Below are 57,671 nucleotides of genomic sequence, written 5' to 3'. Positions count from 1 at the left end.
AGGTATATTTTATTCAGAGATAGCGGCTTTAATGTGTAATGAGGCAAACAAACCCGTTATCCTTTCATTTATTTGCGGATTAGGTGGAAAGGATATTAGTATGAAGGAATTCCAGAAGATTCTGGACGACACTATCAATGCATCTTTAACAGGCAATATACCCGGAACTCAACTTTTATACACAGATGTGGAATGGGCAAAGATGAAACACCTGCTTGATGTTGCGGGGAAACCGGTAATTTAACATGCAATCAGACCATACAGCCTATAAACGAATTAAGGATATATCAAGAGATGAATTTATACTTCCCGGTACGACTGTGTGCGCTGGATGCGGGGGACTCGAAGCCCTCAGGCTCGCCCACAAGGTATTGGGAAACAATGTTGTTTTCGTAAATGCTGCCGGTTGTTTCACACTTCTTGCCCTCTTCCCATATTCACCATTCAAAGGTTCGTGGCTATACACAAACATGGCCTCCGCGCCTGCCGGTGCTCAGGGGATAAGGGACGCATTGGACATACTCATAGAAAAAAAAAGATTAAGACCTGAAGAAGATTTAAAGGTCATTGTACTCGCAGGAGACGGGTCAACCTATGACATGGCGCTTTCTGCCACATCCGGAGCAATATACAGGAATTTAGACTTTTACTATTTTTGCTATGATAATGAGGCGTATGGTAACACAGGTATGCAGATGTCCAGTGCCTCACCACTGGGGGCAAAGACAACAACATCAATACCTGATGAACAATCTCCAATGGGTACAAAATTTCACAAGAAAGACATATTTGAAATATGGAGGGCTCACAAACCCCCTTATATTGCAACGATATCTCCCCGGCATCCGGTGGACCTTTCAGAAAAATTCAGAAGATCTATGCAATTCAAGGGGCCAAAGCTTTTTATTGCGTTATCCCCATGCCCTACAGGATGGCTGTATGACCCATCCCACTCAGCAAAAATAGCAAGGCTTGCTGTTGAAACAGGGATCTGGGCTTTGAAGGAGGCCGTTTTTGGGGAAACAATACATACCTATATACCATCTAAATTAAAACCTGTAGAGGAATATCTTTCTGTCCAGGGGAGGTTCAGTCATCTATTCGTTCCTGTAAGACAGGATGAAACAATAAAAAAAATACAGGATGAAATTAACTACTACTGGAACCATACAGAGATACAAAAATAACTTGACAAACATTATAAAAAGACTATAGTAAAAACCATTATTTCTTAATAAATAATATTACCTCCCGGACACTCATCTTTGAGTTGTACAAAGCATAAAAATACCTGACATAAATGGCTACAAATACAGCATCAACATTCAAAATCTAAACCTTTTTTGCGTTATGTTGTTTCATAATTAACAGGCACAATAATTGCAGGATTAGATTAATATAAAATAATATGTTCAACATATTTAGTTTTGGAAAGAAAACCAATTTTATATTAACTCACCAAATGCATTAATGAGGATAGCAGTAACAACCTGTAATAAAATGTTATGAAAGACCAATTAACTTTTTCAATAAGAACCATAGGCAGTATATCAATTCTTGACTTAGACGGTAAAATCATCGGAAGCTGGGCACTCCTGATGAAAAATGAAATTAAACGCCTTAGCGGGTCAGGAATATCAAGTGTTATATTAAATTTTGCTGAGGTGTCATCCATAGATTCCCTTGGGGTTATGACAATAACCTCTTCAATAGAAGAAGGTATTCCAATTAAATTAATTAATGTAAATTCCTCATGTTTAGATATTTTGGAACAAAACCACTCTATTAAAATCATCCCCATAGTTGAAACTGAAGATGAGACAATTGACCACACTGTAGCTAAAATTCCATTATTCAGCGAAAAAAGGATGCATGAAAGGTTTCCTGCCAATATCCCTGTTGAAATACTTATCAACAACAACAAAGAACGCGGGGTTCTTTTAAACATAAGCGAAGAGGGTGCCCTTGTCGGCTATTTAGACCCCCTCAGTATTGAAGCTCGTGGAATAAAATTGATTAATATTATGATGAAGCTACCTTTTTTAGGGACGCTGGAACTGGAAGGAATCCCATTAAGATTCGGCAGAAACAGTCACATGAACACAATCGGCATACGGCTATACTCAAAAGAAAAAAGCCGGAGTTTTATAAATCAGATAGACCAGTTAGTTCCGAAAGGCATGATAAATCATAAAGCTACATATTCAAGAGAAACACCGGCAACAAATCAGGATATTTAATTGCGTACTCTGCGGTTAATTATATTTTTAGGGTTAAGATTTCATAATATCGTTATATTCTTTTTCAAACGCTTCTACCTTGTCAGTCAACCCAAGCTCCTTGTATAGGTCAATTAGCCTCTCAATAACGCCGGCCTTGTCATACTGCTCCCTTGCTATATTATAGGCACGCAGATAAAACTTCTCTGCACCTTCCTTTTCTCCAAGAGAGTACATTGCGTCGCCGGCATTAATTACAACCCAATTATCATTTGGAAATCTCAGTAAGTTTTCATCAATCTGCAATAAAGCCTCACCCCTCCGTCCGGCCTCTGCGAGGATACATCCCGTATCCCTCAGAAAATTTTCAGGCTGACTTGATAACTCCCCGAACCACCTGCCGACATTTACTGCTTCATCCACGAATCCCTGACGGGCAAGCTGAAAAGGAATATTTATCAGAAATGCCTCAAAGTCATTATAGGAAAGGAGTGTCAGGCGGTTATATAGGTCAACGTCAGGCATTCCATCTTCTTTAATCAAACCCTGATAAAAATCCTTTATCCTTTCATAAATATTCAATATGGAAAAACGGTCGTGTTCATAAGGTTTATCAACGTACATATTTACAGTTTCATCAATGAATAATGCCAGCATCTCCGGACACTTTACATCGCTAAGATGCCTCCTCCATAGTTCAAAGGTAGCATCATATAGAAATTCCTCATTTGAATTTCGTATCCCAAAAAGAACCTTCCAGTAATCTGCAAGGTCAGTAGGCGACCCTGCCTTTAACGCCTCTCCCTTAAAATCTTCAACAGAAATAAGTATACCGAGGTTTTTTAATTTAATAATAATTTCTTTGTCCGTCATATCCCTGATATCTTTCTTTGGCATAATTATAATCTCCACATTATTTCGTTATATTATGAACTTACATATTTTATTCTTCCTAATTTAAGAGTCAAGCATTATCAATAAAATAAATCATAAACCATAATTTTTTATTTTTTTTAATAGTTGTCCAGTTTTTTTTGTTGACAAAAATTATTGGATATGTTATTTACCTCTTCACCTTATAAAAAAACATAGAAAAAATTTATTAAGTATATTTTAACTCTTTTAATTTATTGAGGGGTGGTGACCAATGAAAAAAGTTATTATCGTCTTATCATTAGTAGCATTAGTACTTACCGCTTTCAGCTTTGTTGAGCTGACGCCAACGCAGGCAGAATATGCTGACCTTACCTTAAACAGATATGCAGAGCAGGCAGGTATGCCGCCGGTTATATTCCCTCACTGGTTTCACAGGATCAGATTTAAATGTAAGGTGTGCCATGAAGACATCTTCATTATGAGACAGGGTTCAAATGATATAAATATGCAGAAGATAATACAGGGTGAATACTGCGGAAGATGTCATAACGGGAGGATTGCATGGGCGCCTCTTTATTGTGACAGATGCCATTCAGGGACAAGTACAGTTGTTATTCCGGGTGCAAGGGAATTTCTAAAGTAAACGGAATTTAAGATTAACAGTCTTTTTTAATAGTTAAGGTTATACATAGGGGGGATTATGATGGATGGCAAATATAAATTCAGGTTCTTTTTGTCTACCCTGTTGGTGGGGTTAGTTATCCTGTTAATTGGTGCATGTACAAGTACGAAGGGGGTTAAAGAAGATGCTGTTGCAGTAGAGGCACCGCCCGCAGTAACTGAGGCTGCACCCACTGAAAAACCGGCACCTGCGGCTGAACCCGCACCGGCTGAAGCAGCACCTGCTCCTTCATCTACGCAAGCTGAACCGGCCCCAGCCCCGGTAACTGCTCCTGCTCCATCAGCAGCGCCGCAAACTTCGGCAGTATTAGCTGAACAGTCAAAGAATATTGACCCATCACTCCTCATCTATTTAAGCTCACGTGGAGTTGTCGCAGGTACAGGAGACCCGTCAGGATTTGCTGATTTAGCATACAAAGCAGGTCAGGCACAGCATCCGGCAGCAATGGAGCTTTCAAAACTCCCTAAAGACAAATTTGGTCTGGTTGACTGGGCAACTGCCATAAAGAACGGTCTGGTAAAACCACTTGATTCTCTTGAACCGGGCGCTTATCCGGCACCGCCTTTTAACCTTGACATTGTAGTTCATACAAAAAGTAACTTCATGAATGATGTTGTTTTCCCTCATTATGTACATACCTTATGGCTTACTTGTACGAATTGTCATACCCAGATATTCCAGATGAAAGCCGGCGGTAATCCGGATATGACAATGGCAAAAATATCAAATGGTCAATACTGCGGAAGATGCCATAACAGAGTTGCCTTCCCGCTTTCGGATTGTACAAGGTGTCATGTAAAGGCAAAAGAGGCAGCGAGATAAATATAACCGTAACCTCATTGTTTGTATGAAGGGATTAAATCCCATGTATAGGTTTAAATGGGTATTAATTATCTGCATAATATTTGCCGGTTTTTTTTCAGTACAACATGTATATGCTGAGGATAGTGAAAAAAAACCGGTTGTATATGAAGTACACATTCCAAAAGCAGCAGATAAATTTGACCCCGCCTTGCTCAAAATAAAGGTGGGTGAGACTGTTAAATGGATTAATGAAGATGAACGGTCGCACCCGATAGCCAGCATTCCTGGAAAAGGGACAAATGATAAAGAATTATTTACAACACCTATCCCGCCAGGAAAATCATGGAGTCATGAGTTTACTAAAGCGGGTGAATATCCTTATTTCTGTTATATTCACTACGTTATGATGGGGGCTGTAATTGTTGAAGAGCAGGGACAAGCGAAATAGTTAATATTTACGATGGCAACAAAATGGTTATCCCGATTTCCGCTCTTAATAGTCTTATTATCTTTTTTCTTATTGGTTATTTCACCGACAAAGACCTATACACAACAACCCCCCCAAACCCCCAAGGCACAACAGGACTCTGCCAAACAGCCTCAGGCAATTCCATTACAGATTTTGCCCAAGGATAATGCAGGAAATGTTGACTGGGTTAAGGCTTTACGGCAGGGTATCATAAAACCGCTTGAGTCATTAGACCCGAAAAAACCTCCTACGCCGGTAATTGACCTTGATATTACCTTCAGGGTAAAAGGTGACCTTCCTGATGTAATATACCCACATTATCCTCATACACAATGGCTGGCATGCAATAACTGTCACCCTAAGATATTTATAATGCAGGCCGGGGCAAACAAAATTACAATGAAAAAGATAGAAGAAGGTCAATTCTGCGGAAGATGTCACGGTGTAGTGGCATTCCCGCTTTCTAACTGCACAAGATGCCATTCGAAGCCTAAGAGATAATAAAGGGGGCGGAGGATTCAAGGGGTCCAGTGAAGATAACATACCGACGGTATGTTATCTTATTTCAACCGGTAATCTTATCAGAAATGAGACACCCTCATCAGGCCGGTTCTTAACACTTATGCCGCCGTTATGACTTTTTATTATTCTGTGTACAATGGCAAGTCCGAGACCTGTTCCTGAAGATTTCGTAGTAAAAAAAGGATTAAATATATTTGCCATTATCTCCTGTGGGATTCCCGGACCACTGTTACTGATTTCTATAAGAATATCTAAGGGCAACCGGTCAGATAGATGAGTAGTTACTGAAAGAGTACCACCCCTCCCCTCCATAGCCTGTTCAGCATTTGCAAACAGATTGATGAAAACCTGTTTTAACTGCTGAGGGTCTGCTGAAATTAGCGGGGGGTCCCTGTATAGTTCTAAACTGATATGAATATTTTTTGAAGACAAGTTCTCTTTACAAAGCACCAGTGCATCTTCAATGACCCTGTTTATATCTGTAGAAATAAATGCAGGCGGCGCCTCTCTTGCAAAGGCTAATATCTCATGGAGAATCCTCTCCAGACGATTAACTTCAGAATAGATAATCTCAGAGTACTTTTTTGACTGGCCATCCATGTCCGGCTTGTCTTTCAGCCTCCTTGCAAATCCTCCAATTGACACGAGCGGGTTTCGTATTTCATGGGCTATACTGGTTGCCATCTCTCCGAGCGCTGCCATCCTCTCTTGCTGTATAAGTCTTTCCTGTGCCTCACGCAGACTTTTATTGGTCTCATCCAGATTTGAATAGATCATAGCATTTTCAATGGCAAGGCCTGCCTGATTGGTAAACATGGTCAGAAACCGCATATCTTCTTCTGTGATAGGTTTCTTTGTAAAATAGTTGTCAACAAAAACCACTCCTATAACATTTCCCTTAGCTATCAAAGGGGCAGTTGCAAAGCTCTCTGTCTTAATCGTATCCCTAAGTGACGGCAATGTCCGGGTATCGTTCATGGCATCTTGTATTATATATCCATGTTTATCAAGAACAGTTCTGGCCAAAACACTCGTACCGCCGTTTATAGGTACTATAAGGCTTGTTGCCAGTTTATTTATATTTGAGTCCTTGTGGATCATCATGTCATTGTCACTCAATATCCGCTCCCTCAGACTTCCGGTAGCAGGCGCCATGCTCCACATACGGTGGGCATCTTCTTCACTATCAGGGCCGACCCCAAGAACACCTTTCAGCACATTCTCCTTTTCATTCAGTAAGAAAAGTATCGCCCTGTTAAATCCCAACCCCCCTCCGATTGTTACACCGGTAAGTATTATATGAAGCAGCCTGTCTTTGTCGAGTGTAGTGGCAAGGGTACTGCTAATCTCATGCAGGATTGATAGTTCAGTAGCCCTTTTAAGATTCTCATCCGCAAGCGTTGTAGCCCTTTCATAAAGGTCTGCATTCTCGATTGCAATAGATGCCTGGCCTGCAAAGGTTGAAAGAAACATCATGTCTGATGAATAAAATTGAGCAGCAGAGATCTTGTTTGCTATTTCTATAGTTCCTATCAGCCGGTCTTTTACTATCAGAGGGGCGCCGATTAGATTTCTTATAGGAATGATTGCGATCTTTTTATCGGTCTCATCCATTGTATCAAGCATAAGGCCCTCTTTGTGCTCGCCTATCCAGCCTGTGGTACCTTCACCGAGCTTAAACCTGAGATTAAGTGATATGGCAGGGTTGGCACCATAAACAGACTTGGCAACGAGTTCCTGTGTCTTTTCATCAAATAATGTAAGTATCCCGAAACTGCCGCCGAGGAGGTCGCATGTCATCCTGAGGATTGAATCAAGGACAAAATGGAGGTCAAGAATGGATGTCAGGCCCTTGGAAAGGGAAAAGAGGGTTTCCATCTCCCTTGCACTTTTTAAGGTCTGCTGGTAGAGCTTCGCATTCTCAATGGCCATAGATGCCTGGCTCGCAAGTGTTGACAGAAGCTGAAGGTCTTCATCGGTAAATGTAGTAGTCTCTTCACCGGTTTCATTAATCTTGTCATATAGTGTAATTGTCCCGATAATATTATCCTTCACTTTTAGCGGTACACCCATTACACAACCCATGGCTATCCTGCTTATCCCAATAACATCCGGTTCGGAAACAATATCTGAAATCAATACAGGGTTCCCGGTTTCTAAAATCTTCCCTGCTATCCCCTCACCTTTATCGAGGTCTGTAAGTTTTGCAGCGTCTTCTTCCGGCATACAATATGCCTTAACAACAAGCCTGCCGGTCTCCGGGTCAAGTAGTCTGAGAACCCCGCCCTTTGACTTCGTTACACCCACACTGTTTTTTATTATCAGGTTAAGCAGTGTCTCAAGGTCAAGGGTAGATGTCAGCGCCTGCCCAACTTCATACAAGGCAGTCAATTCAAGGAGACGGCTGTTAATGCCCTCATATAATTGGGCATTTCTTATAATCCCCCCAACCTCACGGGCAATCGTCGTAAGCAGCGTTACATCATCTTCACTGTAATCTTTTGGTTCAATTGTCTGAACAGTAAGCACACCGATACAACGTTCCTGAACAATGATTGGAACTGCCAGAAAAGATTTAAACTTCTCCTCACCGGTTGACGGTATGTATTTATAACGCGGGTCAAGATAAGCATCCCTTAGGGCAACAGGCATCTTTTCCCGTGCAACCCAGCCGTTTATGCCCTCACCGACATGCAGCATAACCTTGTCAACAGAGCGGGGATTCAAGCCCCTTGCAGCCTTCAGGATAAGGTGTTTCTCTTCCCTGTCAAGCAGCGATATATAACAGCAATCAGTAACCATTTTCTCAGAGGTCTTATTCACTATTATGTTAAGCCGCTCTTTTAGGTCAAGCGTAGAATGGGCAATCCTGCTTATCTCGCTTAAAATCTCAAGGCCCAGTGCCTCAGTATTGGTCTTCTCTGTCCTGACAGGTGGGGTCATATTGTCATACTCCTCAAATATGGTCGGTTAAATATGGTATATAGTAGCAAAGTTTAAGGTTATAGGCAATGTGACAACAAAGGTTAAAAGCCTTTCATAATAACAAGAATTTTGCTATAGTCGGAAACATTATGAATCGTCCTTTTGATGACAGCCGGCTGCAGGCGGATATACAGTATCTTGAGGAGGCGCTTGATGAGGTTATTCTCAATCAGGAAGGGGAGGGTCTTCTCAGGTTAGTTGAGGAGTTCAGGAGTGCATGTAAGAAGATTAAATATCAGTATGACCCTTTGATAGAGACACGCCTCCTTCATAAGGCAGAACACCTTGACCTATCAATATCATCAAAGCTGATTCAGGCATTTGCACTCTACTTCTACCTCCTTAATACTGCTGAAGAAAACTTCGGTATGCAGGAGCGGAGGGATATTCAGAGGCATGATGGTATTGTGAAGGGTTCTTTTGATGAATGTCTTTTTAGGCTAAGGGAAAACGGTATAGATATTAAGACCCTGATCAGCCTTATAGAAAAACTTTCCATTGAACCTGTAATGACCGCCCACCCTACAGAGGCAAAGCGGCTTACCATACTCAAGAAATACAGGAAGATATACCTCACTATATTCAAGAAAGAAAACCCTATCTGGACACCCGAAGAAAAAGCACTCCTGAGAGAGGACATAATAAATGAGATCCAGAAGTTATGGCAGACAGGTGACATATTCCTTGAAAGGCCTACTGTAGAGGAAGAGGTGTCAAACGGTCTCTATTATTTCCGTGAGACATTCTACGATGCTATCCCAACAATATACCGTTTACTGAAAATGCATTTAATCAGGTTTTACCCTGATGCAAATGCAGAGACACTTTCGATACCGGCAATACTTAGATTCGGTTCATGGATTGGCGGAGACAGAGACGGTAATCCAAATGTCACACCAGGACTAACAAAATGGACACTCTCCACACAAAAAGACTGCATACTCTCTTTGTATATACAGTCAATTCAGGAACTCATCGGAAACCTGAGTCAGTCAACAACAAAAACCAATGTTTCGGAAGAATTATTATCCTCCCTTGAAAAAGACGCGAGGGACATGCCTGAGACAGGCCGGAAGATATTCAACAGAAACCCTTATGAACCATACAGACAGAAGCTGTCTTTTATGAAGATACGGATAGAAGAAACAAGGCAGGCTTCGGATGGGCAAAAGCCGTATCACAACCCGACAGAATTATTAAATGATCTCCAGATTATACGCAGGAGCCTCACCTTAAATAAGGGGGCAAGGACTGCAGAAATTGATATTTCAGGAATGATTAACAGGGTCGAGGTCTTCGGCTTTCACCTTGCAAAACTGGATATCAGGGAAGAATCTTCCAGACATCTAATTACAATAAATGAAATATTTGAGCGGCTCTCCTTATACCGTAATTTCATGACGCTATCTGAAGATGAAAAAATTCTTATATTAGCGGAGGAGATTAAAAATCCGCGGCCGCTGATATTCCCTATATTAGAAGACATGGAACTATCAGCAGAATCCAGAAATACCTTTGAAACCTTCAGGGTTATCAGGTGGGCAAGGGAAAACATAAGCCCAGAGGCAGTAGGCAGTTATATTATAAGCATGACACATAATATAAGCGATATCCTCGCCGTACTGCTGCTTGCGAAAGAGGCGGGGCTTTACAGAGTTATGACTGAAACGTCCATGAGGACACCCCACCCTCACCTTAATCCTCTCCCTGAGGGAGAGGAAATTTCCCAAGGCATTGACATAGTCCCCCTCTTTGAAACCATAGATGATTTACAGCGATCTTGTGAAATTATTGACGGGCTGTTTTCCCTTCCTGTTTACAAACAATATCTGAGTTATAGAGATAATACCCAGGAGATTATGCTTGGCTATTCAGATAGTAGTAAAGACGGCGGAATTATTACGTCAAGCTGGGAACTGTATAAGGTACAGAACAGGTTGTGGAATACTGCACAGTCACATGGTATAAAGCTAAGATTATTTCACGGACGTGGAGGGACTGTCGGACGCGGGGGAGGACCGACACACAAGGCAATCCTTGCCCAGCCGCCCGGAACTGTACGAGGAAACATAAAGATTACAGAACAGGGAGAGGTTATCTCCTCCAAATATGCTAATCAAGGTACGGCTTTACATAACCTTGAACTAATGATTGCCGGTGTTGTTGAGGCTAGTGCCCCTGAATACCGTTCAGAACTGCTATCCCTCGAAAAAATTTATTCACCTGTATTTGATGAGCTGTCTGACATATCATACAGAACATACAGAGAACTTATTGATGACCCTGATTTTTATACATACTTCACTTATGCCGCACCTGTCAATGAGATAGGACTTGCAAAGATAGGTTCAAGACCTGCAAGGAGGCGGGGAACAGAAAAGATAGATGACCTGAGGGCTATACCCTGGATATTCAGTTGGACACAGAACAGGCACCTTTTTGTTGCCTGGTATCCGATTGGATCTGCATTAAAAAGTTTCATTGACCAATCCCCTGAAATCAACACAAATATCTTAAAGGAGATGTACCGTAAGTGGCCGTTCTTTGAGAATCTGCTTGATAACATTCAGATGACAATGGCAAAGACAGATATGAACATCTCGCATCTATATTCTACCCTTGTAACTGATAATAATGTAAGAGAAAAAATATTCGGTATATTAAAGAAAGAATTTGACCTTTCAACGGAGATGATCCTTCTTATAACCGGTCAAAAGAAATTGCTTGACAATGATCCTGTACTGCAACGCTCAATAAGTCTCCGCAATCCCTTTATTGATCCTATAAACTACCTTCAGGTAAACCTGCTTAAACAGCTCAGAGAAGAAGGGCATACAGAAGAAAAACGGCAAGAACTCTCCGATTCCGTACTACTCACTATAAGCTGTATAGCGGCAGGGATGAGGAATACGGGTTGAAAGAGAGATGTTAGAAGTAAGATGTGAAAAGCAAGAGGCCAGAGGCAAGAAGTTAGAAAGGGTTTTAGGATGAACTCGCATGAGCCGGGGGTTCACAAAGGGCAATGAAAACCCCACCCTCACCCTCTCCCTGAGGGAGAGGGGGCTATGTTGATTCCCTCCCCTTCAAGGGGAGGGGTAGGGTGGGGATGGGGTTGATTTTCGGATGAACTCGCATGAGCCTTTGGCTTACAAAGGGACATGAAAATCAGCGGGACAGGAATGTCCCGCCTATCCTCATAGAAATGGATAGGCAGGGTTTTCCAACCCCGCCGGAGGTATTTTCGGTTGAAGGCAGAAAAGTTAAATTACAACAACTCTTTCTTCACGTTTATCTTTGCGGCGGAGCGCATGGCGTTGGCATAAGCCATGACGGCCTTTTCCTGTTTCTGGAATTGCATGAATTTTTTTAGTCTGCTCATCTCTTCCGCCGGCCGCTCTGTAACTGTTGGGGACTTGGCTGATGTTGATGGTTTACCGGCGGCTGAAAGAGGGTATGCTTCATTTACCTCATCATCTGTAACCTGCACTGAATCCTTTACAATCCTTTTCATCTTTTCTATAAGAAGTTCACTGCGCTGTAATGCTTCAAAGTCCCCTGCCTTCATACGGTTGGAGGCAAGTAGCCTCTCGTACAGTGTACTGCTGAATCTTCCGTCTTTGTGGAAAACAGTCATCTTCATTATATTGTCTCTCAGTTCTCCATCACTGACCATCAGACCAAGTCCATTTGCAGCATCAAGCCACAACTCCCTTTTAACGAGGTCTTCCACAACCTTGTCCTTAACGTTCATCTTTTCAAGCATGTCTGCATCAAACTTATCTTTAAATGCATCTCTGTAATACTCTACTGTCCTGTTATATGCCCTTCTGTAGTCCTGCACCTTAATGTTATGCCCATTAACTATTACAACTACATTTTCCTTAGGTTGTTTAATACCCCACCATCCCATTGTAATAACAAAGGTAATGGCAATAACACCCATGATTATCTTCAACACCCAAGGATTATCCACTGCCAGTTCACGTACAATCTTTAACATTACCTACCTCCTGTTGATTCTAAATGCATCTATGCTCACCCTCCCCCTACCCCCTCCCGTCAAGGGAGGGGGAATTGGATTTGGGCGTTTTTCAGCGTCCACTAAAAGAAATCATTCTTAAAATGCTTACTTAACGCCAACTCCTGTGCATAATAGTTGGAGCCGATGCCGGCGCCGTAAGTTGTATTAGGTTTCTCACTCATCTTCTCGTATCGTATCTTAAAAAACACCTGCCCGTCTTCGATCCTGAAAGGTACGTCATGGGGTCTTACCTCAAGCACAGAACGTGTCCCCTGCACCTCGCCATATCCGTATCCGAATCCGCTGTCAAAGAAACCGGCATAATGTGTCCTCAACTCACCTGAACCGGCGTCAAATTCTATCATCTCTGCTGCATACTCAACAGGCACACGTACCTTTTCTTTTGAGGCAAAGATATAAAATTCTTCAGGTTCTAATATGTAAAACCCTTCCTTTGGTGCATGTACCGGCTCCCAATAATCTGATGCAAGATACTCACCAACCTTACTGAGATCAATAATGGAACTGTTCCTTTTAGCCTTAAATCCTATTATCCCGTTACTTGTGTGTCCTTTAAGGTCTACCCTCATATATAAACCATCCCTGATAATAGCAGAATCAGGGGCTATCTGCACACCATCATCGCCGAACAACAGTACATTTGCATTATATAAATTCTTTAATTCCGCATCTTCTACCTGCTGACGATCACAAAATAAACGCAACTGATTAAGGCTCTGTCCTGTCTTAACCTTTACTGTAAAGGACCTCGGAAATACTTCGAGGTATAGTTTTCCTGAATACCCATGTTCTATTTCATCAAACCTGTACCCTTTGTCAGTAATAACCCTTGTAAATACATCCAGTCTGCCGGTTGTACTTTTAGGATTTGTCTTGCCGTTTAGCTCACAAGGCAGATGCAATTCTTCCATCAAAGGAATAATATACACATTCTTCTTGTCGAGAATACCATTTTCATCCAGATCCACCTCGTACATAAAAAGCTCATTGAGGAGTTCGTCTACATTCTTACGCTGGGGAAGAAAACTGCTCCTCACCCTGTATGCCTTATTGCCGAGCCTTAAATCAATGCTTGACGGCTGATACTGCTTTTCAATTACCGGTATGCCGGATTTAATAACCCCTTCGCTTACAAGTTGTTTCAGAACCTGTACAGGTATTGTCCCATTACCTTTAAAATCAATCACACCCCACCCCATAACAATCGGCAGTAAAACAACCTGCCTGCGGATAACGAAATACCTTGTCTTCAAAATTTTTCAGAATCACTTCTTCATCATTTATTTCCAGAACAAAATCACGCGGCAGTATAGGGACTTTCCCGCCGCCGCCAGGAAGGTCAATCACAAACTTAGGTATTGCCATTCCGGATATTCTCCCCTGCAATTCTTTCATAATATTCAAACCACACTCAACAGATGTCCGCAAATGCTCCGTACCCTTTGTCAAATCGCACTGATAAAGATAATACGGCTTGACCCTGATTGCAAGTAGTTTTTGCATGAGTTCTTTTATGGTCTTTGGGTCATCATTTATTCCCTTGAGAAGAACTGTCTGGCTACCCATCGGGATTCCGGCATCAGCCAGTCTGCCGCAGGCTATTGCTACCTCATCTGTTATCTCACGCGGATGTATGAAATTGATATTCATGTATAATGGATGATATTTCTTCAGCATCCTGCAGAGTTTTTGTGTAATACGCTGAGGCAGTGCGCCCGGTGTCCTTGTACCTATCCTGATTACATCAAGATGCTGTATCTCTTTCAGGCTTTTCAATATCTCCTCAAGCTCTTTATCTTTAAGCAGTAACGGGTCCCCTCCTGAAAGAATCACATCCTTTATCTCCTGATGTTCCCTTATATAATCAATCCCTCTCCGAACCATGTCTCTTGATATTGGTTCCTTCCCAACAAATCTCTTCCTTGTGCAGAATCTGCAATAAACAGGACATTGGTGTGTAACCATAAGCAGTGCCCTGTCTTCATAACGATGGACGACTGACGGCACAGGGCTGTCCCCTTCTTCATTAAGCGGGTCAACTATCCCTGTATCATCATGTACTTCCAGCTCATCAGGCACAACCTGTTTGTAAATAGGGTCGTCTTTTTCTCTTATCAAGGATTTGAAATAAGGATTAATCCTCACAGGATATTCTGAAGTCACTGTTTCCATCTTCCCTTTGTCAAGGTCAAACTCTTCAGAAACCTGTTCAGCCCTGATAAGGCTTTTTTTAAGAATGTTCTGCCACTGTTCCATTATATTCTGTCACCCTCTCTCTCAAAAAATACCTTCATCCGAACCCCATCCCCACCCTAACCCTCCCCTTGAAGGGGAGGGAATTTTTCTTATTTTCTTTTGTTCTCACCATTCACCAATCACTAATCACTATTCACTGCCGTTATCACCGCATCCTCCATTCCGTGTATCAGTTTCTTTTCAAGACTACACACTGTTGCCATTATGCCCCTCATATTAACTTCTTCTCCTTCTACAAAATAATAAGGACAAAGACGGACGCGGCCTTTCATGTTTCTTAGCTCACCAGAATACAACCCCATCCCCTCCCTGCCCCTACCCTTGAAGGGGAGGGAAATTTCCTCTCCCTCAGGGAGAGGATTAAGGTGAGGGTGGGGTTTTTCATCCAGGTATCTTACATCAACATGCCTTCCCCTGTGAAATTTCTGAAGGATGTGCGGGGTCTTATGAAACTCACCAAGTGCATTTCTTAAAGCAGTTCCCCACTCCTCCTTTGATATATCATGGCCGGCGACAACCCCTCTGCTGCCCCATGCAAGTTCAGAAAAACCGGAAGGTTTTATAACATACTCCCTCTCAGTCTGAGTTGTATCTGTAAGTTCTTCCCACTTAGATACCTGCCTTGCACCTATTTTAAGGTCCGGTATTACACCATAAGGCGGCATCTCAGCCGGGTCAAGTATCCATGTTGCAGGGAAAATTCTATGCAAAGTTTCATAAGCATCTTCTCCCAGTTCCTTTACCCAATAGCCTTTTAATACCGGGTGATGAAAAAGGGCATAAAGAAGTTTCTCTTCAAGAATGTGCTTAAACGGCGGCGTCACTGCGACCTTTCGCTTCTTAGCACTATACATCATTAGTTCGGTTTTGGGGATATTTTTCAGGTCAAAGAGTTCAAAGAATCTGTAAATTATGTCTATCTTTAGCAGGGAATCAAATTCCCCCTCACCCCCCTTTTCTAAAGGGGGATTATTTATTGAAATTCCCCCCCTTACGAAGGGGGGGCTTGGGGGGGTATTCTCTAAGAATAACCCATCCTCAGTAAATACAACCTCCTCCGGCCTTAGGCAAAATGCCTTCCCCCCTCTTTCCCTTATCTCTTTTGCGACCCATTCCATCTCACTGCTATATTCGCCGGACTCTTCAGAGACAACAATTGCAATAACAGGGGCATGATTACGGGAGGCGGTTTTGAGCATATTCATAAAACCTGTCACCATGCCATCTGCCCCGCCTGCAACATCATCACCCATTATCGTCGAATAGGCTATCCCCATGGCACCGGTTTTCCCTATACCTCCTGGAACAGAATCCAGCTCTGAAACTATCATTCCATCCTCTGTCAATATAATGTCAGGTCTGATTACAGCAGGCAATAGCCCCCTCATCCTGTTCATGCGGGCATATTCAACAAGGGACTGGGGCTTTCCCTGGTCTAAATATCCTGCGACCCATGACGGTTGAATTCCGGCAATACTTTCATAATATAATTTGTTTGACGCCTTGTAGAATTGGTAAAAATAACTACCGAGAGATTCAATAAAGGATAGTTCTTCTTTTTTTATTAAGAAAGGCTCAGGTGAGATACGCCAATTAATATACACACCATCATTGTTAAGCCGTTCCTTAACAGCAACACATTGTTTAATCTTGGCAACCTTGGCAACCTGTGTCTCATAAGTTGAAGAGGACATAGGAAATAGTAACACGACAAAATTAACTACTGCAAGGTACCGGGTTTATCTGAAGTTGTCTGGGCAAGCCTCTTTTTAGATATATATTCATAAGGAATAGCATCCAGTTGGGGGTTCCTTAAACCCAATACATAGATTGTAAGTGCAGTAGCCTGTTCTTTAGTTAGCCCGAAATTCGGCATAACTGTTGGTGCAAAATTTAATTCAGGATTACCGGGAACAATCTTTTGCGGATTCATAAAATGCTCATATATCCACTGGGCCTTTGTGTGAGGCCCCTCTACATGCTGGAAGTCATGTATCAACATGAAGGCAAGTTCTGTCTTGCTTCCTAATCCAGTTAACTCAGGGCCTATACTCCCTCCTTCTCCATTTATCTTATGACAACCTCTGCATCCGAATTTAAACGTCAACTCTCTCCCTTCAAAGAAGGTGGTAACGCCTGCGAACTTTTCTCCATTAACTGATTGATCATGAAGGTCCAAGTGGCATTTTACACATGATGCCTGAACATAATCTTTGTAAAGTAGCTGACGGTTCAGATGATGAACAGTTCCGTGAGTTTCTTCAACAGTAACAGCCTGTCCATCTCCCTGATGGCAGATAGTACACCCGAATTTATCAATCGGGTGATTTCTCATAATGTCGCCGGGGTGTGTCTTATAAGGCTGTACTTCATCAGCAAAGAGCGGATTTTCCACTCCCGAATGGCAGGTCACGCACCTATCTGTGGTATTGAGCTTTGGAATCCATACCTGTTGAATTTTAAGGGGGGTATCTTTTAATTCCTGGCTTTTTATTTTTGCTGCCAGTTTAACATTGTACGTCTTCTGATATGACTGCCACTCATGGTTGAATTCTCTGTAAAATATAGCAATAACGAGTATCACTATGACTATAACAACAGCAGCAAATATCTTATTCAGCCTGTTCTTTGTTCTTCTCTCCCACTCAAAATCCATTCTGCTCCCCTTGTTTAAAAATAATTGTTACCACCTCATCAAGATTCTCTCTCACATATGTGAGAGAGAATCTTGTAGGTCATTTTTCCTTTGCCTTTTCCCAAGTTGACGCTCAAAAATGCACAGGTGCAAGGAAGGACAAAGATTTGAGTCGAGGCGTACTTCCTGTACGTTGAGACTCGAATCTGCAGTCCTGACGCCGCAGATGGGCGTTTTTCAGCGTCAACTATGATTTGTTCTTCTTATAGAGCCTCTCCATAAAAACAGTGAGACCTATAATAGCAAAAGTAATAAGCGCTGTTGTTGCTGCAAAAAAGATCCCAATTCCAAACTTCTCTAACATATCTCTTTACCCGCCTTTATATTTTAAACCACGGAGTCATTACTACATATTTAATAGAAAACATAAGCCTTAACCCAACCTTTATTGGGATACCAACCATGACCCAGAACAACACCATGGTAGTAACATACCTGAACAATCCGAGCTTTTTATAAAATTCTTTAAAAAGGTAAACAGGGATTATAAGCCCCAGTCCAAAATAAATCATTACAATCAGATCAGCCAGTCCCTTTCCTGCAAACTCACTTATCCCAAGAATCCTCGAAAACAAGACCGGCATATCCTTTAATCCTGATGCAACCGCTTTATGAATATGCGCATCATCCCATGGCCAGTACCAGTTCCAGTCAAGCCCTCTGAACCAGACCCCAATTATAATCAGCACTAACCACAGGGCCATACCGAAAGAATATGCCGAGACTGCAAACTTACGTTCAGAAAAGGTGTAGTACCCTTTACCCTTTTGATTTATATCAAGAAACGGGATCAGCATTAAACCGATAACAATAAGGACTGGAAGGGCAACCCCTGCTATCCATGGGTCAAAAAATACAAGGAGTTCCTGCAGGCCAAGGAAGTACCACGGTGCCTTCATCGGGTTTGGGGTAGTATCTCCGCTAGCCTCTTCTTCAAGCGGCGCCCCTACATATAAGGACAAAAAGAGCAGGCCTGCAATAATAAAGAGGGTAACTATAAATTCAACATAGAAAAGATTCGGCCATGTAAATATTGTATCTTCCGGTTCTTTATTAACAATGGGGCTTGAACCTTTCACAAGCTCCATCAACCCATAAGTCTTCTTAGGGTTTTTAGGAAACACCTCATACGATTTCTCTGCCATCCCCACTCCCTTCCTGTTATACTGTCATCTGCCTTCTTACCTCTAACTTCTGTTCACTGTTCACTGCTTACTGCTTACTATCTTTATAATGGTCCTGAGAACCCATCCTTCCTGACCCTCCAGAAATGGATTGCAAGGAATAATACAACCATAACCGGAAGTACCACACAGTGCAGTACATAAAATCTAAGGAGTGCGTTCTGTCCGACCTCCGTACCGCCCAGAAGCATAAACTTTACATCTGTATCCGGCCGCATACCAAGCTGGGCGCCGAACGGCCCTTCCACACCAAAGAACGGTGCAGCCGCAGCCATCTTGGTACCGACTGTAATAGCCCACAGTGCAAGCTGGTCCCACGGAAGAAGGTATCCTGTCCAGCTAAGCACAAGAGTCAGCATTAACAAAACAACACCTATTATCCAGTTAAACTCTCTTGGCGATTTATATGCCCCAGTAAGAAAGACCCTTGTCATGTGTACCCATACAGTAAAAACCATCAAATGTGCAGCCAGACGGTGAATATTACGGAATGTACTTCCGAATGAAACAACCGCCATAATATCCTTAATGTCATTATAGGCACGTCTTGCATCAGGCACATAATAGAACATAAGAAGAACGCCTGTAAATGCAAGCATAATAAACAGGAGAAGTGATGTACCACCCATACACCATGTATACCTTAGTTTTATAGACTCTTTTCTTGTCTTCACAGGGTGGAGATGATACATGACATTGCTGAATGTTGTCATTGCCCTGTTTCGGGGTGTATCTTCATATCCGTGGCGGAAGATAGCCTTATAAAATTGTGTGCTTGTTATCCAATCTGAAATCTTTTTAAAATCCATTCCCCCTCCTGTTACCTATAACCTATAACCTGTTACCTGTTTTTATCCTTTTAAGAAAAACGGCTCCACTTCACGTGATGCCTCTTCAACCATCAAACCGTTTTCTGTTGAAACAGGGTCCGGGTCCTGCCTGTGGTTAAAGTCAACTATTATCTGACCGTCTACCGGGTCAATCTTTACAGCCGCACGCCAGAACAATCTTGGCGCCGGTCCTCCTAGTACATTCCCTGCAAGGTCATAAATACTTCCGTGACACGGACACAGAAACACCTTTTTATCTGAGAACCAGTTAGGAGTACATCCGAGATGTCTGCATATCGAAATCATTGCATACAGGCCGCGTTCATTACGCACTACCCATATCTGTCTTTCCTTCTTCCACCTCTCGCTTAATCCAGGCGGATATTCAGAGGGTTTTCCTATCTTAAATACCTTCTGAGACTCATAGAGAACATTTGGAAAATAATATTTATAGAAACTAAAGGCTGAGCCTCCCATTGTAGCGGCTATTCCAGCCCATCCCACAAGGGAAAAAAAGTCCCTTCGTGTTATCTTCTCATCACCATTGTTACTCATTTTACCGGGGTCTCCTCTATTTCCTCTATATACTCAAAAAATTCCATACTCACTGCCCCTGTCGGGCAGCGTTTTGCACAATGACCGCACCTTATACAACGGTCCTCATCCTTTATCATTGCAGTACCAAGCTCGGACACAGCAGAATCATCTCTCCTCATCAGATCTTCCCAGGAGATTTTATACCTCGCCTCTACCACTTTTTGTAAATCTTCATCTCCTTCAATGTGGGTTATCGGCACCATCTTCAGGCAGGACGTCGGGCATACATCCACACAACCACCGCAAAGTATACACAATTCTCCATCAAATATAGTATTGATATGACACTTGTAACACCGCCTTGCCTGTGCAAGTGCCTTTTTTTCTTCATAACCTATTTCAACAAGTGACACATCACTTTTTCTTACTTCAGGGTCAGTTGCAGGGGGTTCTTTCCTGTTCAAAAGATCATAGTCCCTGAACATGCTGTATTCCTTTGGGCCTGCAACAGGGTGCATGATACCCCGTCTTTTCACTGTTATCACTTCGCCGCTCAGGTACTCATGTATTGATTTTGCTGTCTTTTGCCCCGCGGCTACTGCGGTAATCAAAAGTTTAGGACCATACGCAACATCACCGGTAGCAAAGATGCCGGGAACATTTGTCTTATAATTATCAAGATTGACCTTTAACACACCAGGCCTTGCCATTTCAATCCCGTCTTCAGGGGTGATAAAGGTTAGATCAGCCGCCTGACCGACAGTAACTATTACAGTGTCGCAATTTATTACCTTTTCTGAATTAGGTTCAAACTGCGGATTAAACCTGCCTGTCTCATCAAATACTTTTATACACCGGATAGTCTCAAGGCCGGTAACCTTACCGTTTTTCCCAAGAATACGCTTTGGGCCGAACCCGTCATGCAATCGTATACCTTCCTCTTCCCCTTCTAAAATCTCTACAGGGTCAGCGGGCATTATGTTCCTTGTCTCAAGACATGCTATGTGCACCTCTTTTACACCGAGCCGTACAGCAGACCTTGCGGCATCATAAGCAACGTTCCCACCGCCGATAACAACAACCCTGTCCCCAACCTTAGGCCGTCTGCCGTAATTTGCCGCCTTAATAAAGTCCATGCCAATTAAGACACCATCAAGATTAGAACCTTCAATAGGCAACGGCCTCCCTAACTGTAAACCGACTGCAATAAGGATGGCCTTATACCCCATATTCTTGAGGTCTTTTATCGAGAGGTCCCTGCCGATAGCTGTATTACACTTTATCTCTACACCCAATGCCTCAATAGAAGCTATCTCTGATTTGACAAGTTTTCTGGAGAGACGATACTGCGGGATACCTATAACCATCATACCGCCTGCCTCAGGCTCAGACTCATATACAGTTACCTTATACCCGAGCAGTGCAAGGTCGTGAGCTGCGGTTAAACCTGCGGGGCCGGAACCGATAATAGCAACCTTCTCATGGGTTCCGTGTCCACCGATTCTTAATGCATTAGAGAATCTTATAACACCGGAAGGGTCTGTGATTGCCTCTACGCCATATTTTTCTGTAACGAAGCGTTTTAAAGCCCTTATAGAAACCGCTTCATCTATATTACTCCTGCGACAGGCCGCTTCACATGGATGACCGCATATACGTCCGCACGCCGACGCAAATGGATTCGGGCCTCTTGCTAATGCATAAGCCCGCTCATAATCACCGGCTGCAATAGCCTGAACATAACCGCCTGAGTCAGTTCCAACCGGACAAGCGGTTCTGCATTTTACCTGTCCTGCAAAGTAATCAATATCCGGAACTACTACACGATATTTATCTTTTAAAGACCACACCATTTTAATAAACTCTGCTTTCCCGCCTCACCCTCATTAACTCTATAGCTGACGCTCAAAAATACCCACGTGCAAGAAAGGACGAGGATTTGAGTTGAGGCGTACTACCGGTACGTTGAAACTCGAATCCGATGTCCTGACGCCGCAATTGGGTGTTTTTCAGCGTCAACTACCAAGATTCATCATCATATTGAGTTGGATTTATCAGATCACGAATAGAAACAACACCTACAAGGTCGCCCCCTTCAGTAACTGCAAGGTGCCTTACCTTCTTCTGATCCATTAAATCTCCTGCCTCAAAAATTGTTTTGCTGCTTTCTATTGTCACAAGAGGAGAACTCATCACCCCTTTAACCATATAGCTGTTCGCATCCACGCCCTTTGCTACAACCTTTCTGACGACATCCCGCTCAGTAATTATCCCGATATATTCATTCTTCTCCTTGTCAATAACAAGAATACTCCCTACGTTTTTGGATGTCATCAGGCCGGCAACCTCCATCACAGTAGATGTTTTGTCTACAGTAACAATGTTCCGTGCCATCACCCTTTTTACGGATATCATCTGTTATTCCTCCATGAAAATGATTACTTGAGTGTGGAATTTCACAATAACATGTTACAAATTTATTTGTCAATAGCTTTTTAGAGTGATTTTTATTGTAATACTTGACGGGATAATTATTCGTTAATTACTTAGGTGACACTGCCAGCCTGAACCCGAATTCCCTGCCTCTGTCATCAGCAGTGAATCTGTAACGTACTGCATTGCGTATGCCCCATGAACTATTCAGCATAGAGCCGCCGCGTACTACACGATACTGGCTCCACTCAGGGCCGGCAGGATTTTTTTCCGCTGTCTTTTTGGGGCGGGTGGAATAAAACTCGCTTTCATGAAAATCATTTACCCATTCCTGAACATTCCCGCTAATATCATATAGACCTAGCCCATTCGGTTTTTTCTGCCCTACCGGATGAGTTTTAATTCCGGCATTATTTTTGAACCAGGCGTAAGCATCTAATCCCTTTTCATTATTCAGTCCTGCCCAGTCTTCCTTTTTTCCGGCGCTCCTTGCAGCATACTCCCACTCTGCCTCAGTCGGCAGCCTGTACTTCCCTTCGGTCATACGATTTAACTTGCGGATAAACTCCTGTACATCTAAATAACTAACATTCTCTACAGGACAATCTTCACAGTAAGCATGTGATGACGGATAATTTCCCATGACAGCCTTCCACTGTTTCTGGGTCACCTCGTACTTTCCAATATAAAAATCATCCAGACAGACCTTATGCACCGGCTTTTCATCAGGGTCTCCATCCCCAATTACATCACCCATGTCAAAGCACCCCGCCTTTACTATGACCATACCATCCATCCCAGGTATGTTTGAAGGCGCGGGGTCGGCAAAGGAAACAGAAGAGAAAAGAATTGAGATTAAGATTAAGAAAAGTGTCAGGCCTTGATTTTTGACTTTATTATGTTTCATCCTAAAATCCCTTCCGGCGGGGTAAGAAAACCCCGCCTATCCATTTCTACGAGGATAGGCGGGACTTTCTTGTCCCGCTGATTTTCATGGCCCTTTGTGAACCCTCGGTTCATGGGGGTTCATCCGAAAATCACCCCCCCAAGCCCCCCCTTGAAAAAAGGGGGGGCTTGCCGTTGGCCATTGAGAACCTTTCCCCCCCTTAACAAGGGGGGGGTTGGGGGGGTGATTTTCATCCTCATTTGTGAAACCTCCGTTTCATGACAGTTCATCCGAAAATAAACCCCATCCCCACCCTATCCCTCCCCTTGAAGGGGAGGGGATATTGTAATCTTCCCCAGTATAGCCTTATGTTTTGCCCCTGTTGCTGAAGGGACATTTCCATGTAATTTGTTTAGCGTCCGGTAACCGAGGATTGCAAAACTGACGGCCTCTTTTGCCTGAGGGGGTATGCCGTATAAAGAAATTTGATTTACCGCAATACCCTCTTTTTTAAATCCTTCATTGATACGACTCATAAGCAATCTGTTTTTTACACCGCCGCCGGTTAAAATAACCTCATCCGGATGAAACTTTTTTATTGCACGATAGACAGTTATTGCCGTAAGGTGCGTGAGTGTTGACACAATATCCTGAGGCTCTGCCTTCCTGTATCTATAAAAAATCTCCTCTGCCAAATCAGTTCCAAATGTTTCTCTTCCTGTAGATTTCGGCGGCCTCTTACTGAAAAAAGGATGAGACAGCAGTTCGATCAACAAACTGTGGATTGGTTTTCCTAAACTCGCAAATGAGCCGTTGAAATCAAGGGTAAGCTTTCCTTTAGACCATATCCTCATTGCCTCATCAATAAGAGAATTTCCCGGCCCTGTATCAAAGGCAACTGTGTCATCAATATGCTCCCTGATTATGGTTACATTAGCAATGCCGCCTATATTTAATACCGCCCTGACCTTCCCCTCCGTTTTAAATAGCAGATAATCTGCCATAGGCACAAGCGGCGCCCCTTGCCCGCCTGCAGCCATATCTGCTGTTCTGAAATCGGATATTGTCAATATGCCGGTTCGTTCTGAAATTACTGACGCCTCACCTATTTGCAGTGTTGAGCCTGTCCTTCTGCCGGATGGCGGGATATGATATACCGTCTGACCGTGAGAAGCAATAGCATTTATATCTTCCGGTTTAAATCCGGTTTTTTTGAGTAATGATAATACGGCCTCTGAAAAGACCTCACCCAATCTGAAATTCAATCGGCATATCAGCTCTGTATTGCCGTTGAATGAATCTCTGATTTCTGCTCTGAGAGAAACTGGATAAGGAGTGTGAATATGTTTGAGGAGGGTAATAGTTATGTTATCAAAAAAACCTCGTTGCTCACCCCCACCCTGACCCTCCCCCCTCAAGGGGGAGGGAATACTCTTGGCACCCTTTCCCTTGAAGGGGAGGGGATAAGAAATCTCCACAAGTGCGGCGTCTACGCCATCGTGTGATGTGCCGGACATAAGGCCGATTATACGCATAACCTTCTTCTTACCGGCCATGTTCCAATACATTCCTTAATGAACCATCTGATGATTCAAGCATATTTACTGCATCTTCACGGCTGAGTTTTTTCCTATACATCAATACTGCTGTTTTTGCATTTCCACCGGATTTAATTAAAAGTCCCTCTGCCTCTTCCATTCCACACCCTGTAATCTCTTGTATCATCCGCTTTGCACGGTTTTTCAATTTTATGTTGGAAGGGATTACATCTATCATATACCCTTTATATACCTTACCAAGTTTAATCATTGCCGCAGTTGAAATCATGTTAAGTACCATCTTTGTAGCTGTCCCTGCCTTTAATCTTGTTGAACCTGCAACAATCTCCGGGCCGACCGGCAGTTTTATAATCCCATCAAGAAACCCATACTCTGCATCATTACATTCCAGCAGCCAGCACACAGCACCTCGTCTTTTCCCTTCTCTCAAGGCAGAAATTGTAAACGGAGTTTTGCCGCTTGCCGATATGCCGAGAAGAAGATCCACTGAACTTATTCCTGCAACAGCCATAGTCCCTGCTGTCTCATCATCCTCCGCCCCCTCAACCGCCTCCGTAAGCGCCTTCTCTCCGCCTGCTATTATACCTTTTACAATGCTTGAAGATACCCCGAATGTCGGCGGCATCTCTGAGGCATCAAGGACACCGAGCCTCCCGCTTGTACCGGCACCGATATATATCAAACTGCCGCCTGATTCTATGGTACTGACAACATCAGCAATAACCCTCTCAATCGAATCCAACGCAGTTTTAACAGAATCAACTACACATTGATTTTCCTTGTCCATAATCCGGATTATTTCTGTTAAAGAAAGTGCATCTATATTTTCCGATAGAGGATTTATTTCTTCTGAAAGCATTAAAGTACCTATCTATAAAAGTATATTTCGGGGAATCATAATATCATATTTTTGAGGAAATAAAATACTGGGAGAATTTATCAGGAAAATCAGAAAGGTATTTTAACGTTGAAACCTACATAATACTTATCTACAATAATGCTGGGAACAATCATATCCTTATTTGTATAAACACGGAGTGCATTTAGTGAAGCCTGCGTAAGAGAAACCAGAAATATTGCCTCCTTCTTTATGCCTGTTGTTTCAGCTATCCCGATTGGGTCGAACTTTTCGTTCTGATAAGGGCTGACATAAAAGGCATACGTTGTGTACCAGAGAAAATCCGTCATACTGAAGAACATTAAGGCGCTATTATAAGTGGATTTGTCATGTGCCCTGTAGCGCCTTAAAGAATATTCAAAGGTATAGCTTGATGCAAGCTCACCTCCGAGATGATATGCAGGTTTTGCCCTGTCATCAATATCTGTTACAGTACTAAGCCCGAAGAAGAAACTATCCTTGTCCCTTTTGAAGAAACTGAGATTATTTCCTTCTGCACCGACCTGATTCGCCACTACAAAGTGACCTGTTTCATGAATACCGAGATTAGTAAGGAATGCAAGACCGACTGCCGGAATGTCCGCATAATCAAATGCTGATGCCTTAACCGGAAACATGCTTAAAACAACGATGAAAAAAATTATTATAAAATTTGAATTTAACCTTTTCAATGCTGACCCTTACTTGTTGCCTTACTTGTTGAATGACATCCTTGTTGCACCCTCTGAATGCCGCAACTTTTAATCATTTTATCGGTCAGCAGAAACAACATCTTTACATGTTAAAGTTTAAATCATGTACTCCGATTGAAGTGCATATCTTTATCCTGAAGCAAAAAAATCAGTACAACTAAAAATACAACAGGGGATAAAAACGAAATATGAAAGAATCTACTAAATGTTATGATGAGATTACTTTGAGTCTGCAGGTTAATAAAAAAATCGGTGAGATTAAAATAGATGTACTGGAACATGAATCGCTGAATAAGATTATGGAAATCCCTCCTCAGATATTATCAGATATAAAGAGGCAGATTGAAGAAATATCAGAACTACTTTTTAAACCGGAAGAAATCAGAAAAGGGTACGATAGGAAATAGCGCCGATGCCGGATTATTGTGAATCGCCTCTTTCTATCTTCGAAGAAAAATAATAGCTTATCACCATTATAAAAACAATAACAGCATATATTCCTATTTGAGCCAGCGTTATCCATCCCTCTGCCAAACCGAGGGCCAGTTTCATTTGTATGATAAGAATCCCCCTGATGCTGGCAATAACACCGATAAAAAGAAATGGGCTAAGAGTAAATGTATGACGTTTTAACTGTCGTATTACCTGCCGGAATAACTCCATCAGAATAAGTACGAACATCAGGTCGCTAATAATATGGGGAATCGAGTGCTCATAAAAATAATAGAAATCCGAATACGCCTCAAACAATAGTATTACCGCAAGAACAACAATACCAACGGCAACAAGAGTGAGTAATACATCATCAAAATAACTCAACCACCGGCACAGGAAATTGATAACCTGATTGGGTTTCTGAGTTTCCGGTTCCAATGTATTCATAATAGATTAAAATAACAAAAAAGATATTGCCGTGTCAATTTACTCGTACCTCAATGCTTCGATCGGCTCAAGCAAAGAAGCCTTGTACGCAGGGTAGAATCCGAAGAATATACCTACAAGGCCGGAAAAACCGAAGGCAAGGACGATTGACAGAGATGATACGATAGTAGGCCAACCGGCAAGTTTTGATAATATGCCGGAGCCTGATACACCGATTAGAATTCCTGCAATCCCGCCGATTAATGACAATGTAAGCGCCTCTATTATGAATTGTAACCTTATGTCCCACGTCTTCGCCCCTACTGCCATCCTTATCCCAATCTCTCTTGTCCTTTCTGTTACTGAGACAAGCATGATGTTCATAATACCTATACCGCCGACAACAAGAGAAACAGATGCAATAGCCCCTAACAACAAGGTCATAACTTTTGATGACTGCTCTGCCGCCTGCATCATTTGGGTAAGATTCCTTACAGTAAAGTCATCCTCCTGCTTAGGGCCGATGTGATGTCTCTGCCTCAGCAATTCTGTTATCTGCCTGCCAGCGGTGTCTAAATCTTCAGTGCTTTTTGCTTTTACCATCATTATCCGTATCATCCCGGGGAATGCAGTACCAAATAGCTTTTTTTGTGCTGTCGTTACCGGAACAATAATAATGTCATCCTGGTCCTGCCCCATTACGTTCTGTCCCTTTTCTGCAAGAACCCCGATTATTGTAAATGGAATCTTCTTGATCCTTATAATCTGCCCTATAGGGTCCATACCGCCGAAAAGATTATCAACAACCGTCTGCCCTAATAACGCCACTTTTGCAGAACTCCTTACATCCTGCTCAGTAAATGGCCTGCCTGATTCCAGTAGACAGTCTCTGACATTCAACACAGCCGGTGTAGTGCCGGTAACACCTGTTGACCAGTTCTGGTGGCCATAAACAACCTGTGCAACGCCGTTATGAACCGGTGCTACATCAGACACTGCAGAACATTCCTTCTGAATAGCAGCGGCATCGCCTATAGAAAGGGTCGGCTGTGAACCCGGCCCCATCCTCACCCCTCCTGATGTGGTAGCGCCGGGCACAACCATCAGAAGATTGCTCCCCATACTTGAAATCTGTGCGGCAATCTGTGTGCTCGCTCCTGTACCGATAGCAAGCATAGCAATCACAGCACCCACACCGATTATAATGCCGAGCATTGTTAGGGCCGAACGCATCTTATTTATCATCAATGCCCTGAAAGAGATCTTTATTGTTGCCGGTATATTAATCATGATAATTTAATTGGTTAATTGGGGAAATTCTAATACTGCTGCTCGTGCTATCCTCGCCATGTTGGAATACTAAAGTATAGTTATTTGTTTGTCAATTGAATGGGATGTATCCCGAATTATCCCGGTATTTTTCTGGTATTTTTTTATGATATTTTTTCTATTGACATCAATATTATTTCTTGCTATTTTTGTGATTACTTTTAATAAAGAAGGAGATTAACTACCCAGAAGATTATTCCAAAATTATTATAGATAACCGTTAACAAAACTGAAACAGGAGGTTAACCATGGGCCTAATAGAAAATGTATTAGAATCCTTTAGGACAACAGCCGCACATCCTAAAACCACAAACCCTGAATCAAGATGTGCACCGTCTATAACCTACTCTGGTACTGAAGTCACACCTGTCAAACTTGGCCTGCCCAAAGAAATAGATTCAGTCTGCCCGGAATGTATGGAGATCATCAAAGCCACACTCTATCCTGCAAACGGTAAGGTCTGGATAGAAAAGACCTGCAAAGAACACGGACATTTCAAAGACATCTTTTACGGAGATATTGACCTTTATTTCAAATGTGAGAAATTCTGGTATGGTGATGGGAAAGGTGTGGAAGACCCTCCTGTAAAGAACGCAACGATCTGCCCCACACAGTGCGGACTGTGTAACATGCACCTTAGCCACAGCGGCCTGCCCATAATGGATTTAACCAACAGATGTAACCTTACCTGCCCTGTATGTTTTGCAAATGCCAATACCTCCGGTTATCTCTATGAACCCTCGTTTGATGAAGTAGCAAAGATGCTTGAGACCCTTATCAATCAGAAGCCGGTTAAGGCCGACAGGATACAATTCTCAGGCGGTGAACCGACAGTAAGGCCGGACTTCCTGGATATTGTAAAAAAGGCAAAAGAACTCGGGTTCTATTACATCCAGGTAAATACAAATGGTATTAAAATGGCAGACTTTGAGTTTGCCCAGGCAGCAAAGGAGGCAGGTGTGCAAAACCTCTATCTCCAGTTTGACGGCCTTTCAGATGAGATATATAAAAAGACACGCTCAAAATCAATATTTGAATATAAGATAAAGGCAATTGAAAATGCAAGAAGGCTTCAGATGGATGTTATCCTTGTGCCTGTTATAGTACGCGGCCTCAACGACAATCAGGTCGGGGATATAGTAAGGTTTGCAGTAAAAAACAGTGATGTAATAAGCGGCATTGCATTTCAGCCGGTCACGTTTACCGGAAGATACAGTCAGAGCCACAGGCTTGAAAAGAGATATACCATGGGCGACCTCGGACGCGACATAGAGAGGCAGACAGGCTACATAGATGCAATGAGGGACTGGTTCCCGATCGGGTGTACATCTCCACTCTCTAAACTTGCATCAGCAATCAACGGGGACCCGGTTTTTACACTTTCACTTCATCCTCACTGCTCACAGGGTACTTATCTTTACGCAGATGATGACGGAAATGTAACTCCTGTCAGTTCTTTTATTGATATGGAAAACTTTCTGAGAGAGGTGGTAGAACTCTCAAGGACACTCAAGCCCTCAAGGTTTGAACTACTTTCCAAACTCAAGGTAATGAACAGGCTGAAGAAATATTATAATGAGAAGAATGCACCAAAGGGTCTCACCTTTGATAAGTTTCTTGCATCTCTTGATGGTTTTCAGGACCAGAATTTACGAAGGATATATGTAGGTAAAAATGGCAGCGGCCGCTACTACAACCACTTCTTCGTAGCAGGCATGCACTTCATGGATGCCTATAACTTCAGCGTTGAAAGGGTCATGAGGTGTGTTATTCATTATATTGACCCTAAGGGCCGCCTGTACCCGTTCTGTGCCTATAACAGTGCCCCTGTCTATCGCAAGAGGATTGAGAAAAAGTTCATGATCCCCCCGGATATACTCAAGGAAAAGATTATATCAGAGGGCAACCCGAAAGAGCTTGAGCTGATAGCAAAGAAGATGGGGGTTTCGTCTTAGAAGACGTTAAACGTAACTATTTACCGTGCTTTTAAGAAAGGGGTAAAGTCTATTTAAACAATAAACTTTACCCCTTTTTATTTCCAAAACAGTGTTTGAATATGGCATTAACATTGTGTTATACTAAGGCAGGTCGGGAGGAGTCCATTCATGAATACTAAAGAATTCCAGAATGAAATCAAAATCCATATTGAGGCGAAGTATCCTGTTTTGTGGCTTGTATCCTTTGAGGAACGAAGGGTTGAGAAGATCATGGAGGAGTTGTGTAAGACCATAGACTTCAAGTACTGGGCATGGTCTGTGTCAAGGGGGCTTTACAGCGGTGAGAAAAAGAAATGGGACCCTCTTGGAAGGGAAAAGGTACTTACTACTATTGAGGAAAAGATTGTTAAAAGCGAGTCTGAAAGCAATCTCTTCTTATTAAAAGACATTTCAGGATACTTCAACTCCCATGAGTTTCTGAGAAAGTTCAGGGACATCCCAACCATTATTGATGAGCGAAACTCCATGAATACCATCTGCATCCTTTCACCGACACTGACTGAGATACCGCCGGAATTAGAGGAAGACATCATAGTCATTGAACTCTCTTTACCTGAGTATGATGAGATTGAAGAGATGGTTTCATCAACCTTTGCAAGGATGATCCCTGAGAAGTGGTACCCCTCTCAAAGGGCAATATTATATAAGTCACTGCAGGGCCTCTCCATGGACAATATCAGAAGGGTTGTGAGAAAGGCCATAAGCCTTAATAAGGGTCAGTTAAACGAGGACTGCATATCATTCATTCAGGAAGAGAAACAGCAGATCATAAAAAAACAGAAGATACTGGATTACTATACACATAAAGAAACCATAGAACATATAGGCGGTCTTGATGAGATAAAGAGGTGGTTTATTGAAAGGGAGCATGTTTTCCGTCTGAGTAAGGAGAAGGTTGATACACTTGGCCTTGATACACCGAGGGGACTTCTTCTTATCGGGGTGCCGGGTTCCGGAAAGAGTCTCTGCTGTAAGGCATTGGCAGGGATATGGAACCTCCCCCTTCTGAGGCTTGATGTAGGGAAGCTGTTCGGTTCTACTGTCGGTGAATCAGAGAAAAACATCCGCAGGGCCATCCAGTTGGCAGAAGCAGTAAGCCCCTGCATACTCTGGATTGATGAGATAGACAAGGCATTTGGGGGGGTCAGCGGATTTCAGGGTGATTCCGGTACCCAGCTCAGGGTCTTTGGTACGTTTATTACATGGCTGCAGGAAAAGGTAAAACCTGTATTTGTTATTGCCACTGCAAATAATCCGAGAAACCTACCCCCTGAGTTATGGAGAAAGGGGAGGTATGATGAGGTCTTCTTCGTAGATCTGCCGAGTGTTGAGGAGAGGGAAGAGATATTCAAAATTCATCTTGAGAGCAGAGGGCAGAGCATATACCGCCTGAATATGGTAGAGCTTGCCCAGAACAGTCAAGGGTACACAGGTGCTGAGATAGAACAGGCTGTGAAGGATTCCATTGTGACCACCTTCAATATGCTTCACCAGGGCAGGAGAGATGAGGAAGTTGAGACAATGATTGACGGACTGTCATCTCTTAACCTGACACAGGCAACACTTCTTAAATCAATAAGAAATATCACCCCGCTATCTGTCTTGAAGAAGGAAGAGATTGATGAATTAAGGACATGGAGTTACAGACGTGCAAGGCCCGCATCACGTTCACTCTTTATGCAAAGGGTCGAGAACCTTGGTGACCAGGAAAAGAGGAACATTGCGGTTCACGAGGCAGGTCATACATTGATGATGTGGCATCACTTCAAAAAAACACCTGTTTTCGTCAGCATAGATAGTTACAAGGACTTTACTGCATTCATACCTACAGGTGAGGCAATGGATAACCTTTTTACAAAGGCTGACCTACAGAAAGAGATCGGCGTCATTCTCGGAGGTATGGTCTCAGAGGAAGAATATCACGGTTCTGATTTAAAGACCGTCGGCGCATCTCAGGACCTCCTTGAGGCCACAAAAATCTCGCGAAAGATGGTAGTAGAATATGGTTTCGGGGATACCATAAAACATGCAAGCCTCATTGCTTTGCAGGATATTGCACTGATGTCAGGCAGAGAGATATTTGAGGATGTCCAGAGGATTCTGGATAATGCAAGAACAGAAACTGAATCAATCCTCTCAAGGAACAAAGAGGTAATTTTACAACTTATAAAATCGCTTGAGAGAGATATATTAATGAATGGCGAGGCATTGGCGGAGTTTTTTAAATATAATAGCATAGCGTAAACAGAGGAAGAAGTTAGAAGTAAGAGGTTAGAAGTAAGAAAGAAGGGGACGGTGAATGTCGTTTTATTGTGTAATTAAAACTGAGCTATCCAATAAAAAATATATAGTAGCAGCACTCTCAGAGATGCAGAAGCGGGGGGAGATTACAAAGTTTATAGTAAATGAGAAGAAAGAGCGGATAGAGGTAAACAGGGAAGGTGAGATTGTTAATATAACAAAAGAAAAAGAGACCAATAATTTTGAAATAGCAGGAATCTCACGACCGGCAAGAGAGATTACAGACAGGCTAAAACAGCTTTATGCGTATGAATCTATCAAAGATAACCTCCCGCTTGATTTTGAGATAGCAAGGGAGACGGAACAGGCAGGGGAGATTGTGATAATGTTGAAAGGATAATTTAGAGACAAGAGGCAAGAAGTAAGACGTTAGACGTAAGACGCAAGAAAGAGAAGAACATGGATCGGCAGATAAAGATAAAGATTACTAAAGACGGTAAGGTGGAGATTGATTCTTCTATCTTTAATGACTGCACTGAGGTCGCAGAGCATTTAAAGAAGGTGCTTGGTAAGGTAGAAAAGTTTGATGTAAAGGATGAGACAGAGGCTTATGCTTATGAGAGGCTGAAGATAAAAGAATAAAGCATGGTGTCAGATGGGTCGTCATAATATAATCAATGTACATTCAATCATACCCTGTTCAAGGGTGAACGGCCCGGGAAAGAGATTGGTTGTATTCTTTCAGGGGTGCAGCCGGAAATGCTTGGGTTGTTTTAATCCTGCTACCCATTCGTTTGAAGAAAATCAATTATACTCTGCGGAAGATATCCTGAAGAACTTCCTCCTGCCGGATACAGAGGGTATCACTGTCAGCGGCGGCGAGCCATTTCTACAGGCTAAGGGATTGTTACAGCTTTTGAAAGCGGCAAAAGAGGAATATGGGTTGTCAACAGTGGTTTATACAGGGTTTAACTATGAAGAACTTAAAGGCTATACCCCCCCTCCCCTTAATTCCCTCCCGCAAGGGGAGGGGAAAACGGAAAAACCTCTCCCAAACTTTATAGATTGGGTAGAGGGTGCTAAGTTTATTTCCTCCCCCTTGAGGGGGGAGGGTAAGGGTGGGGGTGAGCACCAGCCTGTTTTAAACCATATTGACGTCCTCATAGACGGTGCATACAAAGATGAACAGAAAGAACCGACCCTCCTTGCGAGGGGTTCTACAAATCAGAGATTATTATTCTTATCAAACCGCTATCAGGAAAAGGATTTTTATATGCCGGCAAAGGTTGAAATAATTATCAGCAGGGATGGGACTATAAAGGAAACAGGCTTCAGCAGGGTTGATATATATAAGGCAGCTTGATCCGCTGTTAAGGCAAAGCCCCCCTCACCCTGACCCTCTCCCGCAAGGGGAGAGGGCGGCTAATGTTAATTCCCCTTCCCTTGAGAGAAGAGGGAACTAAGATTATTCCCTCCCCCTTGAGGGGGGAGGGTCAGGGTGGGGGTGAGCTATGGAGATTTTTAAATGAGTACAACAGAAACCACACCTCATGAAGAAATATCGTGCATTAGAGATACTTTTAATGCTGTAAAAAATATTACTGATATTCATGACAAAAAGAGGATCCTTGTACGCTGTATCAATTGTATAAAGGAGATACCCAAGACTTATGAGTCTATGTCCGCATACCAGTTATGTGTCAGCCTTGCAAACAGTGTAAAATCCCCTTCTGACAGGAAGGCACTGCTCCTTGTGATAGCAGGGGAAATACCGCGTGATCCTGAGTTCTCTTCCCTTTATGCCGCTGTGATGAAAGATGCGGTACTTGCATCAAATAATATCGAAGACCCAAAGACAAGGAAGGACTCACTGCTGAAGATAGCGGATGAAATCCAGGAAAAACAATCCCTGCACCCGCTCTATGTTCAGGCAATATCAAACGCAATAAAGGCAGCAAATGAGATAAAGGATTCACAGCACCGGATACACGCACTTCTCACTATTGCAACTGACCTCCCGAAAACACACGAGCTTAATCCCCTGCGCCTTAATGCATTTAAACATGCACTTAATCTTTCAACTACAATAAATCAGGTATCCCAGGCAACTTATTATGACAGGAAACTACTGGATGAAATAGCAAGGACTCTCCCCAAGAGCTGTGATTATGCCTTCTACAGGCAATACACACTGCTTGGAATAGCAAAGGAGATACCTAAGACAGGAGAGTTCCTTACCTTATATAAAGATGCTATAAAACTCGCCATTGCTGCGGCTACTACTATTGATGAACCTTATTACAGGAAATATGCACTTTGCTATATCGCAGATGAGGTTCGTTCAACACACGAATTATATCCATTATATAAAGAGACCGTGAAGGAGGCATTCAAGGCATCTGCTGAGATTGTTTCCCCGCTGGCAAAGATCCACGCCCTTATAGAGATGCTGAAAGACTTTGCTAAAAATCCTGACTTTTTCCCACAGATACAGTATGCCCTGAAAAATATACTTGAATTCTATTCAATATCAAAGATGATAAAAGAACTCTCGCCGATGGAGATAATTGACTTCATACTTGTTGCTGAGGATAAAGGGGTTATCAAGGACTCGACAAAGTCAAAGAATACAAAACTAAAGTACGGGGAAATGCTTGCAAAGGAGCTTGAAATAATCGGGCCGATGTTAAATGATATACGTCTTATAGACATCCTTAAACCATATACCCATATATGGATTCAACCCAAAGATTTAAGAGATGCAGTCAGTACAATCGTTGACCGGCTTGAAGAACTAAAAAAACGTTTTCATGGGAAAGAGATTCTCAAACCTGTCTTCAGTCATGAGCACTTCACCTCCCGCAGAGAGCAGGCAATTGAAAATATGTCCGTTAAGGTTGAAGAAAAGTCCTGCATATCAATAGACATTGGGGCTACCAATACGGTTATTATGAGGAAGAAAAAAGGTGTCCAGCCGGAGTACGTCACTCTGAAATCAATCTCAAGACAGCTTAACGGTGTCTCTATTGTCCCATCAATACTAAGCCCCAAATCAGATATAATAGGCGCTGCGGCAGTTAATACCTCGGATAATGATGTAATAATAAACTTTAAGAAGATGCTTCTGGAAAATCAGAAGGAATCCAAAAAATACATGGAGAAGTTTCTTACAATACTGCATCAGCATCTCCGTGATGAGGTATACACTACATCAAAATGGATGACAATGCTATCAGGGTTCTCAGGCGGAATATCAGACAAACTTTACACAACCGTGCCAATCGGATTCCCTGGATATAAACGGTCAGTAAGAGAGATACTGGGCAGGATAATGAAGGGGACAGAGATTGAGATACTTGAAGAGCCCCTTGCAGCGGCCATCGGTTATCAGATGGCGGACCAGAAAGATAAGATAGTATTGATTATAGATTTTGGCGGGAGTACCCTCGATACCATGATACTGCGGCTTAACATAAATAATGTCCATGTTATTGCTAAACCGGACAGATCCAAGATGCTCGGCGGTCATGATATTGATATATGGCTTGCAGGATACCTCGGTGAAAAGCTAGGACATGGCGGAGATAAACCTTCCCCTGAATTAATAAAAAAGGCAGAAGACATTAAGATATCGCTATCCGACAAAAACGAAGCAGTGTTTACCTGGAACGGTACTGATATATGTAAGATTAACAGAAAGGTCTTTGAAGAGGTACTGAACAATCACGACTTTTATAAAGGCGTAGATCAGTCAATATCGTATATCCTGTGGAAGGCGGAGAAGGTTGGTATTAAGAAAGATAAGATAGAGGCAATACTGCTTACCGGCGGTTCATCCCAGATACCATCTTTTAAAGAGAAGGTATCCTCTCTATTTCCAAGGCTTGAGGAGAATAACTCAATCTATAACCACAGCCCATTTTCAGCAGTTGCAATGGGGGCGGCTATGTTTGCATCAAGGAATATTAGTGACAAACATTTAGGCCTGGCTTATGCCATCAAATATCAGACAGAGGACAAACAAGTACCGCCCGCTTATGAGATTATATTTGAAAAAGGGGAGGCATATCCATTTGAAAAAACATTCAGGATAAATCCGGCCCGGACAGTAGGCGAACAGAATGAGATGTTCCTTGAGTTATTTGAAATCCCTGAAAAAAACATAACAAGGAGATGGGAAAAACAGGGGGGCGTTGAATTTATAAAACAGGTGATGAAACCTGAAGAGGATATGGCCTTAAAAGAACTGAAGATTATCACACTGCAGCTTGATGAAACTATAGATGAAGAGGTTCATGTAACATTCACACTCAATGATTCAGGACAGATAAAGATAAAGTATGGAAAGAACCATAGGGAGGTGGATACGGGGATAAGGCTTCAGTGAGCTGTAAGCAGTAAGCTGTAAGCTGTGAGCAGAAGTTAGAAGCAAGATGCAAGAAGTAAGAAGTAAGAAAGAAGAGAAAACTGAAGCTATGTAACGATATGTTTATACATTATCACCAGCCATGCAATAAATAGAAAAAGCCCTAGTCTGCTGCCGTATTTGTAAAACTTCACATTTCTTACACACAATATCTTTCCGCCTATTAATACGAATCCAAATATCCAGCCGATGACTGGCCACATTTTTAAGCCGCCTATAGAGCTTAGGGACATGGTTGCCAGTATTACATAAGCAATACATGACAGATAGCCGTTCACCCTGTGCATTGTTGCCGACATTGCACCAAGCAGCTTATCCCTTTTTACAACCTGCAATCCTGAGATGAAGCTCATTGTTGCAAGGACAAGGCCGGCAGAGGCAATGATCATATTTGTTTCAAACATGCTCTTCACGGTAGAAAATTAAAAATATTCTCCTCTCCACCCAATACAGTAATACACCGAGGTATATCAGCAGAATAGGCAGGATAATATAGAAGTTAGTCCATGTAGGGTTTTCAGATACATCATTACCGGTGGAATTGCTCATAATGATTCCATAAGTATTTCTGTAAACCTTGTTGCCCTTAATCGTATTATTATTAGCAGACCAAAGGGTAATTCCATTCCATTCATTCAGGCTTGCACTGTTGTCCGTCACTTTATTAGAGTTGGCAGAAATAAGGAATATCCCCTTTTCTCTGTTGGAATCAGCCTCATTCCTTTCAACAACATTTCCATTTGAAGCCTCAAGATATATCCCTGTCTGGTCATTTGATTTGGTTTCATTACCTGTTAAAGAGTTATTATCAGAGGAATAAAGGAATATACCATTTCTATTCTCTATACTCTTATTTTCGAGGAGTTTTGAGTTAGTCGTTTTGTATAGATATATTCCTGATATAGCAGATCCAGTGGCAGTAAAACCTATAATGGATACATTATTGGTATCCATCACCTTAATGACCGGTTCTGATGTATTTGACGGTTTGAGGACTGTTACATCAGCGCCTTTTTCTGATTGTAAAGTAAGGGGCTTAGAGATAACTATATTTTCATGGTAATTCCCATTCCTGACTATTATGGTATCACCGGACTGGGAGTTCTCTACTGCATCATGGATGGTCTTAAAATTATCAGGTACATTAATAGTTGCAGCATCAGAATTGATAACAGATAAAAAGACTATTATACCAACAAGAATAAATAGTAATTTCCCCTTCATTTCACTTGACCACTTGAATCCTTGAACCCTCGACCCCTTGAATCCTTTTTTTATTAACAACAGCTATCATCTTTAGCTCCGGCTAATTTAGCTGCTGCAACTGCCTCATTATATTGCTCACGTCTTGCATCAGGCTCTCCGTGGCTGTGTACAAGTGCACATCTCTCCCCATGCTCGATCTTTTTGTGATTTTTCTCTATCTTTGCCATCTCTTCAAGGAGACGCTTCTTACCTTCTGCATCAAGACACTGATCTATCACCTCAAAAAACTCCTCATCCTCTTTACGTATGTGATTCCGTAAATTTGCCAGGGCAGAACCAAAAACTCCATCAAGGATATCCCCTTCTCTTAGTCCATCTTTAATAGAATGGAGAAGGGCCTCAAGCTCCCTATGGTCTTCCTTCATTATAGAGATTTCACCGGATGTGAGGGATGACGCCTTTTCAAGCATTGGGAATAAAATTCCCTCTTCCTTCTCTAAAGAGTGGAGGGCGATATCATCCTCAACTTCTGATACAGTAACCCATAAGCCGTCTAAATCTCTCCGCTTAATCATGTTCTCGATGAGTTCAAGTTTTTTCAATACAACATTGTGTTCTTCTTTCAGTATCTCCATTGGGTCAGTAAGCCGCTTCAACTCTTTTTCCTCTGCTGATAGTTCTATCTGCGGTTCATCCTCTATGCCTGCGTCTTTTACATCTACAACTTGCAGTGTCTGTGTAAAGCCAAGACGGCAATAGCCGCGCGGACTTTTGAAAAGATTTTTATCCTCAAAAGATTCCGAGAGCTGATTAAACAGAGATTCATCTATATGCAGGACACCCTGTTTGCACTTCTTAATCTGGCAAGACTGATGTAAACATTTATATTTTACCTCAAGAAACCGCTCTGCCATGGTTTTTGTCCCCTCCTGTTATGATGCTTCTTGCGAAATTTTCCATCGCTCACCCTCCCCCTACCCCCCTCCCGTCAAGGGAGGGGGAATACTCTATGTACCCTCTCCCCTGGCGGGAGGAGGGTCCGGGTGAGGGGGAAATTATTTGCTTTGTTCCTTACTTCTGTTCACTTCTAACTAATCACTATCCACTAATCACTGCCTTTACTACCTTGCGTGCTCATCCCCTTCAGGAAGCAGTTCTGCATTATCAATTACAGGGATACCGAATTTGTCATTAAATTTTGTCACGAAATATAAGAGTGTCCTGTAATTAAGGAGAAGGCCTCTGTACAACTGCGTCTTTGTAAGGCTGTCAAAATAGAATTCATAAGAAAACTGTACCTGCCTTACTATACCGGACTCATCCAGGTTCATGTCATAACTGCAATCTGAGAATATCAGGTCCTTCCTTATCTCATTATACAAGCTATCCCGTTCTTCTTCTGACATCGCCTTTATTTTTTCCATGTGCTCAGGTGCAATTGATACACCATTCAACAACAATACTAATGACGGGTAATCCTTAGGTTGGATTACACGCTGTTTCTTCTGTGTACCGAGCGGATAATCAAGTTCATAGTGAAAATTTGAGTTGTTATCCTTTACCTCATCCATATTGTGATGGTTTTCCTTTAGCCACTTTAATATGACATTCTGTGCCTCTTCAATTGTTGTATATTCCAAAACTTTATTCCTCCCATTCCTAATTTTAAATTATTAATTAATATTTTTTTTATTCGTGTCCGGAACCTATCTCTGCCTTATACGCCTGACATACCTGTGAACAACGCGTGCAATAGAAAGTGTGAGTCAGGTCATACTCAGCGTAGACCGGACATGTCTCACAGAGACAATCTTTCTCCCACTTGATAGTCTTACTTGTACCTACCATAGGAAAACAAAAACCTATCGGGTCATCACTCTTTACATAAGTAGGGCACGTTGTACATAAACACTTGCCTGTTACATAATCCTGCTTTGCTGCATACTCCTCCTTTCCCATATCCTCTACATGAAAAGGATCAAACTCATGAATGTTTCCCATAACCCACCTCCTCTTGTTAATTGTTAACAGTTATTATAATCAGATAGCTATCGCAAAGGTGTGTTATCAAATTGATATACGTATGATAAAGCTACTCAAACCTGTTTGTCAAGGCAAAAAATAAGGGAACAGAAACTATCTCTGTCCCCTTATTAAAACAACAACAAACATCCTTTATCTACATCTTAAACAGCCTTCTGATGCTTATGGATTCTCGGCTATATACCTCTCTCTCTCAGACTCGGATAACTTGTGCCACCAGGTCTTTCCAACGCCCCAGTCACCTCTCTCTGCGCCTGGCTTAGTGTAATATACCCAGTTGAGTAAACTACCTATAACGTAGAATATCAACGCACCCCAGAAAAATGCCTTTGCTGAGCCATAAGCAGCTATAGAAGCACCGATCAGTGAAGAGAATATGAACGGTCCATAAGCAGCCCAAGCCCCTGTCCATCCAAGTATCGCCGAACCCATTCTCGGATTAAATGCATACGCAATAGGGAACTGTCTGAAAGTGGAGAAATTTCCGATGCCTGCCATAAGGAATATCCAGAGCATTATCCAGACAAAGGCAGGAAACATATTCAAATCTGTTGGTGTAAGATAGCCGCCAAAAATCAGGGCAAGGCATCCTAATATCAACCCTACACCTGATACCATAGTAAATATTGCCCCTCCAAACTTGTCGGATAATGGACCACCGGCGAAGCGGATAGTAGATCCAATAAGCGGACCTAAAAAGGCATACTTCAGAGGGTCAGGGGCGAGGGCAGGGTCCATTCCATGTATGGCACCATAAATAGTTTTTATCATAAGAGGAAATGCTGCTGAAAATCCCGCGAACGAACCGAATGTCATTACATATATCCATACACAGAAATATGCATGTTTATTGTCTGTCATGTTTTTTACCAGCGTACCGACAGATACCTTTCTCATAGGTATGCTCTTTAAATAAATAAAGCTGATAATACCTGCAATGATCAACCACGGCACATACCATAATGCCGCATTCTGCACCCACATATCCTTCTTAATGATTTTCTTGACCGTTAAGTCTGTAATAACTCCGGCCTCATTTTTCTTAATCTCAACCTTCATACCCTTTGTTAAATCGCTCTCTGTAATTACTACGTCCTGGACACCGCCTGAAGGATTTTTTACAACCGTTATGAATTTAGCAAGCGCCTCATTTTTAACAACGACATCCTTGATGACTCCGGCATCTTTCGCAATCTTTACGTCAAAAACCGGAGTTGCTTTGGTAAATAGCTGCGGTCCGCCGACTGCACCAATGATCCCAAAGGTAACTATCCATGGCGTTACGAACTGTACCAGGCTCACACCGAAGTTACCGATTCCAGCTTGTAGCCCCATGGCAGTACCCTGCAGTCTCTTTGGGAAAAACAGGCTGGTAGATGGCATATATGATGAAAAGTCCCCGCCGCCAAAGCCGCATAGAAACGATATAATTAGAAAATGAATATATGGAGTTTCAAGATTTTGAACCGCGTAAGCAAGCCAAACCATTGGGATGAGTTTAATAAAATTTGCTATTGTTACAGTAGTCCTTGTGCCGAGAATCGGGATTAGAAATGCATGCACCGTTCTCATCATACCTGCGGAAAGGCCCGGCATGGCCGCAAGCCAGAAGAGCTGCATAGTATCAAATTTAAATCCTATATTAGGTAGGCGGACAACAACTGCACTCATCACAAACCATGTAGCAAATGAAGCCATTAAGCCGAATGTAGTAACAGCAAGAGTTCCCCATGCACGTCCACTCCCTTCAGATTTCCAAAACTGTGGGTCTTCAGGTTCCCATTTTTTTAACCATGACATAATTTTTACTCCTTACAATAATTAACTTCAAATTGAACATCTGTATTTTGATCAGCGTATATTTATCACCCATGTATTTTAAAGCGATTCCATCAAATGCTTCAATCTGGTGAGCTCTTACAAAAGCACCAAAACGATGTCATTCCCGCATGTTTTAAGCGGGAATCTATTGCTTTATGACCGAAAATCATATCCCCGATAAAAGATTTCGGGGATGACACAAACTTATGCAAGAACCTCAGGTATCTTTAATTAATTTTTTAAACAATTTATAATATGTGTTTCTTAGTTTTTATCACCCCCTTTTCTTCCCTTCTCCTCTTCATTAATAAGCCTCAGTTTAGCAACAAATTTTATTCTTTTATTCGTTCCTAAGCTCATGCTTAGTAACGGACACTGTTTAAAAAAAGCGGGGGCGGAACCTAATCCCACACCCCCCGCTTCTTTGTATACATCTATGAAATACTAACTTTCAACTAAATTTACTTATACTGTACAATGTTCTCTGTCTTTGGGTTTCTGTTATACCATCTAACCTGCTGATATGGTCTCCATAGATATGCATAAGGCCTGATAACCACAAAATGTGCAAGCCTTGTAAACGGCATTAATCCAATGAATATCATTGCATTAAAGATATGCACTTTTGTAATCAAACGTAGTCCAGCTACATAGCCGGCATCAGGCTGGAATGTGAAGATTGACCACATCCACGGCACTGCTGTTCCTGCATACCAATTTGAACCCCATCTGTACAGGATAGCATTCAGGAGTCCTGTTGCAACCTGTATTAACAGAACAATAAGTGTAATAACATCCCATCCTGTTGTTACTGCCTTTACCCTGTTGTCAGTAAGCCTCCTGTAGGTAAATACGAGAAGTCCGAAGAATGCAAGCAATCCTAATGCAAGGCCGGAAAGCTCAAGTAAGTAAAGCCTTACTGGTACGGCATTCCATGCAAGAATCCCTCTTGGAAAGAATAGCCCGAAAATATGAACAAGAAGAATCGTTATAATTCCATAATGCCATGGGAACGACCCATAGAACAGGACTGAGTTTTCCAAAAATTCTGATGACTGACTCGACCATGAGTATCTGTTAGTCCTGTATCTGAATATCAGTCCGACGATGCATATCGTAATGAATACATAAGGAAACGCACCGAATAATATATTGTTAATCATTTATTTGCCTCCTCCTTTACATCCCTGTCTATAATCTTATAAACAGCGTTGATAACATGATGGTAAGGGTTATCCTGTCTCTTTGCGAAATTTTTATAGACTTTTTCAAGGCATTTTATAAGAAAATCCTTCTCAAAATCCCTTTTTACCCCTTCTTCTTTCACAAAACCCAAAAACCTGAGTACAAGGGGGAGGTGGTCCGGAAGCTCCCCCTTGCCCAATGTCTCAAAAGGAAATTCAAACCTCCTGTACATGGTCTTTATGTTGACAAGATTATCCGACCTTTTAAAACCATCATAAATATGAGAACCCATATCGAGTGTAAAATCAGAAGACATCTCGAAGGTATAAGAGTATATTACCTGCAGTTCATCTATAGGTAATTTCACAATCGCCTTCTTAAATTCTTTTACAGAATTCACCACATCAGGCGGCAGTTTTTCCATGCTGCTGAAATTATTTATCAATTCGTCAACCTTGCTGACAATTTTACCCATATCACCAGGATAATCAAACATGCTTGCGAGCTGAGTATAAATGTCTTTACCCACGAGTGTCTCCATTATTTACCACTCCCTTCCAACAAATTCTCTTTTCTTGGTTCCGAAACCGACAGTACCTCTCTTCTCGTACATATTTCTCGGATCAGAGATAGTCTTTGATTCACGATGCGTTACAGGTATAACAAACCTCTCTTCATAAGTTGCAATAGAGTTAATCCTGTAGATATCTTCAGCATCCTGAACACTTAATCCGCACTGGGACATTGCTGACCTAACTGCACCTTCACCGACATCACCAAACCTCTTCTGTCTCCAGTACATCCTTACTGCCATCTGTTTCCTCAATGATTCCAAGACAAGGGCCTCATTGCCTGCTGCAAACAGATTTGCAAGGTACTTTAATGGTATCCTCATCTTGTCAATCTCATTGAAGAAATCATCAGCCTCAGGGTCGAACGTACCTCCCCTGTCTGCCTTTGCCTGATGGAGAATCGGAGATAGAGGTGGAATATAGAAGTTCATTGGAAGTGTCCTGAACTCCGGATGATTAGGAAGAGAGATTCTCCATTTCTTAAAGAGATTATATGCCGGAGAATTCTGAGCTGCCTTAATCCAATTATCTTCCATCCCTGCATTCCGTGCTGCTTCAATGACCTTTGGATCCTTGGGGTCAAGGATAATATCCCTCATCCCTTCCACAATCCTGTCATCCGGAAGTTTTGCAGTTGCCTCAATCCTCTCTGCATCATAAAGGAGTATACCGACTGTCCTGATTCTTCCTACACATGAGTGTGCGCAGGCATTTGCCTGTGCTGTCTCAACTCTTGGATAGCAGAATATACACTTTTCTGACTTTCCATTTGCCCAGTTGTAATAGGGCTTTTTATAAGGACATGCGCTTACACAGAATCTCCATGCACGGCATATATCCTGATCAAGGAGAACGATACCGTCTTCACCCCTCTTGTATAAGGCACCTGATGGACAGGATGCAACACAACCCGGGTTCAGACAGTGATTACAAATCCTCGGTACATAGAAGTAAAAGAGCTTGTGAAACTTGGTCAGGCACTCTTTCTGTGATGCTGAAAGGTTCCGCATGTTCGGATCGTTAGTCGCATAAAGAGGTGAACCTCCCATGTCATCATCCCAGTTTGGACCAAGTGATATCTTCTCCATGAATTCCCCTGTTATCAGAGACTTAGGCCTTGCTACCGGCTGGTCATCGCCTGCCGGTGCATTAAATAGGTTCTGATAATCAAAGGTAAAAGGTTCATAATAATCATCAATAGTAGGCAGATTCGGCTGAAAGAATATATTTGCCAAAGTCCTGATCTTTCCAGGGCCCTTTAATAGCTTCAAACGAAGCGCCCCGCTGCTGTTGACTTCCCAGCCGCCTCTATACCTCTCCTGATCCTCCCAGGTCACAGGATAACCTGTGCCTGGTTTGGTCTCTACGTTGTTCCACCACATATACTCCGCGCCTTGACGAGTGGTCCAGATGTTCTTACAGGATACACTACAGGTGTGACACCCAATGCACTTGTCAAGGTTAAAGCTCATTGAAAAATTAGCTCTAACGTCCATTACCACTTCACCTCCTGATTCCTCATTTTTCTGACAAGGATGTTTGTATCCCTGATGATGGGGATTGGTCCCCATGCGTTAAATCCATAGGAGAACTGTCCGTAACCGCCGACGCTTAATGTTGGAAGTTTCAGTCTCTGTCTGGTCAGACTGTTATGGAATCCTCCCCTTCTCTTTTCTCTCTGCTCAGACTTGGGCACGTTTACCGTTCTCTCCTGAGAATGGTATGCGAAGGCAACACCTGCAGGTATTCTGGCACTGACAACTGCCCTTGCGCAGAAGATACCATTATCATTGTATGCTTCAACCCAGTCATTATCCTGAATACCTATGCTCTCACAATCCTTATCATTAAGCCAGATAGAGTTGCCTCCACGTGAGAGTGTAAGCATCCTGAGGTTATCATAGTGGGTTGAATGAATCTGCCACTTACCGTGCGGAGTAATGAAGTTGAGCACAATAGCACCACTCTTGTCACTCTTAACCAATTCATTCATCTTGTTCGGATCCAGCTTGTACTTGTGAGTACACAGTGCCTCTCCGAAATCCAGATAAACCGGATGATCAAGATAGAAGTGCTGTCTGCCGGTCAATGTTCTCCATGGTATCCTGTACTCAACCAGTGTACAGTATGCGCTGTATGCACGACCACTAAATGTGATACCAGTCCAAAGCGGACTTGTAAGACACCTTCTCGGCTGGGCTACAATGTCTTCGTAGGTGAGACGCTGTGCCCTCGTCGGGCCTGCAATTTCATCAGTAACACCATGCCAGTGCTCCGGGTCTTCTTTGATCTCATCCCCGAATATTGCCTTAACAGACTTCTTTGCCTCAAAATACTGTTCACCATGAAGCCCTGTATGATGCTCCTCTTCTGCCCACTGCCTGAAGAGAACCTCACCATTGGTACACCCTGAGAAGAACATCTCAACATTTGCCGCCTCTCTGGCGTCGTTCATGGCAATATACTGTTCACCTTCAATCTCAACCTTGTCAATATGTTTCTTGGCAATATACTCAGCATATAATGGTTTTCCATCAACCATAATCCCATGGAAACCATATTTACCCTTCATATTAGGACCTAACGCCCTGTGACGGTCATAAACCTGGGTGAAGTCCCTGGTAATCACGTTCATATTCGGCATGGTCACGCCAGGTATTGCTTCACACTCACCCTTCTTCCAGTCCTGATAGCCATTAAGTGCCGGCTGTGCAATCTCGCCTGGTGAGTCGTGCGCCAGTGGGGATGTAACTACATCCTTCATTGGCTTTGGAAGGTGTTTCTTTGCTATTGAATCGAACTTTCTTGCAAGGAACTGGAATGCATCCCAGTCACTCTTTGCCTCCCAGTTCGGCATTACTGCAGCGCCCATTGGCTGGAAGTATGAGTGCATATCTGTTGTGTTAATGTCTTCCTTCTCATACCAGTGTGCTGCAGGAAGTACGATATCGCAATACGTAGGAGTTGTATTCATACGCATATTCAGATCAACAAGAAGGTCAAGTTTGCCAAGCGGACTCTCTCTGAATTTCATTTCCTTCAGATACGGCTTTGCAACCTCTGTACAATCCATGTTGTGGTGTGTACCCAGCACGAATTTAAAGAAGTACTCCTGACCTCTTGCACTGGAACCAAGTGCATTACCACGCCAGATCATCCATACCCTTGGCCAGTTCTCAGGTGCATCAGGATCTTCAACTGCGAATTCCAGACTCCCCTTCTTGAGCTGCTTAACGGTATAGTCAATAATCTCAGCATCAGTCTTGGCCCCTGCCTTCATAGCCTCATCGGCTACTGCAATAGAGCTCTTGTTAAACTGCGGATAGAATGGCAGATGCCCCATTCTTACTGCCCTGACCTGCCAGTCTGCACAGTGCTCATAATCAAGCACGCTTGTATCCGGCATTACATGATAATCTGCCATCTTCAGGTCATACTTCCAGAACTGTGCCTGGATATACCACCAGCTTGGTGCATTCTGGAGACGCGGCGGTTTATACCAGTCAAGTGAATGAGCAAACTGACCCCATGAGTCAAATGCAGCCAGCCTCTCCTGTCCAACGTAATGATTCTGACCACCGCCGTTTCTGCCTACACTGCCGCAGAGCATAAGTGAATTTATGAATGCCCTATAGATAAGGTCAGAATGGAACCAATGGTTGCTGCTTGCACCGCTGATTACCATAGACCTGCCTTTGGTAACCTCCGCATTGGATGCAAACTCCCTCGCGATCTGAATGATCGTCTCACGACCGATTCCTGTGTACTTCTCCTGCCATGCCGGAGAGAATGCCTTATCATCATCATAATTTCTGGCAAAATCACCGGTCAATCCTGGACGAGCCACACCATGGTGAGACACCATCATATCAAATACTGTAGTTACAGCAATCTTTCCTTCTGTAGCAGACTCGATGTATTTAACAGGAACCTGCCTCTTGTAAACATCACCGGTATCGAGTTCATAGAATGCACACTCGATAGCAGCATCTTTGGTATCAATGAATGAAAGTGCAGGGTCAATCTGGGTACCTGTCTTTTCCTCTTTTAACAGGGTATTCCATTTACCGTGACTCTCCTTCTTTTTAGGATACCTGAAGCCCATACCGCCATGTACTATTACAGGCTTATTGGTCTTGGTATCCCACATTGCCATCTTCCACTCAGGATTATCCGTATCTGCATAATCCTTAAGGTCAATGGCCTTCAGATACCTGCCCATCTCAAAACCATTCTTGGTCTTCCTGAGTTTAATAAGATGCGGAAGGTCAGTATAGTTCTTTACATAGTTAATAAAGTAAGGAACCTGCCTGTCCACATAAAACTCTTTTAGGATGACATGGTTGATACCCATCCAAATTGCCCCATCAGACCCTGTCTTTACTGGAACCCAAAGGTCAGCATACTTGGCAACCTCTGAATAATCAGGGGCCATTACAACTACCTTTGCACCAGCGACTCTGAGTTCTGAAACAAAGTGTACATCTGCTGTTCTGGTCCTGTTTGGTGTTGCACCTGTTATAACCACATAACCGCTGTTATACCAATCTGCACTTTCACCGACATCTGTCTGTTCACCCCATACCTGAGGATGTGCATTTGGAAGGTCTGTATAATAATCATAGAAACTCAGACTTACTGCACCGATCAACTGATGATACCTTCCACCTCCTGCATAGCTTATCTGAGACATTGCAGGGATAGGTGAGAAGCTGATATTTCTGTCCGGACCATACTTTTTAATTGTATGTATCTGAGCTGATGTAATAATCTCTGCTGCCGTATCCCAGTCTGACCTCCTGAATCCTCCTTTTCCTCTTGACCATTTGATCTTTTTATGAAGCTCTGCATTATCCACAATACTCTTCCATGCATCTACCGGATCTGCATGTTTTGATTTTGCCTCCCTCCAGGCATCCACAAGAGTACCGCGCATATATGGATATTTTATTCTTACAGGACTGTAAACATACCATGATGCAGAAATTCCTCTCTGACAGCCTCTCGGCTCGTAAGGTGGAAGTTCCTGCTCCAGCTTTTCATAGTCTACTGCCTGTAACTCCCATGTTATAACACCATCTTTAACATAGACCATCCATGAGCAACCTCCTGTACAATTGTTCCCATGGGTGCTCCTGACAGTCTTATCATACTGCCATCTGTTTCTGTAAAACTCTTCCCAACCCCGTTTTGCGGGATCTACAATATCCTGAATCCAGGTCATCTTTGTCCTCCTTTCCCTCCGTAATTTCTCCAAATAGCCTGATGTGCAGTACCACCGCCGCAACGATTTCTATAGCGGTTGCTCCACACAATGCCAAAGAAGATAAGTATTCCTATAAATCCTAAAAAGCCGATACCCAGAAATATCCCTGCCTTATTTGATGGGGTCTCCGGCAATGACTTGAAGAATGCCTTCAGATTCTCAACTTCTTCATCTGTTACATTCCTCTTTGAAAAGATTGCCCCCATGACAGGAGTTCCTGTACTGTTAATCCACGCTGCTGCGATAAGTGGATTTGACGGGGCAGGCCCAACTCCATATTTCTCGTTTGGGAGCATTAGATTTGGGCCTAAAGCCCCTCCGCCCAATGCACCATAACCTACATCATGACATGAAATACATGGCGGACCACCGTTTGTAAACCGGATTTCCCCTGTATACAGCTTTCTTCCTGTATCCGGGTCACCGACCGGAGCAGGCGGCACTGCTGCTTCCTCTGTTGCAGGAGCTGTCGCACCCTCTGTCGCCTGAGCAAAAACCTTTGACGAGAGGAATGAAAGCCCTGATACGAGGACTACTGCAAAAAATGCTGCTTTAATCTTAAATAATTTTTTACTACGAACCATCCTTACACCTCCTTTCTATAAGTTTACTGTTTATTATTGAGCCTTCCCCTGTACACACAAGTACAGAGAATCTCAAAAAGCGTGGCTTGAAAAGCCCCGCTGTAGTGAGCAAAATAAAACCTTAATTTTTCTAAATTTTGCGATTACAAGATGAGTACTACTTATTAAACACCCACAACACAGGACAGGGCGACCTTTTGGTCACCCTGTCTGTAACACTGCCCATAAAAAGCTTACCCATTGTTGAATAATGATGAGTTGCCATAACAATCAGGTCAGCATTTTTTTCCTTAGCTACTGCCACAACCTCGTAGGCAGCCTCTCCGTCTCTCAGGATTGTCTCTACTTCTTTAACCCCATATTCCATGAGCCTGGCAGCCTCTTTTTCCAGCAATGCCTCTCCTTCTTTTATCCAGCCCTCATGAATATCATTCCATTCTTTAGAGTCTGTTGCCATGTGCGTGGAACGATACCATTTTTCTACAACATGTACAAGTATTAATTTTGCCCCTGAAATCTTACACACATAAGCAGCAGCATCTTCACCCTTAAGTGTTAACTCCGAACCATCTACCGGACAGACTATATTTTTATATTCCATTGGCAACCCCTTAGAAAACCATGTTCATATAATAATTAATGATGATAAGTATGTGATTCCTGTGTTATCAGAGCCTTTCCGCCCTTAGCAACCCATTTACCTGTCCAACCACGCTGTGCAATACGCATCATAACAAGAACTCCACTTGCGAATATAGCAAAGGCGATAAACCCCCATGCAAAGGTTCCTGTATACTGCTTTGATAAGCCCATAGCATTTGGAATGATTGCTCCACCAAGTGCGCCAACCTCTCCGATCATACTGCCCGCAATAGCAGTTGTGACGGGCCATCGGAGAGGAACCAACTGGAATAATGAACCATTGCCTGCACCAAGCGCCGCAAAGCATAACATAAACATGATAGTTGTAGTTGCCAATGAAGGCAGAGTAGCACCCAACAGCATCATGCCTATGATAACGAAAAACACCACTGTAAGAGAGTTTATACCGCCAATCCTGTCAGAAACATAACCGCCCAGGATTCTGATACCGCTCCCCATTACAGCGGCCAGCATGGTAAGCTGTCCTGCCTGGATCTTTGTTACACCAAATTGATCATAAAAATAGGTAGGAAGGAAGTTAGAAAGCCCTATGAATCCTCCGAAGGTAACAATATAAATCAGGTTGAATGCCCATCCGTCTTTTTCCCAAAGACACTTTACCAGGTCTTTAAGGCTGTGGGTTTCTCTGTCAGGCGGCTCTTTGGCAAATATCAACATAACCAGCCACGGAAACAGCATTGTAATTGCGGCAAAGCCATATACAGTCTGCCATCCATACTTTGTTGCAAGCGGCGGGGCGAGCAAGACAGCAAGAACTGTTCCGCTGTTTCCAGCACCTGCTATCCCCATTGCAAGACCCTTATATTGAGGCGGGAACCATCCTGAGCCAAGCGATAATGCCACACCAAAACTTGCACCGGCGATTCCAAGCAAGATACCCATAGCGAGAACATCAGAATATGTACTTACAAAATAATACCCGTAGAACATTGCTATAAGAATGCAGCTCATTTCAAACAGAGCGGCATTCTTTCTGCCTATGTACTGAGATATGACACCAAGGGGAAACCTCATAAGCGCACCTGCCATGATTGGCACTGAAATCATAAACCCCTTCTGGGCAGGCGTGAGATGAAAACTTTCACTGATGAATGGGGCCATCGCACCATTTAACACCCATATTGCAAAACAGAAATCAAAATAAAGAAATGACGCAAAGAGTGTTGGTGGATGCCCTGCCTTTAAAAAAGTCCTAAAATTAGCCATTTAAAACCCTCCTTTCTAAAAGTTTGTTGGCATTGGAGAATAATCTTTGAAGTTTTGTCCATTAACTATATAGTTAAGCAGTATTTATAATTAATATGCAAACATAATGCCATATTTCTTAACTACTTGTATTTATTGATAAAACCCACTAGAAATGTATTATTAACAGATTGTCCACGTAACGAAATCGTAACAAACTAAAGGCTCATAAAAAATCCTATTCCCGAAATATCCTTAATTTATAAGGGGATAGATGATGTTACGATAACGTAACGTATTTTTGATAATGCCTGAGATAGGTAACACTTTTGAGGGAAGGCAAGAGGCAAGAAGCAAGAAGTTAGAGGTTAGACGGAGGAAACGAGCCGGAAGAAGTTAGACGGAAGAAATTAAGATGCAGGAGTGTAGGTAGACATTTCGTAACCGTTCACAGTTGACAGTTTACAGTTAACGGTTAAGAAAAATATAAAAGTAAGTATATATTTCACAAGAGGTCAAGGTATTTTCTAATAGTGATGCGAAAGAACTCATTCAAGAATTGAAGTCAATTTCAAAAATGCTCCAAGCGTTACATAATTCGTTGAAAAACCGTTAACCGTAAACTGATAACTGTGAACGGTTACAACATTTCTTATATCTATCTTCATAACTTCTAATATCTTACTTCTTACTTCTTACTTCTGACTTCTTGCTTCTTATTTCTCGCCTTATTCCTCCTGCCCTTTTTCCATCCCGTAGATTTTGCACTTCTCCCATAAGGTTTTTCTTGAGATGCCGAGGATTTTGGCGGCAAGGGTTTTGCTCCCCTTTGTCTCTTCAAGGACTCTCATAATATACTGCTTTTCAAATAATGATACGGCATTTGACAGAGGCTCGGAAGACTGAAGGTGAGACGATGCATCAATACCCTCGCCAAACCATCTGCATATTTCTTCAGGAAGGTCCCATGGGTGAATTACTCCTTCCTTGCATAGTGTAATCGCCCTTTTTATTGCATTCTCAAGCTCCCTGACATTTCCGGGGTAATTATGTTTAAGCAACAACTCCTTTACCTCAACTGATAACTCCCTGACAGGTTTCTTCATCTGCTCTGTAAATATCTTAAAAAAATGGTCGGCAAGCAGCAGGATATCTTCCTTCCTTTCCCTAAGGGGCGGCATGTACAGGGGAACAACATTAAGCCTGTAATAGAGGTCCTCCCTGAAGCTCCCCTTCTGCACCTCTTTTTTAAGGTCCCTCTGTGTAGCGCAGATAATCCTTACATCCACTTCTATAGTACCTGTTCCGCCCAGCCTCTCAAACTCCCGTTCCTGAAGTACCCTCAGTAACTTAACCTGTACTGTCGGGGTTATCTCCCCAATCTCGTCAAGAAATAACGTCCCTTTATGTGCAAGTTCAAACCTCCCCTTCTTCTGCTTAATAGCTCCTGTAAATGCACCCTTTTCGTGACCGAACAGCTCTGCCTCAAGAAGGGTCTCAGGAAGGGCTGCACAACTTATTTTTATAAATGCCTCATCCTTTCGGGGGCTGTTATAATGAATGGCACTTGCCACAAGCTCCTTACCTGTTCCGCTTTCTCCGGTAATCAATACTGTAGTGTCTGTAGGGGCAACAACCTTTATCTTCTCAAAAACCTCAAGCATCCTTTCGCTCTTCCCTACTATACCGCTGAAATCATACTTTTCCTCAATCTTCTGCTTCAGGTATATGTTTTCATCCTCAAGGTCCCTTATGGTAATCAGGCGTTTAACAAGGATAATCATCTCATCCATGGAAAATGGCTTTGTAATGTAGTCATAAGCCCCCTGCCTCATAGCCTCAACCGCAGTCTCAACTGAGCCGTGTGCCGTAATCATCAGGATCTTGGATTTCGGGATGTACTGCTTACACGCCTTCAGTATTTGCAGGCCGTCTATCTCCGGCAGGCGTAAGTCGGTGATAATCACATCATAAGGATTATCTTTTATAGCCCTCAATCCCTCACTGCCGGATGCCGCACTATGAACGTTATAGCCCTCTTCTCTCAAGGCATCGGTTATCGAAATCCTCATCAGAGGTTCATCATCAATTATCAGGATATTTGGTACAGTGTGCATAATTCACCTTTCATGTTCATCCGAAAATCACCCCCCCATGCCCCCCCTTGAAAAAAGGGGGGGATTGCCGTTGTCCATTGAGAACCAGAGGAACTTTCCCCCCCTTAACAAGGGGGGGGTTGGGGGGGTGATTTTCATCCTCATTTGTGAACCTCCCATTTCATGACAGTTTAAGGGGTCCAGTGGTCAAGGGTGTTAATCTGTTCACTTAAACCCTCGAACCCTTTCTTTTAAGTTAACGACACAGGCAATGGGGCACCTATCATAGTAGGGGTAGTTAAGGGAAGTCTTATAGTAAATGTAGTCCCCTTGCCCTCTGTGCTTTTTACATCTATCTTACCTGAATGTTTCTCAACTATACCAAGACTGACAGCCAATCCAAGCCCTGTACCTTTGCCCACATCCTTTGTAGTAAAAAACGGGTCAAATATTTTGGGGAGAACATGTGGAGGTATGCCGGCCCCATTATCAGTTATATCAATGCAACACCAGCCGTCTTCCTCATAAGTACTCACTGATAATTGTCCGCCTGTACCTTTAATGGCCTGCACTGCATTTAACAGGATATTCATCACTACCTGCCCCATCTTATGATGGTCTATCATAAGCCTTGGAAGGCCTGAATCAAGTTCCTTCCTTAGAGTTATCCCGTTCTTGGAAATTGCATAACTCATCAAAGAAAGCACCTCGTCCAGAAGGGTGTTTATGTCAACAGCAGTAAGCTCAGGCTGATGCTGTTGTGAAAAATCCAGGAGCTGGTCAACAGTCCTCTGAACCCTGTAAATCCCATCCTCCATTGATTTAAGGTACTCTGCCTGTCTCTCTTTCGATAGCTTATGTCTCCTCAGGTTATAAAGGCAGTTCATTATCCCGCCGATGGGATTATTCACTTCATGTGCAATACCTGCGGCCAGTTGACCGATTGCAGACATCTTCTCTGCCTGTGCAACCTGCTGTTCAAGCCTCTTCCTCTCAGTTATATCATTTGCAATCCCAAGCACCCCCACTACCCTCCCCTCTTCTCCTCTAAGAGGGGAAATACTCATCACAACATACTTGACCTCACCGAATTTGTCAGTTATCTCCATTTCATAAGTATGTTTTATTCCTGCGGTAATTGCATGTTTAAATTTATTGCCCTGATGCTGTCTTGTAAGGATTGATATAAAAGAAACCCCGATAAGGTCATCCTTCTTATACCCCCAGTCTTCCACCTGTTTGTTCACATAAGTAATGATGCCGTCAGGATTCAGAGTATAAATTACGTCATTAGCAGTCTCGAGCAAATTTTCAAGATAATCCTTCATTTCCTTCAACTCCATAGTCCTTTCAGACACCTTCTGCTCAAGAAGCTCGTGGTATTCTTTCAAATGTGTCTCAAGACGCTTCCGGTCTGTTATATCCCTTACAAAAGCCCTTGTCTTAATAAACTGTTTGGTTACCGGATGGTAAAAAGCTGTTGCAGAGAGTTCCACATCAATATTACCGATACCTTTTGTAATAAACTGGGCCTCAATCCTGCTCATACCTTCTTTAATAACCTTTTCAATATGCTTTCTCACCCGTTCTTTAAACGCATCAGGCACAATATCCTCAAGCCTTTTATTTCGCATCTCTTCAATAGAATATCCGAGGATATCAAGCTCCGTCTTATTTACATTGATAAAATACCTCTCCGCATTAACGGAATGGATCATCTCAGGAGAATATTCAACAAGGTCCTTATATCTCTCCTCAGACGTCTCAAGTTCCTTGTTTCGTACCTCAAGGTCTGTATAGGTCTTCTTCAGATCATCCGCCATATTATTGAATCCGTCTGCAAGTTTTTCTATCTCATCGTTTGTCCGTATATTCATACGGTAATCAAGATTGCCCTGCCCGAATTCCTCAACACCTTTATACAATTCATCTATAGGTTTAACAATGTTCCTTGCAGCATATACTCCTGTAAGCGATAAAAATATGATAAGCACTGAGCCGAATATTGAGACACGGATGAGTAGTGAGATAATCGGTGCATACATCTCTCCCGGACTTTGTCTTACAAACACAAACCACCTGTTACCGTCAAACCACCCCTTCTCAGGATATAGTGTCGTATTAACAGGAGAGAAACCGACTATTGAATATTTTCCACCGTGTGCATCATCATCCGCCACATTCCATCCAGGCTTGGTTCTTGATACCATGTTAATAAGCTCAGCATTAAGATGATGACTCCTGAGGGGATAGATGGGACACATGATTATAGTACCCGTTGAATCAACCAGGTTTGCATGGCCTGTAGCGCCGATCCTTACATTATTGATTACCTCAAGCAGGTCATTCATTGTATACTTGATTACAACCACACCTATGGTTTTACCTCTCTCATTTACAGGAGCAGAGATGTTCATAAGATATTTCCCGCTCTGTTCATCAAGCTTCAGGTCACCGACATAAACCCTTCCTGCACCATTATCATAAGCCACATTAAACCACTTCTCATCCCTGTAATTGTTATCGTGTGCATCACGTATACCGGCAACAAAATTTGCACGGCTGTCCACCACCATCAGGCTGTACACCTCTTTCTCAGAAAACTGTTTAAATTTTCTGATATATTCACTCAATTCGTTTTCACTGGGATTTTTCCCGGTTATGGCATTCTTGATATAAGGGGATATTGCAAACCTCTCAGCATCAACAACCTCTCTCTCTATAACCATTTCAACTTTACGAGCAGTCGCTGTTGCCTCATCCTGGAAAGACATGCCTATTGAGTTTCTGAGAGATTTTGTTACATCAAGATATGTCAGATAAAGTCCTGCAACAAGTGGAAAGATACCGATAATCAGCATCATTTTAATTATCTTCTTCTGAATCCCCTGATTTTTGGTCTCTTCAATCATTTAAACGACATTATATAGGTATTCGTATCATCACTGCAAGGAGATGGTACGGGCAGAGGTAAGAAGTCGGAAGCAAGAAGTTAGATAAGATAACCATACCCTCTTGCTTCTTAATTCTTACTTCTTACTTCTTTTTTCAATTGTGCTTACTATTAATGATATGTTAACATTAATCATTCAATTAACTACGGCAATTAACCACGGGAACAATAACAATATGGAAGAAATTTTAAAATGGCTTATAGAGATTGAAGGGATTGCTGAGAGGGTCTATGCTAAGGCCGCTATCCACTTTTCTAATGATATTGAATTTGCAGGCTTCTTAAAGCACCTGCGCGGGGATGAAGAGCTGCATCATATTATTATCAGCAGGGCCGCTGAAATAATTAACAGCAGGGGTGGTTTCCCGCCGCTTGCTATTGATTTAGATATAGATATACAGAAAAACATAAAGGACCATCTCTTAATAGTTGAGAAAAGGATAGAGGCAAACAGCATCGGCAAAGAGGACATGATGGAATTCATAGTCTTCAGCGAATTCTCTGAATGGAATGACATCTTTTTATATATAATCGAGGCTCTTGCAAAAGTAATAAAATAAGTGAATTTTTCTGAATTTATTTGGTGTAAAATTGCTCTCCTTTTGGTAGAATATGTTTGTTAAAAAATACCACACAAAAGGAGAGCCGATGAACTTGAGAGATAAAATATCATG

The 57,671-nt window shown here is 42.5% G+C and carries 50 protein-coding genes (1 of these 50 running past the window's edge); 17 read left to right on the top strand and 33 right to left on the bottom strand.

Annotated features, from left to right (window positions below; translation table 11 throughout):
- The 3 genes from HZA08_05965 to HZA08_05955 form a co-directional block, all read left to right on the top strand.
- Positions 1-244: the final stretch of a pyruvate synthase gene (locus HZA08_05965; GenBank protein MBI5192973.1), read on the top strand. It extends 983 nt beyond the left edge of the window; only the last 244 of its 1,227 coding nucleotides appear in the window; its start codon lies off the left edge, out of view; the stop codon is at positions 242-244.
- Position 245: 1 nt separating this feature from the next.
- On the top strand, positions 246-1,187 hold the full coding sequence (locus HZA08_05960; protein ID MBI5192972.1) for a pyruvate synthase: 942 nt from the start codon (positions 246-248) through the stop codon (positions 1,185-1,187).
- 318 nt (positions 1,188-1,505) lie between these two features.
- Positions 1,506-2,240: an STAS domain-containing protein gene (locus tag HZA08_05955; protein ID MBI5192971.1), complete on the top strand. Its 735-nt coding sequence runs from the start codon at positions 1,506-1,508 to the stop codon at positions 2,238-2,240.
- A gap of 33 nt (positions 2,241-2,273) precedes the next feature.
- Here HZA08_05955 and HZA08_05950 read toward each other — a convergent pair whose 3' ends face one another.
- The gene (locus HZA08_05950; GenBank protein MBI5192970.1) at positions 2,274-3,116 is read right to left on the bottom strand and encodes a hypothetical protein; all 843 of its coding nucleotides are present in this window, start codon (positions 3,114-3,116) and stop codon (positions 2,274-2,276) included.
- Between the two features lie 250 nt (positions 3,117-3,366).
- Between HZA08_05950 and HZA08_05945 the strand changes: the two genes are divergently transcribed.
- From HZA08_05945 to HZA08_05930, 4 genes are read left to right on the top strand one after another with little or no spacing between them, the layout of a single operon-like run.
- Positions 3,367-3,738 (top strand): hypothetical protein, encoded by a 372-nt coding sequence (locus HZA08_05945; protein MBI5192969.1) that lies wholly within the window; start codon positions 3,367-3,369, stop codon positions 3,736-3,738.
- 57 nt (positions 3,739-3,795) lie between these two features.
- Positions 3,796-4,599 carry a hypothetical protein gene (locus tag HZA08_05940; protein ID MBI5192968.1) on the top strand — a complete coding sequence of 268 codons (804 nt, stop codon included), beginning with the start codon at positions 3,796-3,798 and terminating at the stop codon, positions 4,597-4,599.
- 43 nt (positions 4,600-4,642) lie between these two features.
- Entirely contained in the window at positions 4,643-5,029 is a 387-nt protein-coding gene (locus tag HZA08_05935; GenBank protein ID MBI5192967.1) for a cupredoxin domain-containing protein, read from the top strand.
- Positions 5,030-5,041: 12 nt separating this feature from the next.
- Entirely contained in the window at positions 5,042-5,551 is a 510-nt protein-coding gene (locus tag HZA08_05930; protein ID MBI5192966.1) for a cytochrome c3 family protein, read from the top strand.
- Positions 5,552-5,605: 54 nt separating this feature from the next.
- On the opposite strand, the gene HZA08_05925 is transcribed toward HZA08_05930, so the two are convergent.
- A complete protein-coding gene (locus HZA08_05925) occupies positions 5,606-8,515 on the bottom strand; it encodes a GAF domain-containing protein (GenBank protein ID MBI5192965.1) in 2,910 nt (969 codons plus the stop codon).
- 131 nt (positions 8,516-8,646) lie between these two features.
- Between HZA08_05925 and ppc the strand changes: the two genes are divergently transcribed.
- Both ppc and HZA08_05915 read left to right on the top strand, forming a co-directional pair.
- Positions 8,647-11,475 (top strand): phosphoenolpyruvate carboxylase, encoded by a 2,829-nt coding sequence (gene ppc / locus HZA08_05920; GenBank protein MBI5192964.1) that lies wholly within the window; start codon positions 8,647-8,649, stop codon positions 11,473-11,475.
- 215 nt (positions 11,476-11,690) lie between these two features.
- A complete protein-coding gene (locus tag HZA08_05915) occupies positions 11,691-11,927 on the top strand; it encodes a hypothetical protein (protein MBI5192963.1) in 237 nt (78 codons plus the stop codon).
- Here the strand turns inward: HZA08_05915 and HZA08_05910 are convergent.
- The 14 genes from HZA08_05910 to HZA08_05845 form a co-directional block, all read right to left on the bottom strand.
- The gene (locus HZA08_05910; protein MBI5192962.1) at positions 11,823-12,557 is read right to left on the bottom strand and encodes a SurA N-terminal domain-containing protein; all 735 of its coding nucleotides are present in this window, start codon (positions 12,555-12,557) and stop codon (positions 11,823-11,825) included. The two genes, HZA08_05915 and HZA08_05910, sit on opposite strands and share 105 nt — an antisense overlap.
- A 101-nt stretch (positions 12,558-12,658) precedes the next feature.
- A complete protein-coding gene (locus HZA08_05905) occupies positions 12,659-13,798 on the bottom strand; it encodes a 2'-deoxycytidine 5'-triphosphate deaminase (GenBank protein MBI5192961.1) in 1,140 nt (379 codons plus the stop codon).
- Entirely contained in the window at positions 13,779-14,855 is a 1,077-nt protein-coding gene (locus tag HZA08_05900; protein MBI5192960.1) for a KamA family radical SAM protein, read from the bottom strand. The genes HZA08_05905 and HZA08_05900 overlap by 20 nt, the downstream gene beginning before the upstream one ends.
- Before the next feature lie 122 nt (positions 14,856-14,977).
- The gene (locus tag HZA08_05895) at positions 14,978-16,564 is read right to left on the bottom strand and encodes a hypothetical protein (protein ID MBI5192959.1); all 1,587 of its coding nucleotides are present in this window, start codon (positions 16,562-16,564) and stop codon (positions 14,978-14,980) included.
- Positions 16,565-16,575: 11 nt separating this feature from the next.
- Complete coding sequence (locus tag HZA08_05890) at positions 16,576-17,511, bottom strand: c-type cytochrome (protein MBI5192958.1); 936 nt, start codon at positions 17,509-17,511, stop codon at positions 16,576-16,578.
- Between the two features lie 359 nt (positions 17,512-17,870).
- On the bottom strand, positions 17,871-18,695 hold the full coding sequence (locus HZA08_05885) for a cytochrome B6 (protein MBI5192957.1): 825 nt from the start codon (positions 18,693-18,695) through the stop codon (positions 17,871-17,873).
- Between the two features lie 83 nt (positions 18,696-18,778).
- Positions 18,779-19,543: a cytochrome b N-terminal domain-containing protein gene (locus tag HZA08_05880; protein MBI5192956.1), complete on the bottom strand. Its 765-nt coding sequence runs from the start codon at positions 19,541-19,543 to the stop codon at positions 18,779-18,781.
- Positions 19,544-19,585: 42 nt separating this feature from the next.
- A complete protein-coding gene (locus HZA08_05875; GenBank protein ID MBI5192955.1) occupies positions 19,586-20,119 on the bottom strand; it encodes a ubiquinol-cytochrome c reductase iron-sulfur subunit in 534 nt (177 codons plus the stop codon).
- Complete coding sequence (locus tag HZA08_05870) at positions 20,116-21,954, bottom strand: FAD-dependent oxidoreductase (protein ID MBI5192954.1); 1,839 nt, start codon at positions 21,952-21,954, stop codon at positions 20,116-20,118. The genes HZA08_05875 and HZA08_05870 overlap by 4 nt, the downstream gene beginning before the upstream one ends.
- 166 nt (positions 21,955-22,120) lie before the next feature.
- Positions 22,121-22,516, bottom strand: a complete 396-nt coding sequence (locus tag HZA08_05865; GenBank protein MBI5192953.1) for a CBS domain-containing protein — start codon at positions 22,514-22,516, stop codon at positions 22,121-22,123.
- 127 nt (positions 22,517-22,643) lie between these two features.
- Positions 22,644-23,441, bottom strand: coding sequence for a formylglycine-generating enzyme family protein (locus tag HZA08_05860; GenBank protein ID MBI5192952.1), 798 nt, complete (start codon positions 23,439-23,441; stop codon positions 22,644-22,646).
- Between the two features lie 293 nt (positions 23,442-23,734).
- Complete coding sequence (locus HZA08_05855; protein ID MBI5192951.1) at positions 23,735-24,976, bottom strand: anhydro-N-acetylmuramic acid kinase; 1,242 nt, start codon at positions 24,974-24,976, stop codon at positions 23,735-23,737.
- Positions 24,966-25,850 (bottom strand): N-acetylmuramic acid 6-phosphate etherase, encoded by an 885-nt coding sequence (gene murQ / locus HZA08_05850; protein ID MBI5192950.1) that lies wholly within the window; start codon positions 25,848-25,850, stop codon positions 24,966-24,968. Before murQ ends, HZA08_05855 begins: the two co-directional genes overlap by 11 nt.
- A 77-nt stretch (positions 25,851-25,927) precedes the next feature.
- Positions 25,928-26,548 carry a hypothetical protein gene (locus HZA08_05845; GenBank protein MBI5192949.1) on the bottom strand — a complete coding sequence of 207 codons (621 nt, stop codon included), beginning with the start codon at positions 26,546-26,548 and terminating at the stop codon, positions 25,928-25,930.
- 209 nt (positions 26,549-26,757) lie between these two features.
- Here HZA08_05845 and HZA08_05840 point away from each other — a divergent pair, with 209 nt between their 5' ends.
- Positions 26,758-26,976 carry a hypothetical protein gene (locus tag HZA08_05840; protein ID MBI5192948.1) on the top strand — a complete coding sequence of 73 codons (219 nt, stop codon included), beginning with the start codon at positions 26,758-26,760 and terminating at the stop codon, positions 26,974-26,976.
- Positions 26,977-26,989: 13 nt separating this feature from the next.
- Here the strand turns inward: HZA08_05840 and HZA08_05835 are convergent, their stop codons facing one another.
- Complete coding sequence (locus HZA08_05835; GenBank protein MBI5192947.1) at positions 26,990-27,451, bottom strand: phosphate-starvation-inducible PsiE family protein; 462 nt, start codon at positions 27,449-27,451, stop codon at positions 26,990-26,992.
- Between the two features lie 39 nt (positions 27,452-27,490).
- Positions 27,491-28,720, bottom strand: a complete 1,230-nt coding sequence (locus tag HZA08_05830) for an ABC transporter permease (protein ID MBI5192946.1) — start codon at positions 28,718-28,720, stop codon at positions 27,491-27,493.
- A gap of 419 nt (positions 28,721-29,139) precedes the next feature.
- Between HZA08_05830 and HZA08_05825 the strand changes: the two genes are divergently transcribed.
- The 6 genes from HZA08_05825 (at position 29,140) to HZA08_05800 (ending at position 37,384) form a co-directional block, all read left to right on the top strand.
- Complete coding sequence (locus HZA08_05825) at positions 29,140-30,714, top strand: radical SAM protein (GenBank protein MBI5192945.1); 1,575 nt, start codon at positions 29,140-29,142, stop codon at positions 30,712-30,714.
- 150 nt (positions 30,715-30,864) lie between these two features.
- A complete protein-coding gene (locus tag HZA08_05820) occupies positions 30,865-33,000 on the top strand; it encodes an AAA family ATPase (GenBank protein MBI5192944.1) in 2,136 nt (711 codons plus the stop codon).
- A gap of 55 nt (positions 33,001-33,055) precedes the next feature.
- A complete protein-coding gene (locus HZA08_05815) occupies positions 33,056-33,397 on the top strand; it encodes a hypothetical protein (GenBank protein ID MBI5192943.1) in 342 nt (113 codons plus the stop codon).
- A 59-nt stretch (positions 33,398-33,456) separates the two neighbouring features.
- A complete protein-coding gene (locus tag HZA08_05810; GenBank protein MBI5192942.1) occupies positions 33,457-33,639 on the top strand; it encodes a hypothetical protein in 183 nt (60 codons plus the stop codon).
- A gap of 13 nt (positions 33,640-33,652) precedes the next feature.
- Positions 33,653-34,360: a radical SAM protein gene (locus HZA08_05805; GenBank protein ID MBI5192941.1), complete on the top strand. Its 708-nt coding sequence runs from the start codon at positions 33,653-33,655 to the stop codon at positions 34,358-34,360.
- A 162-nt stretch (positions 34,361-34,522) separates the two neighbouring features.
- Positions 34,523-37,384, top strand: a complete 2,862-nt coding sequence (locus tag HZA08_05800) for an Hsp70 family protein (GenBank protein MBI5192940.1) — start codon at positions 34,523-34,525, stop codon at positions 37,382-37,384.
- Between the two features lie 86 nt (positions 37,385-37,470).
- Here HZA08_05800 and HZA08_05795 read toward each other — a convergent pair whose 3' ends face one another.
- The 15 genes from HZA08_05795 to HZA08_05725 form a co-directional block, all read right to left on the bottom strand.
- Positions 37,471-37,827 carry a hypothetical protein gene (locus HZA08_05795; GenBank protein ID MBI5192939.1) on the bottom strand — a complete coding sequence of 119 codons (357 nt, stop codon included), beginning with the start codon at positions 37,825-37,827 and terminating at the stop codon, positions 37,471-37,473.
- The gene (locus HZA08_05790) at positions 37,820-38,707 is read right to left on the bottom strand and encodes a right-handed parallel beta-helix repeat-containing protein (GenBank protein MBI5192938.1); all 888 of its coding nucleotides are present in this window, start codon (positions 38,705-38,707) and stop codon (positions 37,820-37,822) included. The genes HZA08_05795 and HZA08_05790 overlap by 8 nt, the downstream gene beginning before the upstream one ends.
- The gene (locus tag HZA08_05785) at positions 38,701-39,543 is read right to left on the bottom strand and encodes a hemerythrin domain-containing protein (protein ID MBI5192937.1); all 843 of its coding nucleotides are present in this window, start codon (positions 39,541-39,543) and stop codon (positions 38,701-38,703) included. Before HZA08_05785 ends, HZA08_05790 begins: the two co-directional genes overlap by 7 nt.
- Positions 39,544-39,750: 207 nt before the next feature.
- Positions 39,751-40,269 carry a DUF2299 family protein gene (locus tag HZA08_05780; protein MBI5192936.1) on the bottom strand — a complete coding sequence of 173 codons (519 nt, stop codon included), beginning with the start codon at positions 40,267-40,269 and terminating at the stop codon, positions 39,751-39,753.
- A gap of 49 nt (positions 40,270-40,318) precedes the next feature.
- Positions 40,319-40,588, bottom strand: coding sequence for a DUF2769 domain-containing protein (locus tag HZA08_05775; protein MBI5192935.1), 270 nt, complete (start codon positions 40,586-40,588; stop codon positions 40,319-40,321).
- Between the two features lie 246 nt (positions 40,589-40,834).
- A complete protein-coding gene (locus HZA08_05770; protein MBI5192934.1) occupies positions 40,835-42,472 on the bottom strand; it encodes a NarK/NasA family nitrate transporter in 1,638 nt (545 codons plus the stop codon).
- A 482-nt stretch (positions 42,473-42,954) separates the two neighbouring features.
- A complete protein-coding gene (narI, locus tag HZA08_05765; protein ID MBI5192933.1) occupies positions 42,955-43,656 on the bottom strand; it encodes a respiratory nitrate reductase subunit gamma in 702 nt (233 codons plus the stop codon).
- A complete protein-coding gene (locus HZA08_05760; protein ID MBI5192932.1) occupies positions 43,653-44,219 on the bottom strand; it encodes a hypothetical protein in 567 nt (188 codons plus the stop codon). Before HZA08_05760 ends, narI begins: the two co-directional genes overlap by 4 nt.
- Positions 44,220-44,222: 3 nt before the next feature.
- Positions 44,223-45,746 (bottom strand): nitrate reductase subunit beta, encoded by a 1,524-nt coding sequence (gene narH / locus HZA08_05755; protein ID MBI5192931.1) that lies wholly within the window; start codon positions 45,744-45,746, stop codon positions 44,223-44,225.
- Entirely contained in the window at positions 45,746-49,474 is a 3,729-nt protein-coding gene (locus HZA08_05750; protein ID MBI5192930.1) for a nitrate reductase subunit alpha, read from the bottom strand. Before HZA08_05750 ends, narH begins: the two co-directional genes overlap by 1 nt.
- Positions 49,471-50,100 carry a hypothetical protein gene (locus tag HZA08_05745; protein MBI5192929.1) on the bottom strand — a complete coding sequence of 210 codons (630 nt, stop codon included), beginning with the start codon at positions 50,098-50,100 and terminating at the stop codon, positions 49,471-49,473. Before HZA08_05745 ends, HZA08_05750 begins: the two co-directional genes overlap by 4 nt.
- Positions 50,101-50,257: 157 nt before the next feature.
- Positions 50,258-50,701 (bottom strand): universal stress protein, encoded by a 444-nt coding sequence (locus HZA08_05740; protein MBI5192928.1) that lies wholly within the window; start codon positions 50,699-50,701, stop codon positions 50,258-50,260.
- Positions 50,702-50,736: 35 nt separating this feature from the next.
- Positions 50,737-51,969, bottom strand: a complete 1,233-nt coding sequence (locus tag HZA08_05735) for a NarK/NasA family nitrate transporter (protein MBI5192927.1) — start codon at positions 51,967-51,969, stop codon at positions 50,737-50,739.
- Positions 51,970-52,676: 707 nt separating this feature from the next.
- A complete protein-coding gene (locus tag HZA08_05730; GenBank protein ID MBI5192926.1) occupies positions 52,677-54,065 on the bottom strand; it encodes a sigma-54-dependent Fis family transcriptional regulator in 1,389 nt (462 codons plus the stop codon).
- Positions 54,066-54,295: 230 nt separating this feature from the next.
- Positions 54,296-56,956, bottom strand: coding sequence for a PAS domain S-box protein (locus HZA08_05725; GenBank protein MBI5192925.1), 2,661 nt, complete (start codon positions 56,954-56,956; stop codon positions 54,296-54,298).
- 160 nt (positions 56,957-57,116) lie between these two features.
- Between HZA08_05725 and HZA08_05720 the strand changes: the two genes are divergently transcribed.
- Positions 57,117-57,557 carry a hypothetical protein gene (locus HZA08_05720; protein ID MBI5192924.1) on the top strand — a complete coding sequence of 147 codons (441 nt, stop codon included), beginning with the start codon at positions 57,117-57,119 and terminating at the stop codon, positions 57,555-57,557.
- Positions 57,558-57,671: the final 114 nt, after the last annotated feature.

The organism is Nitrospirota bacterium (assembly GCA_016212215.1).
GTDB lineage: Bacteria > Nitrospirota > 9FT-COMBO-42-15 > HDB-SIOI813 > HDB-SIOI813 > JACRGV01.
The sequence above is the reverse complement of the archived record's forward strand: the minus strand, read 5'-3'. Positions and strand labels throughout refer to the sequence as shown.

Coding starts and splice junctions, on each gene's coding strand:
- HZA08_05960 (MBI5192972.1), top strand. CDS start 246: ATGCAATCAGACCATACAGCCTATAAACGAATTAAGGATATATCAAGA.
- HZA08_05955 (MBI5192971.1), top strand. CDS start 1,506: ATGAAAGACCAATTAACTTTTTCAATAAGAACCATAGGCAGTATATCA.
- HZA08_05950 (MBI5192970.1), bottom strand. CDS start 3,116: ATGCCAAAGAAAGATATCAGGGATATGACGGACAAAGAAATTATTATT.
- HZA08_05945 (MBI5192969.1), top strand. CDS start 3,367: ATGAAAAAAGTTATTATCGTCTTATCATTAGTAGCATTAGTACTTACC.
- HZA08_05940 (MBI5192968.1), top strand. CDS start 3,796: ATGATGGATGGCAAATATAAATTCAGGTTCTTTTTGTCTACCCTGTTG.
- HZA08_05935 (MBI5192967.1), top strand. CDS start 4,643: ATGTATAGGTTTAAATGGGTATTAATTATCTGCATAATATTTGCCGGT.
- HZA08_05930 (MBI5192966.1), top strand. CDS start 5,042: ATGGCAACAAAATGGTTATCCCGATTTCCGCTCTTAATAGTCTTATTA.
- HZA08_05925 (MBI5192965.1), bottom strand. CDS start 8,515: ATGACCCCACCTGTCAGGACAGAGAAGACCAATACTGAGGCACTGGGC.
- ppc (MBI5192964.1), top strand. CDS start 8,647: ATGAATCGTCCTTTTGATGACAGCCGGCTGCAGGCGGATATACAGTAT.
- HZA08_05915 (MBI5192963.1), top strand. CDS start 11,691: ATGAGCCTTTGGCTTACAAAGGGACATGAAAATCAGCGGGACAGGAAT.
- HZA08_05910 (MBI5192962.1), bottom strand. CDS start 12,557: ATGTTAAAGATTGTACGTGAACTGGCAGTGGATAATCCTTGGGTGTTG.
- HZA08_05905 (MBI5192961.1), bottom strand. CDS start 13,798: ATGGGGTGGGGTGTGATTGATTTTAAAGGTAATGGGACAATACCTGTA.
- HZA08_05900 (MBI5192960.1), bottom strand. CDS start 14,855: ATGGAACAGTGGCAGAACATTCTTAAAAAAAGCCTTATCAGGGCTGAA.
- HZA08_05890 (MBI5192958.1), bottom strand. CDS start 17,511: ATGGATTTTGAGTGGGAGAGAAGAACAAAGAACAGGCTGAATAAGATA.
- HZA08_05885 (MBI5192957.1), bottom strand. CDS start 18,695: ATGGCAGAGAAATCGTATGAGGTGTTTCCTAAAAACCCTAAGAAGACT.
- HZA08_05880 (MBI5192956.1), bottom strand. CDS start 19,543: ATGGATTTTAAAAAGATTTCAGATTGGATAACAAGCACACAATTTTAT.
- HZA08_05875 (MBI5192955.1), bottom strand. CDS start 20,119: ATGAGTAACAATGGTGATGAGAAGATAACACGAAGGGACTTTTTTTCC.
- HZA08_05870 (MBI5192954.1), bottom strand. CDS start 21,954: ATGGTGTGGTCTTTAAAAGATAAATATCGTGTAGTAGTTCCGGATATT.
- HZA08_05865 (MBI5192953.1), bottom strand. CDS start 22,516: ATGATATCCGTAAAAAGGGTGATGGCACGGAACATTGTTACTGTAGAC.
- HZA08_05860 (MBI5192952.1), bottom strand. CDS start 23,441: ATGAAACATAATAAAGTCAAAAATCAAGGCCTGACACTTTTCTTAATC.
- HZA08_05855 (MBI5192951.1), bottom strand. CDS start 24,976: ATGGCCGGTAAGAAGAAGGTTATGCGTATAATCGGCCTTATGTCCGGC.
- HZA08_05840 (MBI5192948.1), top strand. CDS start 26,758: ATGAAAGAATCTACTAAATGTTATGATGAGATTACTTTGAGTCTGCAG.
- HZA08_05835 (MBI5192947.1), bottom strand. CDS start 27,451: ATGAATACATTGGAACCGGAAACTCAGAAACCCAATCAGGTTATCAAT.
- HZA08_05830 (MBI5192946.1), bottom strand. CDS start 28,720: ATGATTAATATACCGGCAACAATAAAGATCTCTTTCAGGGCATTGATG.
- HZA08_05820 (MBI5192944.1), top strand. CDS start 30,865: ATGAATACTAAAGAATTCCAGAATGAAATCAAAATCCATATTGAGGCG.
- HZA08_05815 (MBI5192943.1), top strand. CDS start 33,056: ATGTCGTTTTATTGTGTAATTAAAACTGAGCTATCCAATAAAAAATAT.
- HZA08_05810 (MBI5192942.1), top strand. CDS start 33,457: ATGGATCGGCAGATAAAGATAAAGATTACTAAAGACGGTAAGGTGGAG.
- HZA08_05805 (MBI5192941.1), top strand. CDS start 33,653: ATGGGTCGTCATAATATAATCAATGTACATTCAATCATACCCTGTTCA.
- HZA08_05800 (MBI5192940.1), top strand. CDS start 34,523: ATGAGTACAACAGAAACCACACCTCATGAAGAAATATCGTGCATTAGA.
- HZA08_05795 (MBI5192939.1), bottom strand. CDS start 37,827: ATGTTTGAAACAAATATGATCATTGCCTCTGCCGGCCTTGTCCTTGCA.
- HZA08_05785 (MBI5192937.1), bottom strand. CDS start 39,543: ATGGCAGAGCGGTTTCTTGAGGTAAAATATAAATGTTTACATCAGTCT.
- HZA08_05775 (MBI5192935.1), bottom strand. CDS start 40,588: ATGGGAAAGGAGGAGTATGCAGCAAAGCAGGATTATGTAACAGGCAAG.
- HZA08_05770 (MBI5192934.1), bottom strand. CDS start 42,472: ATGTCATGGTTAAAAAAATGGGAACCTGAAGACCCACAGTTTTGGAAA.
- narI (MBI5192933.1), bottom strand. CDS start 43,656: ATGATTAACAATATATTATTCGGTGCGTTTCCTTATGTATTCATTACG.
- HZA08_05760 (MBI5192932.1), bottom strand. CDS start 44,219: ATGGAGACACTCGTGGGTAAAGACATTTATACTCAGCTCGCAAGCATG.
- narH (MBI5192931.1), bottom strand. CDS start 45,746: ATGGACGTTAGAGCTAATTTTTCAATGAGCTTTAACCTTGACAAGTGC.
- HZA08_05750 (MBI5192930.1), bottom strand. CDS start 49,474: ATGACCTGGATTCAGGATATTGTAGATCCCGCAAAACGGGGTTGGGAA.
- HZA08_05745 (MBI5192929.1), bottom strand. CDS start 50,100: ATGGTTCGTAGTAAAAAATTATTTAAGATTAAAGCAGCATTTTTTGCA.
- HZA08_05740 (MBI5192928.1), bottom strand. CDS start 50,701: ATGGAATATAAAAATATAGTCTGTCCGGTAGATGGTTCGGAGTTAACA.
- HZA08_05735 (MBI5192927.1), bottom strand. CDS start 51,969: ATGGCTAATTTTAGGACTTTTTTAAAGGCAGGGCATCCACCAACACTC.
- HZA08_05730 (MBI5192926.1), bottom strand. CDS start 54,065: ATGCACACTGTACCAAATATCCTGATAATTGATGATGAACCTCTGATG.
- HZA08_05725 (MBI5192925.1), bottom strand. CDS start 56,956: ATGATTGAAGAGACCAAAAATCAGGGGATTCAGAAGAAGATAATTAAA.
- HZA08_05720 (MBI5192924.1), top strand. CDS start 57,117: ATGTTAACATTAATCATTCAATTAACTACGGCAATTAACCACGGGAAC.